The following is a 57,671-nucleotide window of genomic DNA, read 5'->3' as shown; positions in this document are numbered from 1 at the left end:
GTCAACTTGTTTTTGAATTATTTCATAAGATTTTCAAAATACTTAAATGTTATTTCGTTTGATACAATAGAATATATACAAGCATGTAGTGTGAATATGATAAGTTAAATGCGATCGTATTGAAAAAGGAATGAAGTTAGACTGAAAGGTGGAAGCGGTAATGCAGCTACAATATACTTTATTATATTGTTTAAAACAATTGAATGGTGAAAGAACCGTTTCTTCGATTTATTATTTGTTAAAAGGAAAGAGATCGTCGCAAACATTACAAGATGGGAATATGTTTCAAATTTCTTTTTTGTTTGGGATTTATAAATCATTAAATAGAGCTGATTATGATCAAGAAGTTGCAAAGTTGTTACAGACGGATTTAGTTCAATCTATACATGATAATACATACGTGTTAACGACTGCTGGTAATATGCAATTAAACAAATGGGAAGATGAATTTGCCTTTCCGACGTATTTACATGGTTTACACTATGGTGAAATAGGTGAAACGTTTTGGAAGAGATTAGCATTAATCGTTCAAACCATTTCGAATATACAACAGGCAAATGCGAAATTTATTCCAATTCAACAGGATACAGAAATAATGATGTGGGTGAAACGTTTTCTCACGGGAATACCATATACGAGAAATGAATTGGCTAAAACATTGTGGAAGGAGATGCATACTCTTTTACAAAAAAATAATTCAGTAGAAGCGACAATCGTAACATATCGATTAACTGGCTATGAACGTATTGGGTGTACTTTACAACAATTAGCGGAAATTACGAAACAAGATGTATTTCGAGTGTACTTTTTATTTTGGGGTACAATTCATTTCCTTATTCAAGAAGTTCGCAATAAAGAAAATGAATTTCCATTATTAGCTGAAATTATTTCTTATCCAAATGAGAAGGCTGATTTATTTAGCTTATCAACGAAAAAAACATATAATTTTTGGAGGCAAGGACGCTCTTTAGAAGAAATAGCGACAATTCGGAATTTAAAGGTTGCCACGATAGAAGATCATTTTGTGGAGATTGCTTTACGAGAAAAAGGATTTTCTATTGAGATGTTTATGGGAAAAGAAAAAATAGAAAAAGTATCAAAAGTAATTGAAGCATTACAAACACGTAAATTGCGTGTGTTGAAGCAAGCGGTTGGAGAGGGAATCTCTTATTTTGAAGTCCGTCTTGTATTGGCACGGATGGAGGGTATTAATGAAGCTTGAGGAATATTTATATAAGTGGTTTGGATATTCTGAATTTCGTCCGGGGCAAAAAGGAGTTATTACGGACTTATTGGAAGGGAAGGATGTTGTAGCGATGCTTCCGACTGGAAGGGGAAAGTCAATGTGTTATCAACTTCCGGGGCTTCTGCAAGAGGGTACGGTGCTTGTTGTATCACCATTATTATCTTTAATGGAAGACCAAGTTACGCAATTAAAGTATGTCGTGAAAAATCGAGTTATTGCATTTAATAGTTTTCGGACGTTAAGTGAAAAAAGAGAAGCAATGAAAAAGCTATCTTTTTATAAATTTGTTTTCGTATCACCAGAGATGTTGCAGTCGGAACTTCTAATAAGAGAATTGAAAAAAATACATATTTCATTATTTGTCGTAGATGAAGCGCATTGTATTTCACAATGGGGGTATGATTTTCGGCCAGATTATAAAAAATTAGATAAAGTAATTGAGAGTATCGGATCTCCAAATGTACTAGCATTAACAGCAACTGCTACAAAGGATGTACTGCGAGATATAGCCGAAAGTTTAAATCTAAAAAATGTCGCTGAGCATGTGTATTCAATTGATCGTCCAAATATTGCGATGGAAGTGCAATTTGTGGAAACGATAGAAGAAAAAAAGAGGCGCTTTTTGAGCATATAATGTATTTGCAAGGACCTGGTATTGTTTATTGTTCAAGTAGGGCCTGGACAGAGCGTTTAACCGAGTATTTAAGAGGAAAAGGAATTACAGGTGTAGCTTTTTATCATGGTGGTATGGAACATGAAGAGCGTATGTTAATTCAACAACAGTTTATGAATGACCAGTTGCAAATTGTAATATGTACAAGTGCTTTTGGGATGGGGGTCAATAAGGCGAATACAAGATATATTATTCATTTTCAATATCCGACAAATGTAGCTTCTTATTTACAAGAAATTGGAAGGGCGGGGAGAGATGGTGAACCGAGTATAGCCATTTTGTTATGTAGTCCATTGGATCATGATTTGCCAATTTCAATCATTGAAGATGAATTGCCAAGTAAATCACAAATACAATTTTTATTTTCGTTACTACAAGAAAGAATGTTTCAAACGAAAGTATTACCAATAGAAGATGTAGAAGAAATTTGTTATAATGCAGCAAGATTTAATGAACAATATTGGCGTTTTATCCGTTATCATCTCGAACATCTTGGAATCATACAACAGCGAAATCTTCTGCTAGAGAGCTTGTCAGATGAAATAATGCACAGATTAATAGCGGAAGTGGAAGTGAGACTGCGTAATAAATATAGTGAGCTAGAAAATATGAAGTCATGGATACAAGTTCAAGGATGTAGGCGTGAATATTTATTACAACAGTTCGGTTATAGAAAGGAAAAAGAGATAGAAAACTGTTGTGATTACTGTGGTATTACAAAAACAGATTATAAAAAAAGACGAGCGCAACAGTCAGTTTTCGACTATAATTGGGAAACAGAGTTACAAAAGCTTTTCGGCCTAGGGAAGATGGAGGAATGATGAACATTCAAAGGCAAAATGTTGAAGATATGAGTCCGAGGGAAATAAGACTGAATCTATACATAACACAACTAATCATTATTGGTATTGGTTGTTTACTAGCATACATATTATTTCAAGATAAAAGAGAAGTTTATAGTTTGTGGAAATGGGAACCGATTTCTATACTTGTACTAGGTGGCTTATTAGCGATTTGTATTGTGTTATTAGATTATGTTGCAATGCGAGTGTTTCCAGAATCTTGGTTTGATGATGGTGGCATTAACGATAGAATGTTTCAAGGAATCTCTGTCATACATTTACTCGTTATCACGTTTATTATTGGCTTTGCGGAAGAGTTTTTATTTAGAGGTGTAGTGCAGACTCATTTTGGAATTGTAATAGCGAGTTTAATTTTTGCTGTGTTACATATTCGGTATATAACGAAGCCTTTTTTGTTTTGTTTCGTCTGCTTTATTAGCTTTGTTTTTGGTTATGTATTCGAGTGGACAGGAAATTTGTTTATAACAATCTTTGCACACTTTCTTGTTGATTTTATAATGGGACTCCAATTAAGAAAATAAATGGAAGGTGGTGGTGAACAACATGAGAAAACGAATTCCTGATTTTGAAGAGGAGTTAGAAGTTGAGCGAGTGGAAGAAGATGAAGGTTTACCGCCGCGTAGTGAAATTCATAGAAATAAAGAGAAAAAACCAAAATTTAAAATGAATCATATTTTCGTCCGAGTTTTAACATTTTTATTCATATTGTTACCTATTAGTATTCTATGGTATACAGATAAATATACACAGGTGAAAAGTGATAGTAATAATGCTGGGAAAAGTGCGTTTGAAGTAATTTTCTTTGATTCAGCTAAGACGGAATCTCAAAAGCAGTCTGAGAAAGTAGCAACTCATATTGTGAAAGATGGGGAAAGTTTAAAAAGTATAGCGAAGCAATATTTCTCAGATGAAAATGGGATGGAAGTAATTAAAAAGTATAATGATTTACAAGAAGACGAAGTGAGAGTAGGACAAGAATTAAAAATTCCTATAAAAGATAAGTCTGCGAAGTAAGAGAGCTAGTTAAATGAGTGATAAATAATAGCTGCATATAAAATGAAGGACTATACTTTACGAGGAGGGAGAGTAAAAAATATATGACATGGATTATATTATTATGTACTCTCATATGCATTGGTTTTGTATGTCTTCTTGGAATGTATAAAGAAGCGATGCGTAATACTGTGCTGGAACATACATTAGTATTCAAAGAATTTCCGGAAAGTTTTCAAAAAGTTAATGTTTTTTTTATTTCGGATATTCATAGAAGGGTCATTTCTAGCTCGCTAATTGAACGAGTAAAAGGGAAAGTGGATATCGTAATTATTGGCGGTGATTTAGCTGAAAAAGGAGTACCTTTATCGCAAATATCTTTAAATATTCAAAAATTAAGAGAAGTAGCCCCTGTATATTTTGTATGGGGAAATAATGATTATGAAATTGAAAATCACGAATTAGATGCTTTATTGTTAGAAAATAATGTGAAGGTATTAGATAATACAAGAGTTGTATTTGAGTCTGAGTTAGGAGAGAAAATTTGCTTGCTCGGTATCGATGATGTTGGATTAGAACGAGATCGTTTAGATTTAGCATTGGCTGATTGTAAAGAAGAAGGTTTTCGCATTTTAATTAGTCACAACCCTGATATAATAAAGAAAATGTCTGGTAAAGAACAAATTTCGCTCGTGTTAAGTGGACATACACATGGAGGACAAATTCGGTTGTTTCCATCTGAAAAATATTTAAAGGGTGGTATATATAAGCATTTTAATATGACACTCTTTGTTAGTAATGGGTATGGAACAACATTGCTTCCTCTGCGTTTTCGGGCACCTTCTCAAACGCATATCATTACGTTGTGTGGAGGGAAATAATGCCAACTTCAAATGGAAACTATAATATAAAAGCTGTTTCGAATATACTTGGAATTCAACCGAGTACACTTCGCGCATGGGAAAGACGCTATCATATTATTGCCCCAAAGAGAAATCAGGCGGGGCATCGTTTGTATACAGAAGAGCATATTTATATTTTGAAATGGTTAATGAACAAAGTTTCTGAGGGGATGATGATTGGACAAGCCGTTCAGTTATTAGAAGGGAATCGGTTGCAGAACAACATTCAAATAGAAAAAATTACTGATAAAGAAGTTGTTTTAGTGGACGATATACTACAAGCTTTGTTAGAATTTGATGAAATTACAACTTCTGCATTATTAAACGAGGTTTTTAGTATATATTCAACGGAAAAGGTTGTTATAAGTATCATTCTTCAAGTGGCAAACAAGTTGTTAATTTTAAAAAATAATAATGAGATTACAATGTCACAATTCAAATATGTTGTATCATTCTTACAAACACGTCTAGGAATGATTTATCATAATGCATCAGTGTATTCTTCCGTTAACAAAGTTTTCGTTTTAGAAAATAATATATTAAAAGGATTTATTTTCGCGACGTATTTACGAATAAAAGGATATCAAGCAATGTATATGGGGACAAGTTTAGATGAAGAAGGTATTTTACTAGCTATTGAACAATTGCAACCTAAGTATTTGTTTATATCTTTTGATGATGAACGAGAACTTGAAGAGGCAGTAAGATTTATTGATTTGTTGCAAGCAAAAAATAAAAATCTCTTTGTTGGTTTTATAGGAAGAAAAAGTATTGGGGATCAATTAAATCTTCAAAATATCCTTATTGGTAACACGAAAGAAGAATGGGATGGATGGTTAAGAATGTCAGAATAGTCGTTCGGAAAGAACCATCTATTTTCTATTTCATATAATAAAAATTAGATGCAATGGTTACGTAGGGAGGGTATGAGATGAGACTGGAACGTTTAAATTACAATAAGATCAAAATTTTCCTAACATTTGATGATTTGTCAGAACGAGGATTAACGAAAGAAGATTTGTGGAGGAATGCACCGAAAGTACAGCAACTATTCCGTGATATGATGCAAGAAGCAAATAAAGAATTAGGGTTTGAAGCGGATGGTCCGATTGCTGTGGAAGTATTTTCTCTACAAGCTCAAGGTATGGTTGTAATTGTAACAAAAGAAAATCAAGAAGTGGACACAGAAGATGAGTTCCGTGACGAGTTTATTGAAATGCAAGTGACTCTTGATGAAAGTGAACATATACTTTACGAGTTTGCTACATTAGATGATGTAATCAATTTGTCAAATCGCTTATATAACCTTGGTGTAACTGATGGGAAGTTGTATACATGGGATAATCGTTTTTATCTTTGGATAGAAGAAGAAGAGCAATTTCAATTATTGAAGGCGGATTTTATAGCTATTTTAGCGGAATACGGTAATCCGTCAACAGCAACAATTTATCGCATAATGGAATATGGTAAAGAATTAATGGATTCTCAAGCAATTGAACAAATATACAATTACTTTGTGAAAAAGCAAAACCTCAGCTAATGTAACGTAGCTTGAGGTTTTATTTTTATTCAGCTGAAAATCTAAAATCTATAAAGCGAAGTTTAGGCAACAAGACTAGCCGACCTGTAGTTGAAAATTCGATCAGTATTTCTTGATGAAATACTGATTTTATTGAATGTGTTTTGGTGAAAATAAAAAATATTTAAATATTTAAGTATTTTACTTTTCTAAAAGCAATAAAAGGACTATAATAATAGTGAAAACGCTTGCAACACGAAATAGTTTGTATATATTTGTTAGCGTTTTCTATTGCATTCCAAATTTAACGGTGTATACTAGGCAATGAAGGTTTACTAAACAAGTGAAATTACAGGGGGTTTACTTACTATGGTAGCCGAAAAGGGAACTCAAACGAAAACACAACAACAAGGGGAACAACATTTTGAATTGTTAAATTCAACACAAATTGTAATTAATGAAGCATTAGAAAAATTGGGTTATCCAAACGAAGTATATGAATTATTGAAAGAACCAATTCGTATGATGACAGTGAAAATTCCAGTTCGTATGGATGACGGGACTGTTAAAATATTTACAGGATATCGTGCACAACATAATGATGCTGTTGGTCCAACGAAAGGTGGAATTCGCTTCCATCCAAACGTAACAGAAAATGAAGTGAAAGCACTTTCTATTTGGATGAGTTTAAAATGTGGTATTGTTGATTTACCATATGGTGGAGGTAAAGGTGGAATCATTTGTGACCCACGTGAGATGTCTTTCCGTGAATTAGAAAGATTAAGCCGCGGTTATGTACGAGCAATTAGCCAAATTGTTGGTCCGACAAAAGATATTCCGGCTCCAGATGTATTTACAAACTCACAAATTATGGCATGGATGATGGATGAGTATAGCCGTATCGATGAATTTAATTCACCAGGATTTATTACAGGTAAACCACTTGTATTAGGTGGATCACACGGACGTGAAACAGCGACTGCAAAAGGTGTAACAATTTGTATTCGTGAAGCTGCGAAAAAACGTGACATTGATATTAAAGGTGCGCGCGTTGTTGTTCAAGGATTCGGTAACGCAGGTAGCTTCTTAGCTAAATTTATGCATGATGCAGGCGCGAAAGTAATTGCAATTTCAGATGCTTATGGCGCATTACATGATCCAAATGGATTAGATATTGACTACTTACTAGATCGTCGCGATAGCTTCGGTACTGTAACAAAACTATTTAATAATACAATTTCAAACAAAGAACTGTTAGAACTTGATTGCGACATTTTAGTTCCAGCTGCAATTGAGAACCAAATTACAGAAGAAAATGCTGATAAGATTAAAGCGAAAATTGTGGTTGAAGCTGCAAATGGCCCAACTACATTAGAAGCAACAAAAATCTTAACAGATCGTGGTATTTTACTTGTTCCAGACGTATTAGCAAGTGCTGGTGGCGTTACGGTATCTTACTTTGAGTGGGTACAAAATAACCAAGGTTACTACTGGACTGAGGAAGAAGTAGAACAACGTTTAGAAAAAGTAATGGTAAAATCATTCGATTCTATTTATGAAACATCACAAGTTCGTAAAGTGAACATGCGCTTAGCTGCATACATGATTGGTGTTCGTAAAATGGCTGAGGCTAGTCGCTTCAGAGGTTGGGTATAATATATTATGTTTTGAGAAAACGTGATTTCCTTTCGAGGGAATCACGTTTTTTGTTGAAGTAATACATGAGGTGTTGCACATGGGGAATGAAATGTTGGAACGAGTAGTACAATTAGAAGAAAAGGTTAAGGTGTTAGAGAATGAACTTGCACTCGCTAAGAGAGTTCGAAAAACAAGTATCGTTCGGGTGTTCGGAGAAGGGTTACTGTTTTTAATATTTGGTGCAGTTGTAGTCGGATCAATTATAGCTTTTGTAATCTCAATTCTTACTTCGTTTGTTGAAAAATAAATAAAACAAAAAAGAACGCTTGTTCTGCACGAACAAATGTGCTATACTTTCCTTAGATAAGCAAAACGGAAATGATTTTAAGGAGAGATAAATGATGAAAATGACAGTAGACCAAAGATTTATGATGCCAGCAGATGTTGTAGAACGAGTGGAAGTATTACGAAACAAACAAAGTAAGCGTGGCACATTATTACAATCGGTAAATAAATTTTTCGGTTTAGATACGAAAGAAGATTGTGTTTGGTTTTACGGTTTTTATGGAGTGGCTGTAAGTATTGTATTATTTATGGTATTCACATCAAATATTTTCGATTTTATCTTCGCATAAGAAATATGCTATAAGGACATTGCTACCGAATACATATAAGGAAGTAAGGTAATCTTCTAAAGCGGGAGTTGGTAGTAATGGCGATGTTTCCTATAGAGCGTAACTATATTGGATATGGAAGTTCACGACCGGGAATTCCTCTTTCTAAAGTAAGGTTTATTGTAAGTCATGATACGGGGAATCCTGGTAGCAATGCGATAGGGAATCGAGATTACTTTAATGAAATACAACCGAAAGCTTCGGCGCATACATTTATAGATGACAAAACAATATTGGAAATTGTCCCTATAAATGAGGTTGCATATCATGTTCGATATGGTGTGCCGACGGATAATGATCTATATGGTTATGATGCGAATAAGGCTGCCATTGGTGTGGAACTTTGTTATGGCGGTGATGTTAACTTTTGGGAAGCATATACTCGTTTTACATGGTATCATGCTTATTTATGTCAAAACTTTGGCTTGAATCCGAAAAAAGATATCGTATCACATAAAACACTTGATCCAGCTAGAAAGATTGATCCTGAAAATGTATTAGGGAAACAAGGTATTAAATTTCAGCAGTTTTTAGCAGATGTCTATCGGATGTACGTTTCGTTTAGATGACAAACATAAGAAAAATGAATACAATAAAGATAGGTGCCTACTGCTGTAAGTAGGTTTTTTCTTGTTTTTATAAATAGTGCAGAGGTAGAAGACTAGGAGTGAACCGAGTATGCAGAAAGAAACAGCTATCATAATTGGAGGCGGTCCGTGCGGATTAGCGGCAGCAATTTCGTTGCAAAAGGTAGGGATTAATCCGTTAGTAATTGAAAAAGGAAACATTGTAAATGCCATTTATAATTATCCAACTCATCAAACATTTTTCTCCTCTAGTGAAAAATTAGAAATTGGTGAAGTAGCTTTTATTACCGAAAACCGTAAGCCGGTTCGAAATCAAGCACTTGCGTATTATCGCGAAGTAGTAAAGCGTAAATCTGTACGCGTAAATGCTTTCGAACGAGTGGAGAAAGTTCAAAAAGATGGAGAAGTTTTTAAGGTTGAGACGACAAAACGTGATGGAAATAAAGAAATATATATAGCGAAATATATTGTTGTAGCAACTGGATATTATGACAATCCAAATTATATGAATGTTCCAGGTGAGGAACTGAAGAAAGTAACTCACTATTTTAAAGAAGGACATCCTTATTTTGATCGAGATGTGGTAGTTATAGGTGGGAAAAACTCAAGTATAGATGCTGCGTTGGAACTAGTTAAAGCAGGTGCGCGTGTAACGGTACTGTATCGTGGAAGTGAGTACTCGCCGAGCATTAAGCCGTGGATTTTGCCGGAATTTGAGGCATTAGTACGAAACGGTACAATTCAAATGTATTTCGGGGCTCATGTGAAAGAAATCACTGAACATACATTAACATATACGGTTGATGGTGAAGCACGTACAATCAAAAATGATTTTGTATTTGCGATGACTGGTTACCATCCTGATCATAGCTTCTTAACGAAGATGGGTGTTCGGATTGATGAAGAAACAGGACGTCCGATTTATACAGAGGATAAAATGGAAACGAACGCTGAAAATATTTTTATTGCAGGTGTAATTGCTGCTGGGAATAATGCAAATGAAATATTTATCGAGAACGGTAGATTTCATGGGGATGCAATTGCGCAAACCATTGCATCAAGAGAACAATAAAAAGAAGCTGTCGAAATTCGACAGCTTCTTTTTTAATTGTGCATAAACATGTTTTGGATTGTTTTATGAGAGTTTGTATTCTCTAGTGCGACTAGTAATTTAATTCGCGCTTTTTGAGCATTTAAACCGTATGTGAAAACAATACCCATATCTTTTAATTGTTTGCCGCCACCTTCATATGAATATACGTCTTGAACGATACCATTGAAGCAACGTGAAACTAATACGATAGGAATGCCTTTGTTTATTAATCGTTCTAGACTAGGAAGTGTTCTTGGAGGTAAATTACCTTGTCCAAGTGCTTCAATAACAATTCCATCTACTGGAAGGTTTTCAATTGCTGCTAACAATGTATCATCCATGCCAGCATATGCTTTTAGAACAACTACGTTTTTAGAGACTTTACTTACTGAATATGTTTCGTGATGTACTAAAGCGTGATGGAATACAACACCGCGTTTTGTTACCATGCCAATTGGTCCATATTGTGGGCTTTGGAATGTCGCGACATTACTTGTATGTGTTTTCGTTACATTTGTAGCACAGTGAATTTCGTCGTTTAATACGACTAAAACACCTTTTTCCGCAGCTTCATTACAACTAGCAACTTTTACAGCCGATAAGAAGTTATAGAGGCCATCAGCACCTAATTCATTACTAGAACGCATTGCGCCTGTTACAACGATAGGAATAGTTGCTTGTACTGTTAAATCTAAGAAATAAGCTGTTTCTTCTAATGTATCCGTACCATGTGTAATTACTACGCCATGAATGTTGTCTTGTTTTACTCTTTCATCAATGATGACTTGTAATTGTAACATTTCGCTCGGTGTCATATGAGGAGATGGTAGATGGAACACATCTTCAACAATTAAATCAACATCGCCTTCTAAATCAGGAATGAATTTTAAAAGAGGATTTTTTTCACCTGGTTGTACGACCCCAGTTTCTTTATCTTCCTCCATTGCAATTGTTCCACCTGTGTGTAAAACTAGGATTCTTTTCAATGCTATACCCCTTTCAAGTTGAAAAATACATTTAGAACATAACATGTTTTGAGTAAATTCGACAATGAAAATGTATAAAAGTACGCTTAGAAAATGACAATAAACTTAATTGTCTTATGTGCGTTGTACAAAGTGGATATTAGGTAGAGTTTTATTTAAATGAATTTTAGAAACTTGATGCATAAATATAGAGAGGAAAGGAGCGAGTTTTTTGAAAAAAGTGGAGAAAATTATTATTCGCATATTGTTGATTCAATTTATTTGTCTTTCTGTTGTACAGTTGCTCTTTATACATAAATCTTCTGTAAAATATTTATCAAAAATTGTTTATTATGAAGGTGTCATCACGAAAAATAAAGCGGAAATCTTACAGGTGAATAAGTAGTTTTCATTTTCTTCTAAGATGGATTATGCTACAATAATTGAGGATTTAATGACGTGAAGCAAATGGGAAGAAGCAGGGGGAGAATACCTGCTTTTCGTTTTGTTTTATAAGTGAAAAATGAGGTGTTACAATGGATAAACGAATTTCGATTGCTATAGATGGTCCAGCAGCTGCTGGGAAAAGTACAGTTGCAAAAGTTGTTGCAAAAAAACTTTCATATGTTTACATTGATACAGGCGCAATGTACCGTGCTATTACATATGCAGCCCTTGAACAAAAAGTGGATATTGAAAATGAAGAAAAGTTAATGGAAGTTGTAAAAAATGTGAATATTGAATTTCAACAAGGGGAAAATACACAACTTGTATTTTTAAATGGACAAGATGTTTCTGAAGTGATTCGTACGCCTGATGTGACGAATCGTGTATCTATTGTAGCGAAGCATCGTCTTGTTCGTGAAGAAATGGTACGTCGTCAACAAGAATTAGCTGAAAAGGGCGGCGTAGTAATGGATGGTCGCGATATTGGTACACATGTACTACCAGATGCTGAAGTGAAAATCTTTATGCTTGCTTCTGTAGAAGAAAGAGCAGAAAGAAGACATTTAGAAAATATGAATAAAGGTTTCGATTCTAATTTAGAGCAGTTAAAAGAAGAAATTGCTAGGCGTGATAAATTAGATTCAGAACGTGAAGTTTCTCCTTTGAAAAAAGCTGATGATGCATTGGAATTAGATACAACTTCTTTATCAATTGAAGAAGTTGTCCAAAAAATTATGGGTATTGTTTCAGGAGTATTTGCGAAATAAAGAAAGAGGATTATCCTCTTTCTTTATTTTTTTTGAAATGTAAAGGATACGTGAATTATAAGTCTCTTTTCTTGACAAATGGGCTAATTTGTAAGAAGTTAGTTACAGAGGAAAAAAACTGTCAGAATATATTCGCTATTATATTTCAAATCATACTTTCATCAAGATGATTTTGCTGTATACTATTTATATAGGTTTAATATAGTTTCTTGTGAACTGTATTGAAACAGAATATGTGATGATAAATTCTTAAACATGCAAATGAAAACATTTGTTTTCATTTCGTATATACATAAAAATGCTTTGTCAATTCTGTAGGGAGGTATTTCCATGGTAGAAAAAATGAATGAAGAAGTTATGAATTCAAAAGAATTACAAGTTGGTGACGTTGTTACAGGTTCTGTAACGAAAGTTGAAGAGAAACAAGTGCTTGTAAATGTTGGATACAAAACAGATGGCGTAATTCCGATTAGTGAATTAGCTAACGTTCATATTGAAAAAGCAAGCGATGTTGTAGAATTAGATCAAACACTTGAATTGAAAATTATTAAATTAGAAGATGATGATCTTGTTTTATCTAAAAGAGCTGTTGATGCAGAAAAAGCGTGGGTAGAATTACAAGAGAAATTTAATTCTGGTTATGTATTTGATGTTACTGTAAAAGATATCGTGAATGGTGGATTAGTTGTGGACCTTGGTGTTCGTGGTTTTATCCCAGCTTCACTTGTAGAAGTACATTATGTAGAAGACTTTGCTGACTATAAAGGGAAAACATTAGCGGTGAAAATTGTTGAATTAGACCGTGAAAAAAATCGTGTAATCCTTTCGCATAAAGCGGTAGTAGAACTAGAACTAGATTCTAAGAAAAAAGAAGCCATCTCTTCGTTAAAAGAGGGAGATGTTGTTGAAGGGACAGTACAACGATTAACGGATTTTGGTGCTTTCGTTAACGTTGGTGGTGTGGATGGTTTAGTTCACATTTCACAAATTTCACATGAACGTGTAGAACAACCTTCTGAGGTATTAGAGCAAGGTCAAAAGGTGAAAGTAAAGGTGCTATCTGTTGATGCCGATACACAACGTATTTCTTTATCAATTAAAGCAGCTCAGCCAGGACCTTGGGAAAATGTTGCTGGCGAAATAAAAGCTGGAGATATTCGTGAGGGAGTAGTAAAACGCCTTGTTACATTCGGTGCGTTTGTTGAAATTTTACCTGGTGTTGAAGGGCTTGTACATGTATCTCAAATTGCAAATCGTCACGTGAAAAATCCAAATGAAGTATTAGAAATGGGACAAGAAGTAAAAGTGAAAGTGCTTGAAGTCCATGTAGCAGAAAAACGTATTTCTTTAAGCATAAAAGAAACGCTTGAAGAAAATAATGTAACAGAAGATTATAGCCAATATGAGCCAAATGCTGATTCTGCTACTTTCCAGTTAAGTGATATTATTGGTGAACAACTGAAAAAATTAAAGAAATAAAGAGGGGTACAAGTGGTAAGGGCAAAACGTAAATTAGATCATATTGAATATGCTCTCTCTACTGGTCAGTCTCGTACGCATGGCTTTCATGATATTGATTTTGTGCATCAAAGCTTGCCAAATTCAAGTTATGACACTGTAACATGTGAAACAAAAATCGGCGAACTTTCACTAAGTTCGCCGATTTTTATCAATGCGATGACTGGTGGTGGAGGAGAGCAAACATTACATATTAACGAGCAATTAGCATATGTAGCGAAACAACATAACCTTGCTATGGCTGTAGGTTCGCAAATGGCAGCCTTAAAAAATGATAGCGAGGCGGCTTCGTATAAAATCGTCAGAAAGGTAAACCCAAATGGTATTTTCTTTGCTAATTTGGGGAGTGAGGCAACTGTCGAACAGGCGGAGCGTGCCGTTGATATGATTGAAGCGAATGCACTGCAAATTCATTTGAATGTCATACAAGAGTTAACGATGCCGGAAGGAGACCGTGATTTTACGGGTGTACTTCGGCGAATTGAACAAATTGTGTTAAACAGTAAAGTTCCTGTCATTGTAAAAGAAGTGGGATTTGGAATGAGTAAGGAAACAGTACAGCAGTTAGCGAGTATAGGTATAACAGCAATTGATATTGGTGGACAAGGTGGTACGAATTTTGCTGCTGTTGAAAATGAAAGAAGACAGCGAATGCTTTCTTATTTTAATAACTGGGGCATACAAACAGCTTCCTCGATTATTGAAGCAACCTCTACAAATAATAACCTCTCTTTTATTGCATCTGGGGGCATACAAACAGCGCTAGACGTAGCAAAGGCGATCGCATTAGGGGCGAATATAACTGCGTTAGCCGGATACTTTTTACGTATTTTAATGCAAGATGGTGTCGAGAAGTTAGTGGATGAAATTGATCTTCTACATACAGATTTAAAATTCATTATGACAGCTCTTGGGGTAAAGAAGATAGAAGAATTACAATCTGTACCTCTTGTTGTAAAAGGCGAAACGTATCATTGGTTAATGCAGCGTGGGATTGATACTACGCATTATAGTAGGAGATAAAAAAATCAACCGTGTGGTTGGTTTTTTTATGAAACGAAAAGTGATATTTTTATCTATATTATTATATGGATAAAAAGAAAATATATTGTGATTGAGATATTAATACGAAAACAAAAGAATTATATTATAAATGGAATTTATTAAAATAATTACGAAAAAAGACGGTTTCATACAATGCTGAAACCGTCTTTTTTATTTTTAGTGCTGATTTTGTTTTCGAGCTTGCTCCGGTGTATCAAGACTAGTTGCACCAGGATATTGAAGTGATTGGTCGCGATCAGATTCAACGCGGCGTGATTCTCTTAGCTTTCGTTCTTGGCGATCTTTACCCATTGTGAGTTCCACCTCCTTATTAAAAGTTTTGCTGTTATGAGAAAAACTATGCACAAAGAAAAGGTAGGATTAACTTTCATAAAAAGTTCCCATAATGGAAAACATAGGAGGTGAAGTGATGGATGGGAGTACTTTTTATTTTGTGGCTTGGATAGGGTGGATTGTCGTGACCTTTTTTATGAAAAAAGAACCTATTCGTTGGAAGATAAGTGCTTGTATATTAATTTTTATTATTTGTTCTCCGCTAAATGTGACGATTGCTTCTTTTACTGTATCGGTAAATGCCCTTTTGCTTTGTATTATTTCTTTTGTAGGCATCACGCTATACTCTATTTGGAAAAAATTATACACCCTACTTTCGGCGCTTATTATTGCAATGTTATATACAAGTTTTCATTTGTTAGAAGTATATGATCCGATTTGGATTGTGGTTGATAGGTTGTTGCTGCTAAGTGGCGCACTTGTGTATGCATCAATTTTATTGTACGGGGATCGCATATTAAGATTGTGCACCTTGTATATAGGGATGTTACAAGGAGAATTGTTGGTGACGCTTATTTTTCATAAATTACATTTTCCTTATGAATATGGTAGTTTAGCCTTTTTTGATGTTGTCGCTGTTTCTACTTTATTTATGGCGATTTTACTATGGATTACAAAAGTATCAGTATATATGGAACAATTTAAGAGGAAAACGCGTAAAAGAAGGGCGAGGGTAATACATGACTGAATATACACCAGCCATTTTATGTGGCGTAATTGCCGGGACGGTAACTAGGGTGTTAATGCTTCGTACCGATACGAGGCAATATCCGACGAGGCTTCACGGGAAAATTATTCATATCGCGATGGGATTAATTGCGGCTGCCTTAGGGGCAATTGCGATTCCGTCTATTTTGAAAAAAGATTTTTCTGCAATTACATTTCTTACGTTAGCGGCGACGCAATTTCGTGATGTGCGTAATATGGAAAGAAATACGCTTCAACAATTAGATGGATATGAGCTCGTACCACGTGGTAATACATACATTGAAGGGATTGCATTAGTTTTTGAAAGTCGTAACTATTTGGCGATGTTAACGTCGTTTGTAACAACGTTTGCGTATATAGGATTCCATTCGTGGATTGCCGGGGTAATTACTGGTATGATAAGTTTTTTAATTGCGAGAAAATTAATGTCAGGTAAAAGGCTTCATGATCTTGTAGAAATTGAGCACGTTCCACTTCGTTTTGAAGGAGCGGGACTTTATATTGACAATATTTACATTATGAATATTGGATTGCCGGCAAGGCAAGAAGAAATTATGAAATATGGGATGGGATTTATTTTAAAACCGAAATCGATAGATGCGATGGTTACAATCTCGAACCTAGGACAACGTCAAGCGATTTTACATGATGTTTCTGTTGCTTTAGGAATATATAGAGATTCTGGAACGCCGGCACTTGTACCGTTAGCGAAGCGTGATTTAGAGGATGGGAGAGTTGGGGTTTTTGTTCTGCCGCAAGATCAGGATGCAGAAAAAGCGATAGGGGTAATTGGAAATGTACCAACATTAGAGAGTGCCGTTCATATGTCATCAGAAGCTCCGAAAGGAAGGGGAGATAAGAGATGATGTTAGAAAGTGTTATTCTCGCGGTTATTACAACAAAACCGGAGAAATTTGCAGGTGGTGCTCCTTTGTTTACTTGTGAATCGACAGAGGAATTAGAATTTGTTGCAAATAATTTAGAGGCGATTTTAGATGGTATTGCGCATCGCTTACAAGAGAATGTATATATTATTGTGAAACATTAGCAACGTGTGGTATAATATGAGGTGTTTTGATACGTTGAGAATTATTCTGGAATGCAAATCCCTTCTTGCACAAAGAAGGGTTTTTTACATAATAAACAGAAGCAAGTTGAAAGGATGAAAGTATATGCCGAAACCAGTAATAGCGATAGTAGGCCGCCCGAACGTAGGGAAATCTACTATTTTCAATAGAATTGTTGGAGAAAGAGTTTCAATCGTAGAAGATATACCAGGTATAACGCGAGACCGTATTTATAGTGCGGGAGAATGGTTAAATCATGAGTTTAACATTATAGATACAGGTGGAATTGATATTGGAGACGAGCCGTTCTTGACACAAATTCGTCAACAGGCGGAAGTAGCGATTGATGAAGCAGATGTTATCATTTTTATGACGAATGGTCGCGATGGTGTAACTGCAGCGGATGAAGAAGTTGCTAAAATTTTATATCGTTCTAAAAAACCAATTGTACTTGCGGTAAATAAGGTTGATAATCCAGAAATGCGTAGTGATATTTATGATTTTTATGCGTTAGGATTTGGCGAGCCATTCCCGATTTCAGGTACACACGGTTTAGGACTTGGTGATTTGTTAGATGAAGCTGCAAATCATTTTCCAAAGATTGAAGAAGAAGCGTATGACGATGAAACAATCCGTTTCTCTTTAATTGGACGTCCAAACGTTGGGAAATCATCACTTGTAAATGCGCTTCTTGGTCAAGAACGTGTAATTGTAAGTAATATAGCAGGAACGACGCGTGATGCTGTTGATACACCATATAGCAAAGATGATCAAGATTATGTAATCATCGATACAGCTGGTATGCGTAAAAAAGGAAAAGTATACGAAAGTACAGAAAAGTATAGTGTACTTCGTGCACTTAGAGCGATTGAACGTTCTGACGTTGTTTTAGTTGTTTTAGACGGAGAAGAAGGAATTATTGAGCAAGATAAAAAAATCGCTGGATATGCTCATGATTCAGGACGAGCTGTTATTATCGTTGTAAACAAATGGGATGCAGTGAAAAAAGATGAAAAAACAATGAAAGCATTTGAAGAAAACATCCGTGCTCATTTCCAATTCTTGGATTATGCACCGATTGTATTCTTATCTGCGAAAACGAAAAAACGTACACAAACGTTATTACCGGTTATCAATGAGGTAAATGAAAGCCATAGCATCCGTGTACAAACGAACGTATTAAACGATGTAATTATGGATGCGGTAGCGATGAATCCAACGCCGACTCATAATGGTAGCCGTCTGAAAATCTTCTATGCGACACAGGTTGCGGTAAAACCACCGACATTTGTTGTGTTTGTAAATGATACAGAATTAATGCACTTTTCATATGAGCGCTTCTTAAAGAATCGTTTACGTGAAGCGTTCGGTTTTGTAGGAACGCCGATTCACATTATCGCTCGAGCAAGAGACTAATGGAGAGGATGTGATTTTATGACAAAAATCACAGTAATAGGAGCAGGTAGCTGGGGAACAGCGTTAGCGATGGTATTAGCTGACAATGGGCATGATGTACGTATTTGGGGAAACCGTCCTGAACTCATGAATGAAATTAATACAAAACATGAGAACAGTAAATATCTTCCAGGGATTGCATTGCCAAGCACAATCGTAGCCTACTCTTCTTTAGAAGAAGCATTAGTAGATGTAAATACAGTACTACTAGTAGTACCGACGAAAGCGTACCGAGATGTATTACAAGAAATGAAAGAAATTGTTACAGAACCGATTACTTGGATTCATGCGAGTAAAGGAATCGAACCAGGTACGTCAAAACGTATTTCGGAAGTGATTGAGGAAGAAATTCCAGAGAACTTGATCAAAGATGTTGTTGTACTGTCTGGACCGAGTCATGCTGAAGAAGTCGGTTTACGTCAAGCGACAACTGTTACATCTGCAGCAAAGCGTATGGAAGCGGCTGAAGAAGTGCAGGATCTGTTTATGAATAGCTATTTCCGTGTATACACAAATCCGGATATCGTTGGAGTTGAGCTTGGTGGTGCGTTAAAGAATATTATCGCATTAGCTGCTGGGATAACAGATGGTCTTGGATTAGGTGATAATGCAAAAGCGGCATTAATGACACGTGGTTTAACAGAGATTGCTCGTTTAGGAAGAAAAATGGGCGGAAATCCGTTAACATTTGCTGGTCTAACTGGTATGGGAGATTTAATTGTAACTTGTACAAGTGTGCATAGCCGAAATTGGCGCGCTGGAAATATGCTTGGAAAAGGGCACTCTTTAGAAGAAGTGCTAGAAAGTATGGGTATGGTTGTAGAAGGTGTACGAACAACGAAAGCTGCTCATGAATTGGCAGAGAAAATGGAAGTTGAAATGCCAATTACAGCTGCTTTATATGACGTGCTGTTCAATGGGAATAATGTGAAAGATGCAGTAGGCTCATTGATGGGACGTGTTCGAAAACATGAAGTTGAAGCGATACCTGATTTGTTATAAAGAAAGCGGTAGAAGTACATTTCGTACTTCTACCGTCTTTTATTTTTTTATGGGTCTTTTCACCAATTTTTCATTTCTGCATAGGATGAAGAGTAACTTGAGGAGAGGGTGAAAAGAATGGATAACAACATTTTTAATAACATTGAAAAAGAAGCGAAAGTGAATAAAGAAGATATTTTTAAATTAGCGTCGTCTGTTCAAAATGCGAACCTACGTGATGAGACAGTGCTTCGCCAATTGATTCATCAAGTTGCTCTAATGGCAGGACGTGAAGTGCCGAAAGAGCAAGAGGATCAAATTGTAAAAGCAATCATTAACAATAATATGCCCGCTGATTTTGGTTCGTTAAGTAAAATGTTTAAAAAGTAAAATATGAGAAACAAAGAGTTTAGCGAATGCATATGATAGTCATGAAAGAATGGGAATAGAGCTGTTAAGGGCATATTTGGTCAACCGAAGCGCAAAATAATGCGCTTCGGTTTTATTTTTGTACATAAATTTTGTTAATTTGCAGTAAAATGGTGAATTGTATTTGTTTAAAGATTTTAATTTGTTAAAATAGTATAAAAATAGATTAAAAGTAAAGGGGTGTATATATGTCGGAAGGGCTTATAAAAATGTGGTTTTCCTTAGGGGCAATGGGATTTATGTTTGTTGCAGTAGCTTTTATTTTATTAAGTAGACATAAAATGAAGAATAAATTTCTGAAAGGGATTACAGCGTTAGTAGCTTACACCCTCATGATTGTGTCGGGGATTGTTATTTTTCTTGTTGTATTTAGTGGGCCTGTGGAACAATAAAGGACGTTATAGGGAACAATCTATACTCGCATGAAAAGGTGATTGTCAGTGAAAAAAATCCATATTATTTTAATATTTTGTTGCATGAGCATTTTAACAGGGTGTATGTATCCGAAAGAAAATATGAAACAAAATGCGATTCCTTATGAAGATCAGTTACAAGTTGTTCAAAAAGCTATTACTACATATAAGGAACAAACGAATGGTTTATTGCCAATTAAGACGCGTGATATGAGTACGCCGATTTATCAAAAATACCCAATTGATTTTCAAAAAATTGCTCCGAGATACATACAAGAGGCACCAGGGAATGCGTATGAAAGCGGGGGAGTTTATCAATATGTATTAATAGATGTTGAAACAAATCCGACAGTAAAGTTAATTGATGTTAGGATGGCGGAACAAATTCAAGAAGTGGCATTAAAGTTAAGGATGTATCGTGATGAACATCAATATCCACCGTTTAAAAAAGTAATTGCAGATGGTGTCTATGAATTAGATTTTAAAAAACTAGGATATAAGGATGTACCGCAAATAAAAAGTCCATATTCTGGAAAAGGGCTCCCTCTTATAATCAATGAAAAAGGTGAAGTGTTTGTTGATTATAGAATCGACTTATATGAAGCGTTGAAAAAAAATGAAGGACAATTTAAGGAAGGAGAAGATATTCGGAATATATTATCGAAAGATTCCCCATTTGTACCTGCATATTCTTTACCGTATACAGTGAAAGACGGAGAACCAATTTTTTTAAAATCATAAGTCATGAACCTTTCTTTTAGTGAATAAGTTCTAGAAGAAAGGTTTTTTATGTTATACAACTTGTGATGCAAACAAAAGGTATTTTTAAATAGTCATATGAAATTGGACAAAATTATATGATATATTGTCCGAACTTCTAGAATACCATTATATTATATCAGATATTATAGGCAACGTTAGAGAAGGTATTAGTTGACTATAAACGCGGAATTATTCCCAAAAATATTGAGGGAGGGAATCACTTGGAAAAGGTAGATATTTTTAAAGATATTGCGGAACGCACAGGCGGTGATATTTATTTTGGAGTTGTAGGAGCTGTTCGAACAGGGAAATCAACATTTATAAAAAAATTTATGGAACTTGTTGTTATTCCAAATATTGAAAATGAGTCAGACCGTCAAAGAGCGCAGGATGAATTGCCTCAAAGTGCTGCTGGTCGTACAATAATGACGACGGAACCGAAGTTTGTTCCAAACCAAGCGGTTTCTATTGAAGTAGATGAAGGTCTTGAAGTGAATATTCGATTAGTAGATTGTGTTGGGTATACGGTTCCAGGAGCAAAAGGCTATGAAGATGAGAATGGCCCACGCATGATTAATACTCCTTGGTATGAAGAGCCTATTCCATTCCATGAAGCTGCAGAAATCGGAACACGTAAAGTAATTCAAGAGCATTCAACAATTGGTGTCGTTATTACAACAGATGGAACAATTGGTGAAATTCCAAGAAGAGATTATATAGAGGCAGAAGAACGCGTTGTAAATGAGTTAAAAGAAGTAGGAAAGCCTTTCATTATGATTATCAACACTGTACAGCCATATCATCCAGAAACAGAGCAGTTACGTCAAAGTTTATCAGAAGAATATGATATTCCAGTAATTGCGATGAGTGTAGAGAGTTTAAGAGAAACAGATGTGTATAATGTACTTCGGGAAGCGTTATTTGAGTTCCCGGTCTTAGAAGTGAATGTAAACCTTCCAAGCTGGGTAATGGTGCTAAATGAAGGACATTGGTTACGCCAAAGTTATCAGGAAGCAGTTCAAGAGACTGTAAAGGATATAAAACGTCTTCGTGATGTGGACCGTGTCGTTTGGCAGTTTAGTCAATATGAATTTATAGATCGAGCAAGTCTAGCTGGCATCGATATGGGGCAAGGTGTGGCGGAGATTGATTTATATGCGCCAGATGAATTGTATGATCAAATTTTAAAAGAAGTAGTAGGAGTAGAAATTCGAGGGAAAGATCATTTATTGAAGCTTATGCTCGATTTATCTCATGCGAAAACAGAGTATGACCAAGTTGCGGATGCCCTGCGTATGGTAAAGCAAACCGGATATGGAGTAGCAGCGCCTGCATTAGCTGATATGAGCTTAGATGAGCCGGAAATTATTCGTCACGGTTCAAGGTTCGGTGTTAAATTAAAAGCGGTTGCGCCGTCTATTCATATGATTAAAGTGGATGTAGAATCAACATTTGAACCGATTATCGGTACTGAAAAACAAAGTGAAGAACTAGTTCGTTATTTGATGCAAGATTTTGAAGATGATCCGTTATCAATTTGGAATTCTGATATATTTGGGCGCTCTCTTAGCTCGATTGTTAGAGAGGGAATTCAAGCGAAACTATCTCTAATGCCAGAAAATGCGCGTTATAAATTGAAAGAAACGCTAGAAAGAATTATTAATGAAGGGTCTGGCGGATTGATTGCGATTATATTATAAGAAAAAATCCCTCTAATTGTAGAGGGATTTTTTTTGTTTTGGACTATGTAATAGTAAAATAAACAGTCATTATCTAATACTTTGTTGTAAATTGTCAAGTTTCATCAGATTTTCACATTTTAAGAGTAACAATTTCCTTAAAAATATTGAATTATAAAGGAGAATCGTATAATATAGGCGTTGATAATGATTTATCTACATCTTTGTAGTATAGAATTTGTAAAAATTGCCTACAAATGAAAGTAAGACTCATTTTATGATCATTATACAGTCTTATCTTTGGGAGGAGGTGAATGGCATGAACAAGACAGATTTAATCAATGCTGTTGCAGAAGCAAGTTCCCTTTCTAAAAAGGACGCAACAAAAGCAGTGGACGCTGTTTTTGATTCTATCTTAGAAGCTTTAAAACAAGGTGATAAAGTACAACTTATCGGATTCGGTAACTTCGAAGTTCGTGAGCGTGCGGCTCGTAAAGGTCGTAACCCACAAACAGGTGAGGAGATTGAAATCGCTGCAAGTAAAGTACCTGCATTCAAACCTGGTAAAGCGTTAAAAGATGCGGTTAAATAATCCTTACATATTAACAGGGAAGAAGAGTTTCCTTTTTGGAAACTCTTCTTTTTGCTTTTAAAAACATAAATATGCTAGAATGTGTTCGTATCACTTTTAGGTTTTTCGGGAGGGCTAGCGGATGGCAAAAGTTAATTTAGAACAAATTGAACACGCAGTACGTCTTATTTTAGAGGCAATCGGAGACGACCCAAATCGCGAGGGAGTACTTGATACACCGAAACGTGTTGCGAAAATGTACGCAGAAGTATTCTCAGGGATGCATGAGGATCCAAAAGAGCATTTACACAAAGTATTCGGAGAAGATCACGAAGAGCTTGTACTAGTAAAAGATATACCATTCTATTCGATGTGTGAGCATCATCTTGTTCCTTTTTATGGAGTTGCTCACGTTGCATATATTCCGCAAGGTGGAAAAGTAACGGGACTAAGTAAATTAGCTCGTACTGTAGACACAATTGCGCGTCGTCCGCAACTACAAGAACGTATTACATCAACAGTAGCTAACTCTATTATGGAAGTACTAGAGCCGCATGGTGTAATGGTAGTAGTAGAAGCAGAGCATATGTGTATGACGATGCGTGGTGTGAAAAAGCCTGGTGCAAAAACAGTAACGACTGCAGTGCGCGGCGTGTTAGAAAATGATGCAGCAGCACGTAGTGAAATTTTATCGTTTATTAAGACGAAGTAAAGAAAAGCGGGAAACTGCTTTTCTTTTTTTTATATGCAAAAAAATGATATAGTTTTAGTATGAAAGAGCAAGAATATAAAGGTTGAAAATTATTTCTGCCTTTTGTGGAAATGAATGTTTGTAGTTGTTAGTGATGAAGATGATTCGTATGAATGAAAGTTGAGGATGTATTCGGTGACGGTTTGGCAGAAGTAGCCAAGTTTTGATTATAGAAAATAGAATGTATGTGTTATAATAAATTTTATGAATTAGAAAACAAGGGTGATTTTTTGTGTGTGACATCTACGGAGGGTATGCGGGTATTAAAGAGAAATTGATGGAGAAATTACGCCATCCTTATTTTATAAACTATATTGAAGAACCATTTATTGATGAAGAAAAAATAGCGCTGTTATACGGTGCATTAAAGGATGCAAATATACATAAAGAACAAATTGATCATTATGTAGTAACGATTATGCTTGTACAAATTGCTCTTGATACACATGAAAAAGTATCAAATAAAGCAAACGAAGAGACGAGTGGATTCCATAAGCGTCGTCAATTGACAGTGCTTGCAGGCGATTATTATAGTGGTCTATACTATTACTTATTGTCAATGAATTGTGATATTATCTTAATTCGCGCACTTGCTGAAGGAATTAAGGAGATTAATGAGCATAAAATTATGCTATATCAAAAAGCCCATGTGACGATTCAAGACATAATGGAAAGTGTAGTAATAATTGAATCTGCGCTGTTGCAAAAAACATGTGATCATTTTCATTTATCCAATTGGAAACCATATATAACTTATGTATTAGGAAAAAATCGTCTTCAAAAAGAGTGTCAATTGTATGCTGATAAACAAAATTCGCCTGTTTTTCAAGCGGTTCAAAAAATCTCATTGGATGATGATAAAAAGCTGGAAACAGTTATTAATGAATGGCTTATGGAAATGAAAAAGCAGGAAGAAAAATTTTTAGAGAATCATACAGAAGTTAATGAAATAATTTCTATGTTAAGAGATAAATCAAGGACATAAGCAACTTTACATTGGAAGAAGGTACGAGCATGCAACAATCAAAAGAAGAAAGAGTACATGACGTATTTGAGAAAATTTCTGATAAATACGATGTGATGAATTCTGTAATTAGTTTTCAAAGGCATAAGGTATGGCGCAAAGAAACGATGCAAATTATGGATGTGAAACCCGGGAGTAAGGCACTCGATGTTTGCTGCGGAACAGCTGATTGGACAATTGCGCTAGCAGGAGCTGTAGGGGAAAATGGAAAGGTTTACGGTTTAGATTTTAGCGAAAATATGCTAGCTGTCGGTAAACAAAAGGTAGAAGCTTTAGAATTAAAGCAAGTAGAACTTATGCATGGAAATGCAATGGAACTTCCTTTTGAAGATAATACGTTTGATTATGTAACGATTGGTTTTGGGCTACGTAACGTTCCGGATTACATGCAAGTATTAAAAGAAATGACGCGTGTAGTAAAGCCTGGTGGAAAAGTAATTTGCTTAGAAACATCCCAACCAACAATGATTGGTTTTCGTCAAGGGTATGTCTTATACTTTAAATATATCATGCCGTTATTTGGAAAGATGTTTGCAAAAAGTTATAAAGAATATTCATGGCTTCAGGAATCCGCTAGTACATTCCCAGGGATGAAAGAGTTAGCGAGTATGTTTGAAGAAGCTGGGCTTAAGAATGTGCAAGTGAAACCATTTACTTTTGGTGTAGCAGCTATGCATTTAGGTTTTAAACCAGAATCAAAATAGAAAAAGACGTTTTAGGTTAAGGTGAACAATATGAAGTTACAACTTATGTACTCTTTTTTACGATCGGATATTAATGTTATAGAAAAAGAATTGAAGAAGACAGTTGCTTCTGAGCAGCCGTTAGTAGAAGAAGCGGCATTACAGCTTATTGAAGCAGGTGGGAAGCGGATTCGCCCTGTTTTTGTTTTGCTTGCAGGGAAATTTGGTGATTATAAGTTAGATGCAATTAAGCATGTTGCGGTTGCATTAGAACTTATTCATATGGCTTCTCTTGTTCACGATGATGTCATTGATGCTGCGTTTTTACGACGCGGTAGCGCAACAGTGAATGCGAAATGGGGAGATCGTATTGCAATGTATACAGGGGACTACTTGTTTGCGAAGTCTCTTGAATGTATAACAAATATAGAAATTCCAGATGCACATCAAGCGTTGTCTCATACAATTTTAGAAGTTTGTAAAGGTGAGATCGAACAAATTAAAGATAAGTATAACTATGATCAAAATTTAAGAACGTATTTAAGAAGGATAAAACGAAAAACAGCATTGTTAATCGCCGCGAGTTGTCAGTTGGGAGCGATTGCTGCTGGTGCTAATCGTGATACTGTAAATCGTCTATTTTGGTATGGATATTTTGTTGGTATGTCTTATCAAATTATTGATGATATTTTAGATTTCGTATCGACAGAAGAGAAGCTTGGAAAGCCTGCTGGTGGTGATTTACTACAAGGTAACATTACATTACCTGCTTTGTATGCCATGGAAGATCCAGTTCTTCGTGAGAAAATTATTTCTGTGAATGAAAATACAGTAGCGAGTGAAATGAAAGAAATTATTGATGATATTAAAGCGAGCGAAGCTATTGATAAAGCATTTTCGTTTAGTGAACGTTATTTACATAAAGCATTAGAAATAATAAAACCACTCCCTCGTGGACAGGCGAAGTATGCTTTGCAAAATGTCGCAAAGTATATTGGAAAACGAAAATTTTAGTGTTTTTTCTAAAAAATAAAATAATCTCTCTATTTCAAAACTATTGCACAATTGTGATAAGGGTGTTAATATGTGTGTGGGGATATACAATTACATACATAATTCAGAAGTGGAGAGATTTTTTATGGAAAAAACATTTCTAATGGTAAAACCAGACGGTGTACAACGTGCCTTCATTGGGGAAATCGTAGCTCGTTTTGAGAAAAAAGGCTTTCAATTAGTTGGTGCAAAATTAATGCAAGTGACTCCTGAAATTGCTGAACAACACTACGGTGAGCACAAAGAAAGACCTTTCTTTGGTGAATTAGTAGACTTTATTACATCTGGCCCTGTATTCGCAATGGTATGGCAAGGTGAAGGTGTAGTAGATACAGCACGTAATATGATGGGTAAAACACGACCACATGAAGCTGCTCCTGGAACAATTCGTGGAGATTTCGGTGTAACTGTTGCGAAAAACATTATCCACGGTTCGGATTCTTTAGAAAGTGCAGAGCGCGAGATTGCTATTTTCTTTAAGGAAGAAGAATTAGTAGACTACTCAAAATTAATGAATCAATGGATTTACTAATTATTTTGAAATAATTTGTAAACGCTTTAATAACTGTGATAATAGTAAAAAGTGCAAGAAGAATAGGGGTATTCTTCTTGCACTTTTTTTATTTTGATTTGTTACGAAGTTAGGACTGTTATGATATATTGGTATGTAAAGTAAAAGGTATACCGTTATGAAAATGATAGAATGATTACAAGTAGGATAAAGCAAATAGTCGATTTGCTATATAATTTCAATGTTTTCTTATAGAATGATGAAAGATACCATTGCTATTTTATGTAGCGGGATAAATACATATGCGAAAAGAGGAATAACGTATGCGATATATTACAGCTGGTGAATCCCACGGTCCGCAACTTACGACAATTTTAGAAGGTGTTCCGGCAGGATTATCTTTAGTAGCGAATGATATAAATGAAGAATTAGCTAGAAGACAAAAAGGATATGGGCGCGGTAGACGCATGCAAATTGAGAAAGACCAAGTGCAAATTGTAAGTGGTGTTAGGCATGGGAAGACGATGGGATCCCCAATTGCACTTGTTGTTGAAAATCGTGATTTCACCCATTGGACAAAGGTTATGGGCGCAGAGCCGTTAACTGAGCAGGAAGAGAAAGAAATGAAAAGGCAAGTTACGAAACCTAGACCTGGACACGCAGATTTAAATGGTGCGATTAAATATGGTCATAGAGATATGAGGAATGTATTAGAGCGTTCTTCAGCACGTGAAACGACAGTTCGTGTTGCAGCCGGTGCAGTTGCAAAAAAGATATTAGCGGAATTAGGTATACAAGTAGCGGGACATGTTGTCGAAATTGGTGGTGTACAGGCAGAAAATATTACGTATAACTCTATTGCGGAATTACAAAGTACTACAGAAGCATCTCCTGTACGTTGTTTAGATGAAGAGGTCGGTAAAAAGATGATGCAAGCAATTGATGATGCGAAGGCAAATGGTGATTCTATCGGCGGTATTGTTGAAGTAGTTGTAGAAGGGATGCCAATTGGAGTAGGTAGCTATGTACATTATGATAGAAAATTAGATGCAAAATTAGCAGCGGCAATTATGAGTATTAACGCTTTTAAAGGTGTTGAAATTGGAATTGGTTTTGAATCTGCGCATAGACCTGGAAGTGAAGTGCATGATGAAATTCTTTGGGATGAAGTGCAAGGGTACAGAAGAAAAACGAACAATGCAGGTGGAGTAGAAGGTGGTATGACAACTGGTATGCCGGTTATTGTGCGTGGTGTGATGAAACCGATACCGACATTATATAAACCGCTTCAAAGTATTGATATTGATACGAAAGAACCTTTTACAGCGAGTATTGAACGTTCAGATAGTTGTGCAGTACCGGCAGCTAGCGTTGTGGCTGAAGCTGTTGTCGCTTGGGAGCTCGCGACAGCTTTAATTGAACAATTTGGATTAGATCGTATCGATCTTATACGTGAAAATATTGAGAAACATAATGAATATGCGAGGGGATTTTAATGGAGAACATACATATTCAAACGAAATCAAAAGAATATGATGTACATGTTGGAAAAGAAGCGTTGTCACATTTAACAACGCTTATTCAAAAGATGAATCCTGCTGTATCTAACATAATGATCATTTCTGATGAAGCTGTTTCATCACTACATTTACAGACAGTTGTTGATGCATTACAAGTAGAGCAGGACGTGTTTTCGTTTGTTGTACCGAGTGGTGAAAAAGAGAAGTCTTTTGAAAATTTTTATGCGGCTCACACCTCGGCTCTTGAAAATAAATTAGATAGAAATTCTTTAATTATCGCACTTGGAGGCGGGATGATTGGGGATTTAGCTGGCTTTGTTGCCGCGTCGTTTATGCGTGGTATTCGCTTTGTCCAAGTTCCAACGACTTTATTAGCTCACGATAGCGCAGTAGGCGGGAAAGTAGCAATTAATCATCCACTAGGAAAAAATATGATTGGTGCGTTTCATCAGCCAGAAGCTGTTGTATATCATACGCCATTTTTACATTCGCTTCCTGAAAAAGAGTGGAGATCAGGTTATGCAGAAGTGATAAAGCATGCTCTTATTGGTGATGTAAAGCTATATCATTGGTTAAAAGAAGAAGTGCAAACATTAACGGATCTTCGTGATGAAAAATTAATTCACATATTAACGAAGGCAATTCCTGTGAAAGCGAACATTGTGTCGCAAGACGAAACAGAAAAAGGTGTACGTGCCCATTTGAATTTTGGGCATACGTTAGGACATGCTCTTGAAAAAGAGTTAGGATATGGAAATATTACTCACGGTGACGGAGTAGCGGTTGGGATGTTATTTGCCTTATTTTTAAGTGAGCAAGTGTACAAGGTTGATCTTGCTTATGAAGAGATGAAGCAGTGGTTCTTGAAATACGGCTATCCAAAAATGCCAAGTGATTTGAATGTAGAGCTCCTCGTTCAACTGATGAAACAAGATAAGAAAGCGAATGCAGGAACAATTCATATGGTACTTATGCAGGAATATGGGGTAGTGAATGTCGTATCTATTTCAGATGAGACTGTTCATATTGCGTTAGAAGCATTTCAAAAGGATATGGTCTAGAAAAGTTGTAGAACAGGTATGAAATGCATATGTAGAGGTATTCTCGTAATGGTGACGGTTATGATTAAAGATGACAGTAAGGAATTATAAATCATATCAATGACTGGGGGAAGAAAAGTGAGAGTAAAAGAGCAATTGTTAACTTTGAGAGCATATGTACCTGGGAAAAATATTGAAGAAGTAAAAAGAGAATATGGATTGTCAAAAATTGTGAAGTTAGCGTCGAATGAAAACCCATTTGGCTGCTCTGCGCGTGTGACAGAAGCATTAACTTCGTTAGCCAATCAATATGCACTCTATCCGGATGGGGCGGCTTTTGAACTTCGGGAGAAAGTAGCAGAGCATTTAGGTGTAAAAGCGGAACAACTTTTATTTGGTAGTGGGCTAGATGAAGTCATTCAAATGATTAGTCGTGCTTTGCTACATAATGGAACAAATGTTGTAATGGCGAACCCTACGTTCTCGCAATACCATCACCATGCTGTTATTGAAGGAGCGGAAGTTCGTGAAGTACCACTTAAAGATGGCATTCACGATTTAGATGCGATGTTACAACAAGTAGATGACAAAACGAAGATTGTATGGATTTGTAATCCGAATAACCCGACAGGTACATATGTAGAAAAACAAAAATTACTTTCATTTTTAGAATCAGTTCCAAAGTCAGTGCTCGTTATTATGGACGAAGCATATTATGAATATGCTGGGGCAGAAGATTTTCCGCAAACATTGCCTCTTCTTGAAAAATACGAAAATCTTATGGTGCTACGCACATTCTCAAAAGCATATGGATTAGCTGCTTTTCGTATTGGATATGCGATTGGGGATGCAAAGCTTATAGGGCAGCTAGAGGTAGCGAGACTGCCATTTAACACATCAACTATCGCCCAAGCAGTAGCATTAGCGGCAATAGAAGATCAACAGTTTTTACAAGAGTGCGTGAAGAAAAATGCCGAAGGGTTAAATCAATATTATGCATTTTGTAAGGAATATAACGTATTCTACTATCCATCCCAAACGAATTTTATTTTCTTGAAGCTCGGTATACCTGGTAATGAAGCTTTCGAACGATTAATGAAAAAAGGATATATCGTTCGTTCTGGTGCTGCATTTGGTATACATGATGGTATTCGTATTACTGTTGGGCTTAAAGAAGAAAATGCTGAGATTATTGAGTTGCTTACGGAACTTGTAAAAGAACAAGTGAAAAAAGAAGAGACGTATTCTTAATAAATAGTGAAGGCTCCTAGTATAGGAGTCTTTTTTATTTGAACTGTAATAAGGGGAGTTGTTTGCACGTTCAAGAAAGAAAACGTTACAATAGAAGTAGACGTATAAGAAGAACTATTGTACATATAACTTATTTAAAATGTGAGGAGGATACATTTTGAAACTAGTAGGACGAAAAAATAGTTTGAATGGGAAAATTGTTGTTCCAGGAGATAAATCTATTTCGCATCGCTCTGTTATGTTTGGGGCGATAGCAGAAGGGACGACAAAAGTATCAAATTTTTTATTAGGAGAAGATTGTTTAAGTACAATTGCATGTTTTCAAAAACTAGGTGTCAAGATTGAACAGAGTGGTAACGATGTCACGATTTACGGTAAAGGATTACATAATTTACAAGAACCGAAAGAAGTATTAGATGTGGGGAATTCAGGGACGACTATTCGTCTTATGCTTGGGATTTTAGCTAATACGCCGTTCTATAGTACGATAATCGGTGATGCATCAATTGGAAAACGCCCTATGAAACGTGTTACAGACCCGCTTAGTAAGATGAACGCTCAAATTGATGGTAGAGAAAATGGACAATATACACCTTTATCTATTCGTGGTGGAAAGGTGAAAGGTATGCATTACCATTCACCAGTAGCAAGTGCACAAGTGAAATCAGCAGTTTTACTTGCAGGTTTGCAAGGAGAAGGTGTAACTACAGTAACAGAGCCTATGCAGTCTCGTGATCATACAGAGAGGATGTTACGTGCATTCGGTTGTACAGTAGATGTTAATGAACGTACCGTGTCATTACAAGGTGGCCAACAACTTAGAGGGACAGACATAGAAGTTCCAGGAGATATTTCTTCGGCTGCATTTTTCTTAGTAGCTGGTGCAATTGTCCAAAAAAGTAAGCTTGTATTGGAAAATGTCGGTTTAAATCCAACGCGAACAGGGATTTTAGATGTTTTAACAAAGATGGGTGCACTTATTTCTATCGATAATATTAGAAACGAAGAGTTTGAACCGTGCGGGGATATTACGATTGAAACATCGAAACTAAAAGGAATAGAGATTGGTGGATCGCTTATTCCAAGGTTAATTGATGAGATTCCTGTAATTGCTTTATTGGCAACGCAGGCAGAAGGAATTACTGTTATTAAAGACGCTGAGGAGTTAAAAGTAAAAGAAACAAACCGTATCGATACTGTTGTAGATGAATTAGGCAAATTAGGTGCGAAAATTGAAGCTACACCAGATGGTATGATTATATATGGTAAACAAAATTTAAAAGGAAATGCTGTTAATAGTCACGGCGATCATCGTATTGGGATGATGCTAGCAATCGCATCTTGTATTATAGATGGAGAAGTAAAAATAGAGAATAGCGATGCGGTCTCTGTATCGTATCCGAACTTTTTTGAACAATTAGCTGCGCTATAAGAGAAAGTATAGGAAGAGGCAGTTCACTCAAAAGGTTGCGTTCTTACACCTAGTTGCTTATGATAAGTGAACAGAAGAGAAATATTTTTTGAATTAAAGGAGACGTTTATGCAAAAGTTTGAACAGGCTGTTACATATATTGAAAATGGTGAAGCGGAAAAAGGATTACAATTATTAAAAGAACAATTACAAGTTGCGAATGATGAAGAGAAGTATGATATCGCTCGCTACTATCATACACTCGGATTTACGGATGAGGCGTTAGCAATTACTGAAGACTTACGTTTATTATATCCGGAAGAAAGTGAATTTACGGTATTTTTAGCAGAATTATATATTGATTTAGACAAAGAAGATGAAGCAATTGAAGTACTTCATGATATTCCAGAAAATGATGATTTATATGTTCAATCGTTATTACTTGTTGCGGATTTATTCCAAATGCAAGGTTTTGATGATGTAGCAGAGCAAAAACTATTGAAGGCGAAAGAAATCATGCCTGAAGAGCCTGTTATTACGTTTGGATTAGCAGAATTATATAGTAGTAAAGGTGAAGAACAAAAGGCGATCACTTATTACGAGTCGCTATTAGCGGAGCATAAAGTAATGGGTGGTGTTGTCATTGCACTTCGCCTTGCAGAAACGTTAAGTGCGATTGGAAACTGGGAAGAGGCGATCTCTTACTATGAAGCAGGCTTAGAGGAACAAAAAGATATTCACTCCTTATTTGGATATGCGTTCACATTATATCAAGGAGAAGAATATCAAAGAGCAATTGGTGCTTGGCAAGAACTAAAAGAATTAGACCCTGAGTATGCATCACTATACATGTATTTAGCGAAAAGCTATGAAAAAGAAGGAATGCTTCAAGAAAGCTATGAAACACTTCATGAAGGAATTAAAGTAGATGAGCTTGCTGTTCCGTTTTATGTAGAATTAGCGAACATTGCAGCTAAATTAGGAAAAGTAGCAGAGGCAGAGGAAGTACTTCAAAAAGCGCTTGAGTTAGATCCAGGACATTTAGGTGCAATATTAAAATATGCGTATATCTTAAAAGGACAAGAAAAGTATGAAGAGTTAATTACAGTTGTAGAGCGTGCTATTGATAGTGGAGAGCAAGATACACAATTACTTTGGGATCTTGCGTTTGCAAAAAAACAATTAGAAATGTATTCGGATGCATTAAAACACTATGAAAGTGCATATACTTCTTTTAAGAATCATCCAGACTTCTTGGAAGAGTACGGCTATTTCTTATTGGAAGAAGGAATGCGAAAAGAGGCCAAAGAAGTGTTTGTTCAGTTATTACAACTAGACCCGACACAAATTCATATTGAAGAGTTGTTATATAATTTAGAGGATTTTTCATAAGTTGGAAGGAAACTGAATGCCGCTTCTTGAATCTAAAAAGAAAAGAGAAAGACAGAGGAGGGACTTAATTGCTATGAATACCCCTGTTTCTGTAAACGAGAAGAAGGATTTTGTAAAATGGTTTTTGAATAACTACCAACTGAAACAGCGTGAATGTGTATGGATTTTAAATTATTTAATGAGTCACGACCAATTAATGCATAAAGTCCACTTCGTAGAGCATGCAAAATATTGTCCGCGTGGCTTAGTGATGTCAGCAAATTGCGTGAAGGACACACCGTTTCACTTTTTTAAACAAAATGTTATGACAACAGATGCTGAAAAGTCGTTTCATGATATTCGTTTAAATCGAGATGAGGATATTTATATTCAACTCAACTTTAAATCATCGTTCCAAAATGCAAATTATGTAGCTGTATTAGAAGACAATCCATATTTACCAAAGCATATTGAAGTAAATGAAAAGGATCGTTTACTAGCAGAGAGATTTTTAGAAGAGAGTGTATTTTCGTTTAGAAGAGAACGTCTTTTGAAACAAATTGATGAAGCGTTGGATAAGCAAGATAAGGAAGCGTTTCATAGGTTAACAGCGGAGTTAAAGACTTTATAGAATTTATTTGGATTATTAAATTTTTACAAATTTCAGACTCTTTTTAAGAAAAACTACCTAACTTGGGTAGTTTTTCTTTTTTTACCTCTTTTAGTATGGTTTAATATATATAAAGTGAAAGTTCTGTCATTTTGATTAGAGGGAGGGGAGAAATGTGAAATGGATTGTAAAAGACGTGGAACAGTTTGAGCAAGCAAGAGAGTATGTAGATACAGGAGTAATACCTCTTTTATCAATTTCAGCAGCAAAAGAAATGAAAATGGTAGTAGAACAAGGTGAATTTATAGAATTGTTGAGTATGGAGTTGGAAAGAGAATATAAAGGAAGAGTGCTTTTACTACCTGCATTTACGTATTTAGTAGAAAGTCAAAAGAAAGAAAAAGCTCGTTTGCAAGAGTGGACAGATCATTTGCAAAGCCAAGGTTTTAAGCATATTGCTTATGTTACAAGTGATTTTTCATGGAAAGAAGATATGCAAGAGTTACAAGGGGATTTATTTTGGTTTCCTTCATTGGCGTTAGAGCAATTTAGTGATCAAGCGAAGAGAGAAGTCATTCACGCTCATATAAAAAATATTATGGTAATGTTAGAAGAAAGATGGGGAAAGTAATAATGAACAGAAAGTTCTTATTATTATGAGTAGTATGATATTGACCTGTGCATGAGGGTATTATATCATGATAGTGTCCTAGTTTTTATTTTTTATATTATTTTTCACGAGGGGACAATTTCTGATAGAGGGGGGAAATTTTCGTGAGCGAGAAAGAACATCGTGTGTCAAGAAGACAGTTTTTAAATTACACACTTACAGGGGTAGGAGGCTTTATGGCAGCGGGTATTTTAATGCCGATGACGCGATTCGCGCTTGATCCGGTGTTAAGAAAAGAAGCGGGAACGGACATGGTTGCTGTTGCACAAGTAAAAGATATTACAACAGAGCCGAAGCGTTTTGACTTTAAGGTGAAGCAGGTTGATGGTTGGTACAAGTCTGAAGAGCCAAAATCAGCTTGGGTTCATAAAGATGAAAGCGGAGACATTGTTGCGTTCTCTCCGGTATGTAAACATTTAGGATGTACAGTTAACTGGAATTCGGACAAAGCACATCCGAATCAATTCTTTTGCCCGTGTCACGGGGGTCGTTATACGAAAGATGGGGTTAACATTAAAGGCACACCGCCTCTTGCTCCGCTTGATGTGTACGAGTCTAAAGTGAAAGATGGAACGTTGTATTTAGGAAAAGCGAAGCCAAGAGGGGGTGGAAAGTAGATGCTAAATAAAATTTATGATTGGGTAGATGAACGATTAGATATTACACCAATATGGCGCGATATCGCTGATCATGAAGTACCTGAACATGTAAACCCGGCACATCACTTTTCTGCATTCGTCTATTGCTTTGGAGGACTTACCTTTTTCGTTACTGTAATTCAAATTTTATCTGGAATGTTTTTAACGATGTATTATGTGCCTGATATTAAAAACGCTTGGGAATCGGTTTATTATTTACAAAATGAAGTTGCTTACGGGCAAATTGTTCGTGGTATGCACCACTGGGGTGCTAGTCTCGTAATTGTAATGATGTTTTTACATACACTCAGAGTTTTCTTCCAAGGTGCGTATAAAAAGCCTCGTGAGTTAAACTGGATTGTTGGTGTTCTTATTTTCTTTGTTATGTTAGGTCTTGGCTTTACCGGATATTTATTACCGTGGGATATGAAAGCGTTATTTGCTACGAAAGTAGGGATTCAAATTGCAGAGCAAACGCCACTCATTGGTCCTTATATTAAAACATTACTCGCTGGTCATTCCGAAATTGTTGGCGCTCAAACATTAACTCGCTTCTTTGCTATTCACGTCTTCTTCTTACCAGCAGCACTTCTAGGTTTAATGGCCTTCCACTTCATCATGATTCGCAAACAAGGTATTTCCGGTCCGCTATAAGAGATTGCTAAATTAAAGGAGAAAGAACTAAAGGAGGGAGATTATGCATCGCGGTAAAGGGATGAAGTTTGTAGGAGATTCTCGGGTACCAGTAGCTCGGAAACCAAATATTCCAAAAGATTATTCGGAATATCCAGGGAAAACAGAAGCGTTTTGGCCGAATTTCTTGTTAAAAGAATGGATGGTTGGTGCAGTTTTTTTAATCGGTTATTTATGTTTAACAGTGGCACATCCGTCACCGCTTGAGAGAATGGCGGATCCGACAGATGCCGGATATATACCACTTCCAGATTGGTATTTCTTATTCTTGTATCAGTTATTAAAGTATTCATATGCTTCGGGTTCATTTACTGTAATTGGTGCGTTTATTATGCCAGGTATCGCGTTTGGAGCATTATTGTTAGCACCATTTCTTGATCGTGGCCCAGAAAGAGCACCATTTAAGCGTCCAGTAGCAACTGGATTTATGCTTTTAGCAATTGCGTCTATCATTTTCTTAACTTGGGAATCTGTAGCACACCATGATTGGGAAGCTGCAAAAAAGCAAGGAGCAATTGTAAAAACAGCACCAGTTGATAAAAATGATGACGGCTACAAACTCATGCAAAAAAATACTTGTTTAACATGTCATGGTGACAACTTACAAGGTGGTGCAGCAGCACCGGCTCTACAAAACTTAACTTTAAAACCGGAAGAAATCGCTAAAATTGCGAAAGATGGTAAAGGTGCAATGCCTAAAGGTGTATTTAAAGGAACGGATGAAGAGCTGAAAAAGCTTTCGGAATTCGTTGCAAAGTATAATAAAAAATAATAGAAAAGCTGACTGCAAAATTTTGTAGTCAGCTTTTCTATTTAGTTAGAGGAAGTTTGTTATAATAGAGTAGGATTTAGTGAATGAATTACTTTGCTTGAAAGGTGTTGGACATACAGATTGGTTTACGTGTATGCAATGTTAAGACAGCGCTCAGTATTATTATTTTTATTGATTGTTAACATATTAGGCACAATTTACGGGTTTATATGGTATGGAAATCAATTAAAAGAAACGTCCCTAATATTTTGGCCGTTTGTACCAGATAGCCCGATGGCGAGTCTCTTTTTTGTCTTTGTTCTAATCGCTTTTTTGATAAAGAAGAACTGGGGATTAATAGAGGCATTAGCGATAGTTACTTTAATAAAATATGGTATTTGGGCGGTTGTTGTAAATGCAATTATGATTTATGTAAAAGGTCCTATTGGTCTTATGGGATATATGTTAATGTTATCTCATTTTGCAATGGCGGTGCAGGGAGTGTTATATGCTCCGTTTTATCGGATAAAAAAATGGCATTTCATTGTAGCTGGCATATGGACGTTACATAATGATGCAATTGATTATTTATTTTGGCAAATGCCGAGATACGGAATTATGCATTTATTTGTAGAGGAAATTGGTTATTTTACGTTTTGGCTAAGTATTGTTGTACTGTGTATCACATATTATTATTGCTTACGTGAGAGCCGAAAACAGTTTTCTTTATGATGGTGAGGACATTTAGGGGGAGAAAATGAAGAAAAATAAGAGTGGTATAAACATATTGGATCGATTGATCACTTTAGTTGTTTCATATAGCATAGCATTTTCTATTTTCGCTCTCGCGACAATGGTAGTTGTATATGGAAAATGGCTGTATTATTTTGAAATTGATTTCTTAAATATTCCAGACTTAGCGGATATGACGAAAGATGAAATTAAAAGAAACTATGATGTGCTTATTACATATTTATCTCCGTTTTATGAAGGTACATTACAATTGCCGACATTAGACATGTCTACAAATGGTCGCATTCATTTTGTGGATGTTAAAAATATTTTAGTAAAGATTCAATATATAATGTATGGAACGATTGTAATTGCTTTATTAGGAGGAACGTATTTACTAAAAAAGAAAAAGAAAAGTTTTTACTTCACGGAGCGATTCTTACAATTCTTTTTCCGATAGCTCTTACGTTACCGATTGCCATTGATTTTGAAAAGAGTTTCGTATTATTTCATAAGCTTTTATTTAGCAATGATTATTGGATGTTTGATATTGAAACAGATCCGATTATTTTAATGCTACCGGAAGAATTCTTTATGCATGCTGCATGTGTTATTTTATTATTGATTTTAAGTGGAAGCATACTTTGTTACGGTGTGTATAAATATTTAGTGAAAAAGAAAAGGGTTTCAAAGAAAAAATTCTCTGTCTAAAGAGAATTTTTTTGTTTTCATAGAGATAATATATTTTTTGGTTTTGTTCTGTTCTATTCTTGTCCAACTCCACATATTTTGTACTAGTAGTTATAGGGGGGACCGGGATGAAGAGAACATTAATTGGACTGATAGCATTTCTAATTATAATGTTTCCAGTACGTATATATGCTGAAGAGTGGAGTGAACTAACTGGATTGCTAGATGACTCTTTACAGTTAGTAAAGAAAAATGAAGATGAGAAGGCAATACAAGTACTGCACCATTTCTCAGAGCAGTTTCTATCAAAGGAAAATGAAAATAATTCAAAAGTAACTCCGGGACAAATTAGAGTCGTTTCTTTGGCATACGATAAGGCGAAACAATCTCTTGCGGAAGATTTAGATAGGCAAGTTAAAGTTGATAATATGTTAGCGTTACAACTTGCTGTTGATGCACAAGTATCTAAATATCAGCCACTTTGGATGGAAAGAGAAAGAAAGATTATGGATACTTTTTCTCAAGTAGAAAAAGCGATGAAAAAAGAAGATGATGGACAGTTCCAACAAACGCTAAATACATTTTTAAATGAATTTAATATTATTTATCCGAGTTTAATGATTGCCCTGCCAGAAAACGAAGCGCAGCGTGTAAATGCACATTTATCTTATTTGGATGAATTTCGTAACGTTATGTTAAAAACAAAAGGTGGACAAATGCAACTAGGGATTATTAAAGGTGATTTACAAAAAATATTTCATACAGTAAAAAAAGATGAGATTGCGCCCTCTCTCATTTGGTTTATGACCATTACTGGAGGACTTATTTTGTTCACTTTAACGTATGTTGGGTGGAGAAAGTATAAAGGAGAGAGAGAGAAACGGAGAAGTAACTTGCATTCTAAAGATAGATAATGTGTATAAATAAAGATACGGATTGTAAGGTTTATTTATTGACAATGGTGTAAGAAAAAAATAGAATGAGAAGTACTATAATTAAAACTTCAATGGAGGTTTATGATGTTTTATTTAATTTACTTCGCGATCATTTTGATCATACCGTTGTATGCACAGTCAAAAGTACGTAGTGCCTATAGCAAGTATTCACAAGTTTATTCAACTTCAGGTATGACAGGAGCGGAAGTTGCTCGGAAAATTTTAGATGAAAATGGATTGTACAATGTAGCTGTAGAAGAAACACCGGGTCATTTGTCGGACCATTACGATCCAACCGCAAAAACAGTTCGATTATCAACAGATAACTATTATGGACATTCAGTTGCTGGTACAGCTGTAGCAGCACACGAAGTAGGACATGCAATTCAAGATGCGAAAGATTATAACTTCATGCGTGTACGCCATTCGTTAGTGCCAGTTGCTAATTTTGGTTCAAACATGTCATGGGTATTTGTACTAATTGGTGTATTTGCACAAATGTCTGGTTTGTTGTTACTAGGAATTATTTTAATGGCAGCAGGTGTTATTTTCCAACTTGTTACATTGCCAGTTGAATTTGATGCATCAAAACGTGCAATGCAACAAATTGAAGCACTTGGTATCGTATCGACAGATGAGTACGGTCAAGCTCGTAAAGTATTAAATGCGGCAGCATTAACATATGTAGCAGCAGCGGCTGTAGCAGTATTTGAATTATTACGCCTTGTATTAATTTATACTGGTATGCAGCGTAGCGACGATTAAAGACTATCAATTATGATAGTCTTTTTTTGTTCCGTGGAATGAATCTTATAACATGTTACAAATGGAAATAATAGAAATAATATGGGTATAGAACTAGTTAAAAAAGATAAGTATGGAATGTTGAAAGAAGGTGACAGACATAGAATACCCAGAACATTTAGTTAAACAAGTGAGGGAGCGAAGTGCTACATACCAATTAGAAGGTTTTTTAAGTGGACAAGGTCCTAGAAATCCGAAATTAATGCTTGTTGGAGAAGCACCTGGTGAAACGGAAATTCATAATGGTATCCCGTTTAGCGGGAAAGCCGGAAAACATTTAATGGAGTTTTTAGAACGTATTCACGTTACAAGGGAAGAGGTATATATTACGAGTGCGGTTCGGAGTAGACCTTATAAATGGAGAGAGAAAAGGGAACGAAATGGCGAAATAATACAGAAGAAGTACAATAGAACACCAAATCAAGGAGAAATACTTGCTCATGCACCTTTGTTAGACTATGAGTTGGAACTTATACATCCGCCTGTTATTGTGACACTTGGTAATATTGCACTGCAGCGTTTCGTTGGTAAAAATAATAAAATTACGAGTGTTCATGGTGAATTGTTAAAGCAACCCGTGCAGCAATTGAAAGATAGTAGCAGTACAGAATTTATATGGACAGAAAAAGAATATTATATTTTTCCGACCTTTCATCCAGCTTCAATTTTTTATAATCGGAGTTTATTGGAGCTCATTTATGAGGATTTGGAGAAACTTAAAAGATGTATAATAAAAAACTAGAAAAGCTAAAGAGCTTTTCTAGTTGAATTTAATTATGTAACGGATTTTTATTTTCATCTAGTGTAAATCCTTCACCGACGACATCATGTACATCACTTACAGCAACAAAGGCGTGAGGGTCTACAGAAGTAATGATATTTTTTAATTTCACGATTTCGTTTTTTGCAACGACACAATATAGTACATTTCGTTCAACTTTTGTATAGGATCCAACTGCTTTTAAAAAGGTAGCTCCGCGCTCCATTTCTGATAAAATTTTTGCAGCAATTTCATCGTTTTTATCAGAAATAATAGTTGCACCTTTTGCTGCATAAGCTCCTTCTTGCATAAAATCAATAACCTTAGCCCCGATAAAAACAGCAACTAACGTATACATGCCCTCGCGGTATGATAAATATGTAAGAATAGAGACAATAATAACGACCGCATCAAACATAAACATCGTTTTCCCCATACTCCAGCCAACATATTTATGAGCTAGTCTTGCGATAATATCAACACCGCCAGTAGTCCCACCATATTTAAATATAATCCCAAGTCCTATACCGATAAATGCCCCTGCGAATAAAGCAGCCAGTGTCATATCATTTTGCAAGTTTAAATGTAAGTTGAGTAATTCGTAGCGCTGGAAAATCCATAGGAATAAAGATACGCTAAATGTACCGATTAATGTATATAAAAATGTTGTTCGGCCGAGTAACTTCCAACCAATAAAAAATATAGGGATATTTAAAATTAAGTTTGTATAGGAAGGGTCAAGCGAAAATAGAAAATATAATAATAGCGTAATACCGGTAAACCCACCCTCTGCAAGATGGTTTTCAATATTGATATTCACAATACCGAAAGAAAAAATAGCGGAACCGATTAAGATGAAAATGATATTTCGAATCTTCAAGTTTGCTTTCATATAGAAATCCCCCTAGTTATGTAATGATTGGAATTGCTCCGCTTAAACGGCAAAACATAATAAGTTATTTCTAGCTGCTAATAAAAATAGTGAATATCATAGGAACCCGATTGGTTCAGGCTAATCTTTTGCAAAAATCACGCAAAAGAAGTTTCACTTTACCCCGTCCCAACGGCTGGTAGGAGATAAGGCGAAGAAGAAGGACAAACCAGCCGTAGGAACCCGATTGGTTCAACTAATCTTTTGCAAAAAACGCAAAAGAAGTTTCACTTTATTATAGTCTATCCAAAAAAGGGTCGCAAATAGGTGTTTGGCGGGGAATAATATTTGTCAAATCGCGATGAATTGGCTAACATGAAAGAGGAAGGAATAAGAGGTGACTAGTATGGAAGCAAAAACGATGAAAGATATGCAGAAGGAAGTAGATGCATATATCGGTCAATTTAAAGAAGGTTATTTTAGTCCGCTTGCAATGATGGCTCGTTTAACTGAAGAAATGGGAGAGCTTGCAAGAGAGGTAAATCATTATTATGGTGAGAAACCGAAAAAAACAACCGAAAAAGAACGTAGTATTGAAGAAGAGCTTGGAGATGTGTTATTTGTTATGATTTGTATGGCAAATAGTTTAAATATTGATTTAGAAACAGCACATAACATTGTAATGAATAAATTTAATACACGTGATAAAGATCGCTGGACACGTATTGATGAGGGAGAGAAAGAATAATGAAAGAAATTAAAGTAATTATCGCTGGACCAAGAGGACGTATGGGACATGAAGCAGTCCTTCTAATGGAAAGAACAGCGCATTTCAATTTAGTAGCAGCAATTGATTATAAGCATGGCGGAGAAAGAATTTCTGATTTATCTGGAATGCCAGCGCTAGATGCACCTATTTACGCAGATTTACATACTTGTTTAGATGAAGTAGAAGCAGATGTATTGTTAGATTTAACAACACCAGAAATTGGAAAGAAACATGTGACACTTGCAGTTGAACGTGGACTTCGATCTGTTATTGGTACAACTGGATTTACTGAAGAAGAACTAAAGCAATTAACAGAAAATGCAAAAGAAAAAGAAGTAGGAACAATTATCGCTCCAAACTTTGCAATTGGTGCAGTTCTTATGATGAAATTCTCACAAATGGCAGCGAAGTATTTCCATGATGTTGAAGTAATTGAATTACATCATGATCAAAAATTAGACGCACCATCTGGTACAGCGGTAAAAACAGTAGAATTAATTCGTCAAAATCGTGAATCAAAGCAGCAAGGTCATCCAAATGAAGTAGAGCAACTAGAAGGTGCTCGTGGTGCAAATGTAGATGGTATTCACATTCATAGCGTGCGTTTACCAGGACTTATTGCTCACCAAGAAGTAATGTTCGGTGGAGATGGACAAATGCTAACAGTTCGTCATGATTCATTCAATCGTGCATCATTTATGTCAGGTGTAAAACTATCAATTGAGACAGTAATGAACCTTGATCATCTTGTGTACGGTTTAGAAAATATTATTGACTAAAGGGGATATAACGGATGAAAATTGCCTTAATCGCACATGACAAAAAGAAAAATGATATGGTTTCGTTTGCATACGCGTATAAACCAATTTTTGAACAACATGAATTATTTGCAACAGGAACGACAGGACTTCGTATTATGGAAGCGACTGGTTTAGTTGTAACAAGGTACCAATCGGGTCCTCTTGGTGGCGATCAAGAAATTGGTGCCATGATTGCAAAAAATGATATGGATATGGTGATTTTTTTTCCGAGATCCACTAACGGCTCAGCCGCATGAACCAGATGTAAATGCGTTGCTTCGTTTATGTGATGTATATGCGATTCCACTTGCAACGAATATGGCAAGTGCTGAAATGTTAATGCATGCATTAGAGCGAGGAGATTTAGATTACCGCAAGTTAAGAAAATGAGGGGAACAATTATGAGTGGATTACATATATTAGCGTTTGGTGCTCATGCCGATGATGTTGAAATCGGCATGGCTGGTACCATTGCTAAATATACGAAGCAAGGGTATGAAGTAGGTATTTGTGATTTAACAGAAGCTGATCTTTCTTCTAACGGAACGATAGAGTTGAGAAAAGAAGAAGCAAAGGCGGCAGCTCGTATAATGGGAGTAAAAACGAGACTGAATTTAGCGATGCCAGACCGTGGTTTGTATATGAAAGAAGAATATATACGTGAAATTGTAAAGGTGATCCGTACATATAAACCAAAACTAGTTTTTGCACCGTATTATGAAGATCGTCACCCAGATCATGCAAATTGTGCAAAGCTGGTGGAAGAAGCTATTTTTTCAGCAGGAATTCGTAAATATATGCCGGAGCTTCCACCGCATCGCGTGGAGTCTTTTTATAATTATATGATTAATGGTTTTCATAAACCGAATTTTTGTATAGATATTAGTGAGTACCTATCGCAAAAAGTGGAAGCATTAGAAGCGTATGAAAGTCAGTTTTCAACAGGGAGTGATGGTGTGAAAACGCCGTTAACAGAAGGTTACGTTGAAACTGTGGTCGCCCGTGAGAAGATGTTTGGGAAAGAAGTTGGAGTGATGTATGCCGAAGGATTTATGAGTAAGAAACCGGTTTTATTACATGCTGATTTAATAGGGGGATGTAAATGAGATTGAAAATAGGTATTACATGTTATCCTTCTGTAGGTGGTTCTGGTGTTGTTGGAACGGAATTAGGAAAGCAATTGGCGGAACGTGGGCATGAAATTCATTTTATTACATCGGGTGTACCATTCCGGTTAAATAAAGTGTATCCAAACATTTATTTTCACGAAGTAGCAGTAAATCAATATTCAGTATTTCAATATCCACCTTACGATTTAGCGTTAGCAAGTAAAATGGCCGAGGTTGCTCAAAGAGAAAATCTTGATATTTTACATGTGCATTATGCAATCCCTCATGCTATTTGTGCATATTTAGCAAAACAAATGATTGGAGAGCGTATTAAAATTGTTACAACCTTACATGGAACAGATATTACTGTGTTAGGTTCCGATCCTTCGTTAAATAATTTAATTCGCTTTGGTATTGAACAATCTGATGTAGTTACTGCTGTGTCACATTCGTTAATTGAAGAAACGAATGAACTTGTAAAACCAGATAAAGAAATTGAGACGGTATACAATTTTGTAGACGAACGTGTGTATTTCAAACGTGATATGTCTCAATTAAAAAAAGAATATGGTATACGAGAAAATGAAAAAGTGTTGATTCATATTTCAAATTTCCGAAAGGTTAAGCGTGTACAGGATGTTGTGCAGTCGTTTGCCAAAATTGTAAAGGGAGTAGATGCGAAATTGCTTCTTGTTGGGGATGGACCAGAGTTCTGTACTATTTTACAATTGGTGAAAAGTTTACATATTGAGGAACGTGTCTTATTCCTAGGAAAGCAAGATAATGTTGCAGAGCTTCTTGCGATGAGTGATTTAATGCTGCTTTTATCAGAAAAGGAAAGTTTTGGTCTCGTTATATTAGAAGCGATGGCGTGTGGTGTGCCTAGTATCGGAACGAGGGTTGGGGGCATTCCAGAGGTCATTCAACATGGTGAAACAGGATATATATGTGAAGTTGGAGATACAGATGGAATAGCTAAGCAAGCAATTCAACTACTAGAAAATGAAGAACTTCACCGTAATATGGGGGAGCGGGCGATGAAATCTGTATATGAGCAGTTTCGTTCGGAAAAAATCGTTTCACAGTATGAGGCGATTTATTATGACATACTAAGGGATGACAAGAATGGAAAGATTTAAAAAAGCTAGTTCAATTATTGAGATATTAAAACAGCACGGACATGAGGCTTACTTCGTTGGTGGAAGTGTACGCGATCTTATTATCGATAGACCAATTGGAGATATCGATATCGCAACATCTGCCTTACCAGAAGAAGTAATGGCTATTTTCCCAAGACATGTTCCGGTTGGTCTTGAGCATGGAACTGTAATTGTTGTAGAAAATGGTGAACCGTATGAGGTAACTACTTTTCGAACAGAAAGCGAATATGAAGATTTTCGGAGACCTAGTAGTGTTCAATTTGTCCGTTCATTAGAAGAGGATGTAAAACGACGTGATTTCACGATGAATGCAATTGCAATGACAGAGGAAGGCGAAATGATTGATTTATTTGCTGGGCAAGAAGCGATTCGTCTGAAGGAAATTACAACGGTTGGAGATGCTGCAGACCGTTTTCAAGAAGATGCACTGCGAATGATGCGTGGTATTCGGTTCGTAAGTACGTTAGGTTTCTCTTTGGAAACAAAGACGAAACAAGCAATTGAAACGTATGGGCATTTGCTCGAACATATAGCGATTGAAAGAATTACAGTTGAGTTCGAAAAGTTATTGACGGGTACGTATTGTGTGAAAGGGCTTCAAGAATTGGTAGAAACGAAGCTATTTTCTCATCTGCCATATTTACAAATGTCAGAAGAAAGACTCTTGAAAGCTACGCAGTATAAATGGGATTCTTTTGAAACAGACATTGAGGCGTGGGCATTTTTCTTATATTGTATCGGAGAAGAGCATCCATCTGTCTTTTTACGTCAATGGAAGTTCTCGAATAAAAAGATTAAGGATATTGTAGCGGTGTTATTAGCAATTCGTTCTAGAAAGGAGAAGGAATGGGATACAGTCCTTCTTTATAAAACTGGAATTCACATCGCTGAAATGGCGGAAAGAGTATATGAAGCGATAATAGAAAGTTATAATAGCGCGTCTGTTAAGCAAGTACAATCATTATTTCATGCATTGCCGATAAAAAATCGTCAAGAAATGAATGTGACTGGTAATGATTTATTAAGCTGGGCAGATAAAAAGCCAGGTCCGTGGGTTGCCGAAGTGCTTCAAAACATTGAAGAAGCAATCGTACAAGGAGATTTAGTCAATAAGAAAGAGAATATAAGGGAGTGGCTAGAAAAATGCAATCTACTATAAGAAAGCAGTTATTGCAAGTTTTTTCTGAAGCAGATGGTGAATTTGTATCTGGTCAAACACTTAGTGATAAACTTGGTTGTTCTAGAACTGCTGTATGGAAGCATATGGAGGATCTTCGTAATGAGGGATATGAACTCGAAGCTGTACGCCGCTTAGGTTATCGAATTGCTAGTAAACCAGATAAGGTAACTGCTAATGAAATTCAATTAGGATTACAAACAGAGCGTATAGGTAGAACGGTTTATTTTGAAGAATCAGTTGAATCTACTCAGCATATTGCAGCAAGACTTGCTTATGAAGGAGCAGAAGAAGGAACAATCGTCGTTGCAGAAGAACAAACAGCAGGTAGAGGGCGTTTAAGTAGAAAATGGCATTCACCAAAAGGGACTGGAATTTGGATGAGTATTATATTGCGTCCATCTATTCCAGTTCATCATGCACCACAGCTTACTTTATTAGCAGCTGTTAGTGTGGCGCAAGCAATTGAAAAATGTACGGGTTTGAATGTAGGGATTAAATGGCCAAACGACATTTTAATTCAAGGTAAAAAAGCTGTCGGTATATTAACGGAGATGCAAGCTGATCCAGATAAAATTAATGCTGTAATTATGGGGATAGGTATTAATGCAAATCAAAAACAAGAGCATTTTGATGAGGAAATTCAGCACATTGCAACTTCGTTAGCCATTGAGTCAGGGAAACCAATTGTTCGTGCGGAACTTATGCAACAAATCTTTTTACAATTAGAAAAATTGTATGAAGAGTATTTAAAAAATGGTTTCTCTGTTATAAAAATTCTTTGGGAAAGTTACGCAATAAGTATCGGAAAAGAAATTACAGCTCGAACGATGAAGCAAACGATTAATGGATTAGCAAAAGGGATTACAGAGGATGGTGTATTGCTGCTTGAGGATCATCAAGGACACGTACATCACATTCATTCTGCGGATATAGAAATTAAGTAAAAGAAGTTCCTATTTTGGAGCTTCTTTTTGTCATTTAGACATTAATAAATTTCACATATCGTAATCAGGATAGAAAATTATTTTTTCGAAAAAATGTAGCAATTCCTTTTCAGAGTTTGCTATAATTAGTTCGAATATGGGCAGTATCAAAGCGAACTGCACCATTATTTTACGCAGTATGAAAAAATAATACTTTGGATTCTGCCTTGATCCAATAACGGACTGGGACAGAGGGATGAATAATGCCGACTAACACACAACCCTTCTGCCCTTTTATGGCCAGAGGGGTTTTTTATATGATTTCGGCCATCTCCTCTCTCCTGTATAAAGGAGGAGTAGTTTTTGAAAACAAAAACAGATTTTTTGAAAATGAAAGAGCAAGGTGAGCCGATTACAATGCTAACGGCGTATGATTATCCATCTGCTAAATTAGCAGAAGAAGCTAAAGTCGATATGATTTTAGTTGGTGATTCTCTAGGAATGGTTGTACTTGGATATGATTCAACAGTTCCAGTAACAGTAGAGGATATGATTCATCATACGAAAGCTGTACGCCGCGGCGCGAAAGAGACGTTTATTGTAACTGATATGCCATTCATGTCTTATCATATTTCATTGCAAGATACGATGTTGAATGCACGCCGTATTGTTCAAGAGAGTGGTGCCCATGCACTGAAGGTAGAAGGTGCGGGAGAAGTGATATCAACCATTCACTACTTGACGAATGCGGGAATTCCTGTTGTGGCGCACTTAGGTTTAACTCCTCAATCTGTAGGAGTGCTAGGTGGATATAAAGTACAAGGAAAAGACGCTGAAAGTGCAAAAAAATTAATAGAAGATGCGAAGAAATGTGAGGAAGCTGGTGCAATTGCACTCGTGTTAGAGTGTGTGCCAATGCAGTTAGCAGAACTTATTTCAGAGCAATTAACAATTCCAACAATCGGGATTGGCGCAGGACAAAAAGTAGATGGGCAAGTGCTTGTTTATCATGATCTTATCTCATACGGCGTAAATCGTGTTCCGAAATTTGTGAAGCAATATACGTCTGTTCAAGAGGAAATTGTACGTGGGATTTCTCAATATGTTGCTGAAGTAAAGACAAGACAATTTCCTGAAGAAAAACATTCGTTCACAATGAAAGAGGAAGAATGCTTAGCGTTATACGGAGGAAAACAATAATGAAAATCATAACTACAGTGCAAGAGATGCAGCAAATTACAAACGAACTTCGTACAAGTGGAAAAAGTATCGGTTTTGTTCCAACGATGGGGTATTTACATGAAGGGCATGCGACTTTATTACGTAAGGCAAGAGAAGAAAATGAAATTGTAGTTTTAAGCGTCTTTGTCAATCCACTACAGTTTGGACCGAATGAAGATCTAGATCGATATCCTCGTGATATTGCTAGAGATGAAAATGTAGCAAAAGAAAACGGTGTAGATTATTTATTTTATCCGAGCGTAGAAGAAATGTATCCAGCAGAACAAACGACAACAGTAGAAGTTGTGAAGCGTACCGATGTATTATGCGGCAAACAAAGACCTGGTCATTTCGCTGGAGTTGCGACTGTACTCATGAAACTATTTAATATTACATTGCCAACGCGTGCTTATTTCGGTATGAAAGATGCACAGCAAGTTGCTGTCATTGAAGGATTTGTCGCTGATTTTAATATTCCGGTTACAATCGTACCAGTGGATATTGTAAGGGAAGAAGATGGATTAGCGAAAAGTTCTCGTAATGTGTATTTATCACAAGAAGAGCGTGAAGAGGCTCCTCATTTATATCGTAGTCTATGTATAGCGAAAGAAAGAATTGAGGCGGGCGAACGTAATTCAGAAATCATTACAAATCTTGTGAAAGAGTATATTGAGACGTATACGAAAGGCACTGTAGATTATGCTGATTTATATGCCTATCCTTCATTACAAGTAATGGATAAAATTGAAGGACGAATCATTTTAGCAATTGCAGTTAAATTTGACAATGTACGATTAATTGACAATATAACATTAACGGTTAAATAAGGGGGAGCATCTATGTTTCGCACAATGATGAGAGCGAAGTTACATCGCGCAACAGTAACAGAAGCAAATTTAAATTATGTAGGCAGTATTACAATTGATGAAGATTTAATGGATGCAGTAAATATTGTAGAAAATGAAAAAGTACAAATTGTAAATAACAATAATGGTGCTCGCTTAGAGACATATGTTATTAAAGGAGAACGCGGTAGCGGTGTTGTTTGTTTAAATGGTGCAGCTGCAAGGCTTGTACAGCCAGGGGATAAAGTTATTATTATTTGCTACGGCTTAGTGGCAGAAGAAAATGTTCATAAACAAGAGCCAAAAATTGCAGTGTTAGACGATGATAATCAAATTATTGAAATGTTAGGTGCTGAAAAAGCGGGCACGATATTATAAGTAGGAAGGCTATCTCTATTACGGAGATAGCTTTTTTGTGCATCTTTTCATTAAGATGCGATAAAACGTGGTATAGTAACATTATATAATTTTGTGTTTGATAGGTAAGAAATTGAGGTGTTACATATATGAGTAAGCGTTATGTCGTTGTGGATTTAGAGACGACAGGGAACTCCTGGAAGGATGGGAAGGATAAAATCACCCAAATTGCGGCTGTTGTAGTGGAAGATGGAGAGATATTAGAGATTTTTTCATCTTTTATTAATCCGAAGAGAGAGATTCCACCATTTATTACAGAATTAACAGGGATTGATGAGAGTTTGGTTAAGCAAGCCCCGTTATTTCAAGATGTAGCCCCGATGATTGTTGAGCTATTACAAGGTGCAGCTTTCGTTGCACATAACGTTCACTTTGATTGGAATTTTTTAACGGAAGAATTAAAGCAGGCTGGATATACAGAAGTACATTGCCCAAAAGTTGATACAGTTGAGTTGGCGCAAATTCTTTTGCCGACAGCTGATAGTTATAAATTACGTGATTTAGCTAAGAAACATGAACTAGAGCACGATCAACCACATCGTGCGGATAGCGATGCTCTTGCAACGGCGGAATTGTTTATACAATTTTTAAATGAAATCGAAAAGTTACCGCTTGTCACGTTGCAATCGCTTTATGAATTAAGTGATGTTTTCCAAAGTGATATAGCTGATGTGCTTTCTGAAAATATTTTAAAGAAAATGATGCATGGTAAAGAAAGGGCAGAGGGGTATGAAGTGTATCGAAATATTGCGCTTCGAAAGCGGAATTATTCTTTAAGTCTCAGTGAAACATGCTCATCTAAATTTGATGCTTTCTTACATAAGACAATGGATAAACTTGAGTTAAGTATGCCAAAGTTTCAAAAAAGAGAAAGCCAACAGATTATGATGAAGGAAATATATACAGCGCTAAGAGATTCTAGGTTTTCACTTATTGAAGCAGGAACAGGTACGGGGAAGACACTTGCATATTTACTTCCAAGTATTTATTTTGCAAAGAAAAAAGAAGAACCTGTCATTATAAGTACACAAACTGTACAACTGCAACAACAAATACTAGAAAAAGAAATACCGTTATTACAGAAAATAATGTCATTTTCATTTGAAGTAGCTCTTCTGAAAGGAAGAAAGCATTACCTTTGTCTACACAAATTTGAATATGCTTTGCAAGAGGAAGAGAAAAATTATGATATGGCGCTCACAAAGGCAAAAATTTTAGTGTGGTTATTGCAAACGGAAACTGGCGATCGTGATGAATTAAATATTCCTGAGGGCGGCAAGTTACTTTGGAACCGTATTTGTAGTGATGTACATAGTCCAGGCGGGATGCAAAGCAACTGGTATAGTCGTTGTTTTTATCAAAGAGCAAAGAATAAAGCGTTATTTGCAGATATCGTTATTACAAATCATGCGTTATTATTTCAAGATTTTTCAAGTGAAGAACCACTGTTTGCTTCATATGAACATATTATTTTTGATGAAGCTCATCATATCGAGGAAGCGGCGAGTAGAACATTAGGTGAACAGTTCTCATGCATGTATTTTCAATTAGCTTTATCTCGTCTTGGTACGCTAGAAACAGATGATGTACTTTCTAAAGTATATAAGATGATGAAAAAATCAGAGCAAGCATCGCGTTCGACTTTCCGTATGGTGAGTCATAGTTTGAAGGAATTGAAATTTGATGCGGATGAACTATTTCAAATGTTACGGGCTTTCGTCTTTAAACAAACAAAGCAGGAACAAGGTATGAGCAATATGCCACTCATGTATCGATATAACACGGAAGTAGAGAAAGGTAAGTTATGGGATAGCATTACCGAGTTAACAACTCGATTTGTGTATGATGTAAGAAAGTTATTGACTACACTTGAGAAGCAAGCTGAAATATTGCAAAGTAAATTAGAATGGGAGATGCATGTCGTTACAGGTGAATTTATGCATTTAATTGAGTTGTTGAGAAAGATGGTACAATCTTTACAATTACTCATTTTAGAAAAAAATTCATACGTGACATGGATGGAGACTGAAACGAAGGGAACGATTCATTCAACAGTTTTATATGCGCAGCCTGTTCATATTGGTGAAAGATTTGCTGATGAATTTTTAACCCAGAAAAAGAGTGTTATTTTCACATCAGCAACGTTAACAGTTAATGATTCATTCGACTATATAAAAGAGGAGCTAGGTTTACATGATTTTGCTCCCAATACATTAAAGGTTCCATCACCATTCCGTTTTGAAGAGCAAATGAAATTAATGGTTTCAACGGATGTACCTTTTATTAAGAAAGCAAGTAACGAAGAATATATTGAGTCTATATCGGCACATATTGCGAAAATAGCGAAAGCTACAAAAGGTAGAATGCTCGTTTTATTCACTTCGTATGAAATGTTGAAAGAAGCGTATACGAATTTGAAAAATGATGAGACATTAGAAGGATATTTATTATTAACGCAAAGTGTGAATAATAAGAGCCGAAGTCGTCTAATCCGCAAATTCCAGGAGTTCGACAAATCGATTTTGTTAGGAACAAGTAGTTTTTGGGAAGGGATAGATATACCTGGAGATGCCCTGAGTTGTCTTGTCATTGTCCGTCTTCCTTTTACCCCTCCTCATCAGCCGATGATGGAAGCAAAAGGAGAGTGGTTAAAAAATCAAGGAGAAGACGTATTCGATAAGTTAGCGCTCCCGCAAGCAATCTTGCGTTTCAAACAAGGGTTTGGTCGTCTTATTAGAACAAATACAGATACGGGAACTGTATTTGTATTAGATCGTCGTTTGACAAGTGCTTCCTATGGAAAACGATTTTTACAATCAATCCCAATTGTACCGCTCTATGAAGGACCGTTAGAAGAATTGTTAGTACAGTTAGAAGAATCGTCAAATGAATAAAATTGGAAGAAAAATACGCCTGAAGTACATTTAAACTTCAGGCGTAAAAAATGTGGGTAGGAGGAATTTTATTTTTCTTACTTCTTGTATACAAAATATATTGCTTTTCGATTTGAAACCTTTTTTTGCTGTACATGTCCTGCTATAATAGATGGGTGATGAAGCAGGGGTTGTAAAGAATGTACTCTTATTGTAACCGCATTGCGTTCTTCTATAATTAGAAATTTTTGTGTAACGGAGGAGTTTTTTCATGGATAAGAAAATCGAAGTCCTATCAACGACACGTATTAAATATTCGTCTGACTTGTATAAAATTGTTGATAGTTTGAATCGTACGTTAAAAGAGCAGGACCTCATGTTCGGATTAGCATTAGACGAAAAAGATAAAGAAATAGCTGTATTTACGATTTACAGAACGTAGTGATACAATGAAAAAGTGGATCTTTGCAATCGTAATCGTAATCGTTGCTAGCGGAATATATGGGGCGTATGTTTATAATAAAGCAATGGAAAAGAAAATTCCTAAAGAGACAAAATCTGTAGAAATTGCTAAAGAAAAAGCAAAGCTTACAAAGGTAAAATCTGTGGATTATTATAATGGAAATTCTTCATATACAGTCGTGCAAGGTTTAGACGAAAAAGGAGAACAAATTATTGTTTGGGTGCCTGATAAAAAAGGAAATGTCCTTGTGAAGAAAAAGAGTGAAGGTATTTCTGAAAAAGAAGCTTTGCAAAAATTGGCTGAACAAGCAACAGGAGAAGGTGCTGAGCCGAAGCCGAAACCAAAAGAAATTATAAAAGTAAAATTAGGTGCTCAAAACGATATTCCATTGTGGGAAATTACATATATTGATCAGGAAGATCGTTATACGTATTACTATTTAGAGTTTCAAAATGGGGTTTATGCTGGACACTACAGCATTGAAAAATAGATGTAGGGGGAACTACAAATGAAATTAGCAAAGCGAGTAGCTGCTTTAACACCATCTGCAACTTTAGAAATTACAGCAAAGGCACAAGCATTAAAAGCAGAAGGTCATGATGTAATTGGATTAGGAGCAGGAGAACCTGACTTTAATACGCCAGAACATATTATGGATGCTGCGCATAAAGCGATGTTAGAAGGACATACGAAGTATACACCAACAGGTGGATTACAAGCGTTAAAACAAGAAATTGTGAAGAAGTTTACTCGTGATCAAGGAATTGCGTATGATCCATCTGAAATTATTGTATGTAATGGTGCCAAGCATGCATTATATACATTATTCCAAGTGTTACTTGATGAAGGAGATGAAGTTATCATCCCAACTCCTTATTGGGTAAGTTATCCTGAGCAAGTAAAGCTTGCTGGTGGTAAGCCAGTTTATGTAGAAGGTCTAGAAGGCAATGAGTACAAAATTACAGCAAAGCAGCTGCGTGAGGCAATTACAGAGAAAACGAAAGCAGTTATTATTAATTCACCGAGTAATCCAACAGGGATGATTTACAGCAAAGAAGAATTACAACAGCTTGGAGAAGTATGTTTAGAACATGATATCTTAATCGTTTCAGATGAGATTTATGAAAAATTAATTTATGGTGACGCGGAATATACTTCAATTGCCCAGCTTTCTAATGCATTAAAAGAACAAACACTTATTATTAATGGTGTATCTAAATCACATTCTATGACAGGTTGGCGTATTGGATATGCAGCTGGAAATAAGCAGCTTATTAAAGCGATGACGAACTTAGCGAGTCATAGTACGTCAAACCCTACTTCAATTGCTCAATACGGTGCAATTGCTGCGTATGCAGGCTCACAAGAACCTGTAGAAACAATGCGTCAAGCGTTTGAAGAAAGATTGAACATTATTTATGATAAATTAATTCAAATTCCTGGTTTCACTTGCATTAAGCCACAAGGTGCTTTTTACTTATTCCCAAATGTAAAAGAAGCCGTAGCATTAGCTGGGTATGATACAGTTGATGAGTGGGCAAAAGCATTATTAGAAGAAGAAAAGGTGGCTCTTGTTCCAGGTACAGGATTTGGTGCACCAAATAACGTTCGATTATCGTATGCGACATCTCTTGAGCAAGTTGAGAAAGCATTAGAACGAATTCATACGTTCATGAAAAGTAAAGTACAGGCTTAATCGTCTGTTTCTTATAGTAAATGGCAAAAAACCTCCCTATATATAGGGAGGTTTTTTTGACGAATTGTGGCAAAAAGAAATGGCTAAAGGTGTGTTATACTAGAAAGCGAGGTGTTTGGTGATGAAAAAGAAAATGATGTTACAATGGTTTGAACAGGGAAGCATAGCGATTCCTAAATTGCTTATGATGCATTATAAAAAGCTAGGTTTAAATGAGACGGAATTTATGGTAGTACTTCATGTACACACATTTTTAGAATCAGGTAATTCGTTCCCGACTCCTTCAGAGATTTCAGAACGGATGACGATAACAGAAATGAAATGCATGGAAGTGATTCAGACTTTAATCCAAAAAGGTTTTTTAGCACTAGAAGGTGGACGAAGATCTGAAGCGATGATGTGTGAAAGTTATTCTTTACAACCACTGTGGGAAAAAATATTGCACTTTTTAATGAATGAATCTATAGAGGAAGAGCAAAAAGAACAAAAACAAATTCAAGTAAATTTATATACAGTATTTGAAAAAGAATTCGGAAGACCACTTTCGCCATTTGAATGTGAAACATTAGGGATGTGGGAAGATCAAGATCAACACCATCCGAACTTAATTCAAGCGGCTCTTCGTGAAGCTGTTATGAGTGGTAAACTTAATTTCCGGTATATTGATCGTATTTTGTTTGAGTGGAAAAAGAACGGAATTAAAACGGTAGATCAAGCGCAAAATCAAGGCCAGAAATTTAGAGCGAATCAACAACGCACACAACAAACGACAAAACAAGAGACGAAATTTACTGGGAAAGTGCCTTTTTATAATTGGTTGGAGCAGTAGTGTAGGAGGAAAGATATGTTGAACAAAACGCAAATTCGTTATTGTTTAGATACAATGGCGGATATGTATCCAGAAGCGCATTGTGAATTAATTCATGATAATCCATTTGAACTTGTAATCGCAGTGGCATTATCTGCACAATGCACAGATGCACTTGTGAATAAAGTGACGAAAAACTTATTTCAAAAATATAAAACACCAGAAGATTATTTAAGTGTGTCTTTAGAAGAGTTACAACAAGATATACGTTCCATTGGATTGTTTAGAAATAAGGCGAAAAATATTCAAAAATTGTGCCGGATGTTACTAGATGATTATAACGGGAAAGTTCCAGAAGACCGTGACGAGCTGACGAAATTACCTGGAGTAGGGAGAAAGACAGCGAATGTAGTTGTTTCGGTAGCATTTGGAATTCCAGCAATTGCTGTTGATACGCATGTAGAGAGAGTAAGTAAACGGTTAGCAATTTGTAGATGGAAAGATTCTGTGTTAGAAGTGGAAAAGACATTGATGAAGAAAATTCCAATGGATGAGTGGGGAGTTACACACCATCGTATGATTTTCTTTGGACGTTATTACTGTAAGGCGCAGCGACCACAATGTGAAGAGTGCCGATTACTAGAAATATGTCGTGAAGGAAAGAAACGAATGAAGGGGAAATAAAGGATGGAGCGAGTTATAGAAATACCGAAAGAGTTTCGGTACGTACCATTTTTTAAAAAGAGTGCAAATTCGATTACGTATAATACAGACCAGTCTTTTGAAGAAATAATACAAAATACTTACTTTATATTTGATATTGAAAGACAATATGAGCCGTGGAATGAAATTGAAACAAGTATTCCAGCGGTGTTAAATGTATGGAAAAGCAGGCATGAAGAAATTGCTACACTATTTCGAAACCGAAAAAAACAAGAAGCTGAGGGTCCGATGATTCTTTTTGCAGCACACTTGCTATCGGTTGTATATTGGCTAAATGAGAAGCCTGTTCATAGTTTGAATGAGATGCAAGTAAATACGAATGAATTGGAAGCACAACCTGTTAATTTTATAGAACGATACTCATTTATTATAAAGAAACCGAGTAATTATCATTCGTATATTCAATTAGCACAGTTGTATATTGAAATAGAAAAAGCTACATGTTAAGAAAAATGATAACAAAAAAGAGAGTACTCGTTACGTACGTAGTAACGTACGTTACGTTTAGTTTAGTTTACGTTACTTACGTTACGTAGTACGTAACTAACTAACTACGTACTCGTCGTC

At 35.9% G+C, this 57,671-nt stretch carries 62 protein-coding genes and 4 pseudogenes; 63 read left to right on the top strand and 3 right to left on the bottom strand.

The window, feature by feature from the left end; genetic code table 11:
• Positions 1-160: 160 nt before the first annotated feature.
• The 12 genes and pseudogenes from CDB3_RS16840 to CDB3_RS16785 all read left to right on the top strand — a co-directional run bounded on the left by CDB3_RS16840 (position 161) and on the right by CDB3_RS16785 (position 10,167).
• Positions 161-1,222: a YpbB family protein gene (locus tag CDB3_RS16840; protein WP_128855304.1), complete on the top strand. Its 1,062-nt coding sequence runs from the start codon at positions 161-163 to the stop codon at positions 1,220-1,222.
• A pseudogene (locus CDB3_RS16835) lies at positions 1,212-2,740 on the top strand (RecQ family ATP-dependent DNA helicase). The gene CDB3_RS16840 and the pseudogene CDB3_RS16835 overlap by 11 nt, the downstream one beginning before the upstream one ends.
• On the top strand, positions 2,740-3,303 hold the full coding sequence (locus CDB3_RS16830) for a CPBP family intramembrane glutamic endopeptidase (protein WP_128855337.1): 564 nt from the start codon (positions 2,740-2,742) through the stop codon (positions 3,301-3,303). The pseudogene CDB3_RS16835 and the gene CDB3_RS16830 overlap by 1 nt, the downstream one beginning before the upstream one ends.
• Positions 3,304-3,325: 22 nt before the next feature.
• Positions 3,326-3,796, top strand: coding sequence for a LysM peptidoglycan-binding domain-containing protein (locus CDB3_RS16825; RefSeq protein WP_128855303.1), 471 nt, complete (start codon positions 3,326-3,328; stop codon positions 3,794-3,796).
• An 83-nt stretch (positions 3,797-3,879) separates the two neighbouring features.
• Positions 3,880-4,656: a metallophosphoesterase gene (locus CDB3_RS16820; protein ID WP_097831736.1), complete on the top strand. Its 777-nt coding sequence runs from the start codon at positions 3,880-3,882 to the stop codon at positions 4,654-4,656.
• A complete protein-coding gene (locus CDB3_RS16815) occupies positions 4,656-5,531 on the top strand; it encodes a MerR family transcriptional regulator (RefSeq protein ID WP_097831735.1) in 876 nt (291 codons plus the stop codon). Before CDB3_RS16820 ends, CDB3_RS16815 begins: the two co-directional genes overlap by 1 nt.
• Positions 5,532-5,608: 77 nt before the next feature.
• Positions 5,609-6,217 (top strand): genetic competence negative regulator, encoded by a 609-nt coding sequence (locus tag CDB3_RS16810; RefSeq protein ID WP_001235405.1) that lies wholly within the window; start codon positions 5,609-5,611, stop codon positions 6,215-6,217.
• Positions 6,218-6,565: 348 nt separating this feature from the next.
• Positions 6,566-7,852, top strand: a complete 1,287-nt coding sequence (gene gudB / locus CDB3_RS16805; RefSeq protein ID WP_128855302.1) for an NAD-specific glutamate dehydrogenase — start codon at positions 6,566-6,568, stop codon at positions 7,850-7,852.
• A gap of 79 nt (positions 7,853-7,931) precedes the next feature.
• A complete protein-coding gene (locus CDB3_RS16800) occupies positions 7,932-8,141 on the top strand; it encodes a hypothetical protein (RefSeq protein WP_128855301.1) in 210 nt (69 codons plus the stop codon).
• Between the two features lie 91 nt (positions 8,142-8,232).
• The gene (locus CDB3_RS16795; RefSeq protein WP_098776761.1) at positions 8,233-8,469 is read left to right on the top strand and encodes a DUF3961 domain-containing protein; all 237 of its coding nucleotides are present in this window, start codon (positions 8,233-8,235) and stop codon (positions 8,467-8,469) included.
• A 77-nt stretch (positions 8,470-8,546) separates the two neighbouring features.
• A complete protein-coding gene (locus CDB3_RS16790) occupies positions 8,547-9,077 on the top strand; it encodes a peptidoglycan recognition protein family protein (protein WP_001240648.1) in 531 nt (176 codons plus the stop codon).
• Positions 9,078-9,186: 109 nt separating this feature from the next.
• Positions 9,187-10,167 (top strand): YpdA family putative bacillithiol disulfide reductase, encoded by a 981-nt coding sequence (locus CDB3_RS16785; protein ID WP_128855300.1) that lies wholly within the window; start codon positions 9,187-9,189, stop codon positions 10,165-10,167.
• Positions 10,168-10,199: 32 nt separating this feature from the next.
• Here the strand turns inward: CDB3_RS16785 and ansA are convergent, their stop codons facing one another.
• Positions 10,200-11,174 carry an asparaginase gene (ansA, locus tag CDB3_RS16780; protein WP_128855299.1) on the bottom strand — a complete coding sequence of 325 codons (975 nt, stop codon included), beginning with the start codon at positions 11,172-11,174 and terminating at the stop codon, positions 10,200-10,202.
• Between the two features lie 211 nt (positions 11,175-11,385).
• Here ansA and CDB3_RS31700 point away from each other — a divergent pair, with 211 nt between their 5' ends.
• From CDB3_RS31700 to fni, 4 genes are all read left to right on the top strand, one after another.
• Entirely contained in the window at positions 11,386-11,559 is a 174-nt protein-coding gene (locus CDB3_RS31700) for a DUF5359 family protein (protein ID WP_179139714.1), read from the top strand.
• A 130-nt stretch (positions 11,560-11,689) separates the two neighbouring features.
• Positions 11,690-12,367 (top strand): (d)CMP kinase, encoded by a 678-nt coding sequence (gene cmk, locus CDB3_RS16775; protein ID WP_000361260.1) that lies wholly within the window; start codon positions 11,690-11,692, stop codon positions 12,365-12,367.
• Positions 12,368-12,697: 330 nt separating this feature from the next.
• Positions 12,698-13,846, top strand: coding sequence for a 30S ribosomal protein S1 (rpsA, locus tag CDB3_RS16770; RefSeq protein ID WP_097831728.1), 1,149 nt, complete (start codon positions 12,698-12,700; stop codon positions 13,844-13,846).
• Between the two features lie 12 nt (positions 13,847-13,858).
• Positions 13,859-14,908, top strand: coding sequence for a type 2 isopentenyl-diphosphate Delta-isomerase (gene fni / locus CDB3_RS16765; RefSeq protein ID WP_128855298.1), 1,050 nt, complete (start codon positions 13,859-13,861; stop codon positions 14,906-14,908).
• Positions 14,909-15,106: 198 nt separating this feature from the next.
• Here the strand turns inward: fni and CDB3_RS16760 are convergent, their stop codons facing one another.
• Positions 15,107-15,241, bottom strand: a complete 135-nt coding sequence (locus tag CDB3_RS16760; RefSeq protein WP_000513901.1) for a YpzI family protein — start codon at positions 15,239-15,241, stop codon at positions 15,107-15,109.
• A gap of 118 nt (positions 15,242-15,359) precedes the next feature.
• On the opposite strand from CDB3_RS16760, the gene CDB3_RS16755 reads away from it, so the two are divergent.
• From CDB3_RS16755 to CDB3_RS16610, 30 genes and pseudogenes are all read left to right on the top strand, one after another.
• Complete coding sequence (locus CDB3_RS16755; protein WP_128855297.1) at positions 15,360-15,971, top strand: YphA family membrane protein; 612 nt, start codon at positions 15,360-15,362, stop codon at positions 15,969-15,971.
• Positions 15,964-16,857: a YIEGIA family protein gene (locus tag CDB3_RS16750; protein ID WP_128855296.1), complete on the top strand. Its 894-nt coding sequence runs from the start codon at positions 15,964-15,966 to the stop codon at positions 16,855-16,857. The genes CDB3_RS16755 and CDB3_RS16750 overlap by 8 nt, the downstream gene beginning before the upstream one ends.
• A complete protein-coding gene (locus tag CDB3_RS16745; protein WP_000979049.1) occupies positions 16,854-17,039 on the top strand; it encodes a capping complex subunit for YIEGIA in 186 nt (61 codons plus the stop codon). The genes CDB3_RS16750 and CDB3_RS16745 overlap by 4 nt, the downstream gene beginning before the upstream one ends.
• A 124-nt stretch (positions 17,040-17,163) precedes the next feature.
• Positions 17,164-18,474, top strand: coding sequence for a ribosome biogenesis GTPase Der (gene der, locus CDB3_RS16740; protein ID WP_097831724.1), 1,311 nt, complete (start codon positions 17,164-17,166; stop codon positions 18,472-18,474).
• An 18-nt stretch (positions 18,475-18,492) separates the two neighbouring features.
• Positions 18,493-19,515: an NAD(P)H-dependent glycerol-3-phosphate dehydrogenase gene (locus CDB3_RS16735; RefSeq protein ID WP_128855295.1), complete on the top strand. Its 1,023-nt coding sequence runs from the start codon at positions 18,493-18,495 to the stop codon at positions 19,513-19,515.
• 117 nt (positions 19,516-19,632) lie between these two features.
• Positions 19,633-19,884: a stage VI sporulation protein F gene (locus CDB3_RS16730; RefSeq protein WP_000369753.1), complete on the top strand. Its 252-nt coding sequence runs from the start codon at positions 19,633-19,635 to the stop codon at positions 19,882-19,884.
• A 227-nt stretch (positions 19,885-20,111) separates the two neighbouring features.
• On the top strand, positions 20,112-20,315 hold the full coding sequence (locus CDB3_RS16725) for a DUF2768 domain-containing protein (protein ID WP_002117663.1): 204 nt from the start codon (positions 20,112-20,114) through the stop codon (positions 20,313-20,315).
• A 48-nt stretch (positions 20,316-20,363) separates the two neighbouring features.
• A complete protein-coding gene (locus CDB3_RS16720) occupies positions 20,364-21,077 on the top strand; it encodes a hypothetical protein (RefSeq protein ID WP_128855294.1) in 714 nt (237 codons plus the stop codon).
• A gap of 242 nt (positions 21,078-21,319) precedes the next feature.
• Positions 21,320-22,798, top strand: a complete 1,479-nt coding sequence (gene spoIVA, locus CDB3_RS16715; RefSeq protein WP_128855293.1) for a stage IV sporulation protein A — start codon at positions 21,320-21,322, stop codon at positions 22,796-22,798.
• A 298-nt stretch (positions 22,799-23,096) separates the two neighbouring features.
• A complete protein-coding gene (locus tag CDB3_RS16710) occupies positions 23,097-23,369 on the top strand; it encodes an HU family DNA-binding protein (RefSeq protein WP_001043860.1) in 273 nt (90 codons plus the stop codon).
• A gap of 121 nt (positions 23,370-23,490) precedes the next feature.
• Positions 23,491-24,060, top strand: a complete 570-nt coding sequence (folE, locus tag CDB3_RS16705) for a GTP cyclohydrolase I FolE (protein WP_001151482.1) — start codon at positions 23,491-23,493, stop codon at positions 24,058-24,060.
• A 271-nt stretch (positions 24,061-24,331) separates the two neighbouring features.
• Entirely contained in the window at positions 24,332-25,084 is a 753-nt protein-coding gene (locus CDB3_RS16700) for a heptaprenyl diphosphate synthase component 1 (RefSeq protein ID WP_128855292.1), read from the top strand.
• A 29-nt stretch (positions 25,085-25,113) separates the two neighbouring features.
• Complete coding sequence (locus tag CDB3_RS16695) at positions 25,114-25,827, top strand: demethylmenaquinone methyltransferase (protein ID WP_097831722.1); 714 nt, start codon at positions 25,114-25,116, stop codon at positions 25,825-25,827.
• Positions 25,828-25,857: 30 nt separating this feature from the next.
• Positions 25,858-26,820 (top strand): heptaprenyl diphosphate synthase component II, encoded by a 963-nt coding sequence (hepT, locus tag CDB3_RS16690; protein WP_128855291.1) that lies wholly within the window; start codon positions 25,858-25,860, stop codon positions 26,818-26,820.
• 124 nt (positions 26,821-26,944) lie between these two features.
• Entirely contained in the window at positions 26,945-27,391 is a 447-nt protein-coding gene (ndk, locus tag CDB3_RS16685; protein ID WP_000415879.1) for a nucleoside-diphosphate kinase, read from the top strand.
• Between the two features lie 302 nt (positions 27,392-27,693).
• The gene (gene aroC / locus CDB3_RS16680) at positions 27,694-28,866 is read left to right on the top strand and encodes a chorismate synthase (RefSeq protein WP_128855290.1); all 1,173 of its coding nucleotides are present in this window, start codon (positions 27,694-27,696) and stop codon (positions 28,864-28,866) included.
• Positions 28,866-29,951, top strand: a complete 1,086-nt coding sequence (gene aroB / locus CDB3_RS16675; protein ID WP_128855289.1) for a 3-dehydroquinate synthase — start codon at positions 28,866-28,868, stop codon at positions 29,949-29,951. The genes aroC and aroB overlap by 1 nt, the downstream gene beginning before the upstream one ends.
• A gap of 117 nt (positions 29,952-30,068) precedes the next feature.
• Positions 30,069-31,181: a histidinol-phosphate transaminase gene (gene hisC, locus CDB3_RS16670; RefSeq protein ID WP_128855288.1), complete on the top strand. Its 1,113-nt coding sequence runs from the start codon at positions 30,069-30,071 to the stop codon at positions 31,179-31,181.
• Positions 31,182-31,338: 157 nt separating this feature from the next.
• Positions 31,339-32,613 carry a 3-phosphoshikimate 1-carboxyvinyltransferase gene (aroA, locus tag CDB3_RS16665; protein WP_128855287.1) on the top strand — a complete coding sequence of 425 codons (1,275 nt, stop codon included), beginning with the start codon at positions 31,339-31,341 and terminating at the stop codon, positions 32,611-32,613.
• 108 nt (positions 32,614-32,721) lie between these two features.
• A complete protein-coding gene (locus CDB3_RS16660; RefSeq protein WP_071744913.1) occupies positions 32,722-33,984 on the top strand; it encodes a tetratricopeptide repeat protein in 1,263 nt (420 codons plus the stop codon).
• 73 nt (positions 33,985-34,057) lie between these two features.
• Positions 34,058-34,594 (top strand): ReoY family proteolytic degradation factor, encoded by a 537-nt coding sequence (locus tag CDB3_RS16655; RefSeq protein ID WP_001095919.1) that lies wholly within the window; start codon positions 34,058-34,060, stop codon positions 34,592-34,594.
• 154 nt (positions 34,595-34,748) lie between these two features.
• Positions 34,749-35,204 carry a YpiF family protein gene (locus CDB3_RS16650; RefSeq protein ID WP_128855286.1) on the top strand — a complete coding sequence of 152 codons (456 nt, stop codon included), beginning with the start codon at positions 34,749-34,751 and terminating at the stop codon, positions 35,202-35,204.
• A gap of 143 nt (positions 35,205-35,347) precedes the next feature.
• Positions 35,348-35,860 carry a menaquinol-cytochrome c reductase iron-sulfur subunit gene (gene qcrA, locus CDB3_RS16645; protein WP_070141534.1) on the top strand — a complete coding sequence of 171 codons (513 nt, stop codon included), beginning with the start codon at positions 35,348-35,350 and terminating at the stop codon, positions 35,858-35,860.
• A complete protein-coding gene (gene qcrB, locus CDB3_RS16640; RefSeq protein WP_000932700.1) occupies positions 35,861-36,535 on the top strand; it encodes a menaquinol-cytochrome c reductase cytochrome b subunit in 675 nt (224 codons plus the stop codon).
• Between the two features lie 43 nt (positions 36,536-36,578).
• Positions 36,579-37,346 (top strand): menaquinol-cytochrome c reductase cytochrome b/c subunit, encoded by a 768-nt coding sequence (qcrC, locus tag CDB3_RS16635; RefSeq protein ID WP_071770138.1) that lies wholly within the window; start codon positions 36,579-36,581, stop codon positions 37,344-37,346.
• A 120-nt stretch (positions 37,347-37,466) separates the two neighbouring features.
• On the top strand, positions 37,467-38,057 hold the full coding sequence (gene lhaT / locus CDB3_RS16630) for a lipoprotein heptaprenylglyceryl N-acetyltransferase LhaT (protein WP_128855285.1): 591 nt from the start codon (positions 37,467-37,469) through the stop codon (positions 38,055-38,057).
• 121 nt (positions 38,058-38,178) lie between these two features.
• A pseudogene (locus CDB3_RS16625) lies at positions 38,179-38,768 on the top strand (TIGR01906 family membrane protein).
• Positions 38,769-38,875: 107 nt separating this feature from the next.
• Positions 38,876-39,661, top strand: a complete 786-nt coding sequence (ypjB, locus tag CDB3_RS16620; protein WP_128855284.1) for a sporulation protein YpjB — start codon at positions 38,876-38,878, stop codon at positions 39,659-39,661.
• 105 nt (positions 39,662-39,766) lie between these two features.
• The gene (locus CDB3_RS16615; protein ID WP_000499538.1) at positions 39,767-40,447 is read left to right on the top strand and encodes a zinc metallopeptidase; all 681 of its coding nucleotides are present in this window, start codon (positions 39,767-39,769) and stop codon (positions 40,445-40,447) included.
• A 139-nt stretch (positions 40,448-40,586) separates the two neighbouring features.
• Positions 40,587-41,228, top strand: a complete 642-nt coding sequence (locus tag CDB3_RS16610) for a uracil-DNA glycosylase (protein WP_179139717.1) — start codon at positions 40,587-40,589, stop codon at positions 41,226-41,228.
• A 28-nt stretch (positions 41,229-41,256) separates the two neighbouring features.
• Here CDB3_RS16610 and CDB3_RS16605 read toward each other — a convergent pair whose 3' ends face one another.
• Entirely contained in the window at positions 41,257-42,138 is an 882-nt protein-coding gene (locus CDB3_RS16605; protein WP_128855282.1) for a YitT family protein, read from the bottom strand.
• Positions 42,139-42,523: 385 nt separating this feature from the next.
• Between CDB3_RS16605 and CDB3_RS16600 the strand changes: the two genes are divergently transcribed.
• The 17 genes and pseudogenes from CDB3_RS16600 to CDB3_RS16520 all read left to right on the top strand — a co-directional run bounded on the left by CDB3_RS16600 (position 42,524) and on the right by CDB3_RS16520 (position 57,640).
• A complete protein-coding gene (locus CDB3_RS16600) occupies positions 42,524-42,865 on the top strand; it encodes a nucleotide pyrophosphohydrolase (protein WP_002108639.1) in 342 nt (113 codons plus the stop codon).
• Positions 42,865-43,665: a dihydrodipicolinate reductase gene (dapB, locus tag CDB3_RS16595; protein WP_128855281.1), complete on the top strand. Its 801-nt coding sequence runs from the start codon at positions 42,865-42,867 to the stop codon at positions 43,663-43,665. The genes CDB3_RS16600 and dapB overlap by 1 nt, the downstream gene beginning before the upstream one ends.
• 14 nt (positions 43,666-43,679) lie before the next feature.
• Positions 43,680-44,076 (top strand): annotated as a pseudogene (gene mgsA, locus CDB3_RS16590) (methylglyoxal synthase).
• A gap of 11 nt (positions 44,077-44,087) precedes the next feature.
• Entirely contained in the window at positions 44,088-44,792 is a 705-nt protein-coding gene (gene bshB1 / locus CDB3_RS16585; protein WP_128855280.1) for a bacillithiol biosynthesis deacetylase BshB1, read from the top strand.
• On the top strand, positions 44,789-45,934 hold the full coding sequence (bshA, locus tag CDB3_RS16580; protein ID WP_128855279.1) for an N-acetyl-alpha-D-glucosaminyl L-malate synthase BshA: 1,146 nt from the start codon (positions 44,789-44,791) through the stop codon (positions 45,932-45,934). The genes bshB1 and bshA overlap by 4 nt, the downstream gene beginning before the upstream one ends.
• A complete protein-coding gene (locus CDB3_RS16575) occupies positions 45,921-47,114 on the top strand; it encodes a CCA tRNA nucleotidyltransferase (protein WP_128855278.1) in 1,194 nt (397 codons plus the stop codon). The genes bshA and CDB3_RS16575 overlap by 14 nt, the downstream gene beginning before the upstream one ends.
• The gene (locus tag CDB3_RS16570) at positions 47,099-48,079 is read left to right on the top strand and encodes a biotin--[acetyl-CoA-carboxylase] ligase (RefSeq protein ID WP_128855277.1); all 981 of its coding nucleotides are present in this window, start codon (positions 47,099-47,101) and stop codon (positions 48,077-48,079) included. Before CDB3_RS16575 ends, CDB3_RS16570 begins: the two co-directional genes overlap by 16 nt.
• A gap of 342 nt (positions 48,080-48,421) precedes the next feature.
• On the top strand, positions 48,422-49,258 hold the full coding sequence (panB, locus tag CDB3_RS16565; protein WP_128855276.1) for a 3-methyl-2-oxobutanoate hydroxymethyltransferase: 837 nt from the start codon (positions 48,422-48,424) through the stop codon (positions 49,256-49,258).
• Positions 49,258-50,106, top strand: coding sequence for a pantoate--beta-alanine ligase (gene panC, locus CDB3_RS16560; protein ID WP_128855275.1), 849 nt, complete (start codon positions 49,258-49,260; stop codon positions 50,104-50,106). Before panB ends, panC begins: the two co-directional genes overlap by 1 nt.
• 12 nt (positions 50,107-50,118) lie before the next feature.
• Positions 50,119-50,502 carry an aspartate 1-decarboxylase gene (panD, locus tag CDB3_RS16555; protein ID WP_000490180.1) on the top strand — a complete coding sequence of 128 codons (384 nt, stop codon included), beginning with the start codon at positions 50,119-50,121 and terminating at the stop codon, positions 50,500-50,502.
• A 128-nt stretch (positions 50,503-50,630) separates the two neighbouring features.
• A complete protein-coding gene (gene dinG / locus CDB3_RS16550; protein ID WP_128855274.1) occupies positions 50,631-53,435 on the top strand; it encodes an ATP-dependent DNA helicase DinG in 2,805 nt (934 codons plus the stop codon).
• Positions 53,436-53,685: 250 nt separating this feature from the next.
• Complete coding sequence (locus CDB3_RS16545; RefSeq protein WP_000358351.1) at positions 53,686-53,856, top strand: YpmA family protein; 171 nt, start codon at positions 53,686-53,688, stop codon at positions 53,854-53,856.
• Between the two features lie 7 nt (positions 53,857-53,863).
• On the top strand, positions 53,864-54,367 hold the full coding sequence (locus CDB3_RS16540) for a cell wall elongation regulator TseB-like domain-containing protein (protein ID WP_128855273.1): 504 nt from the start codon (positions 53,864-53,866) through the stop codon (positions 54,365-54,367).
• 18 nt (positions 54,368-54,385) lie between these two features.
• Positions 54,386-55,573: an aspartate transaminase AspB gene (gene aspB, locus CDB3_RS16535; RefSeq protein WP_097831705.1), complete on the top strand. Its 1,188-nt coding sequence runs from the start codon at positions 54,386-54,388 to the stop codon at positions 55,571-55,573.
• A 121-nt stretch (positions 55,574-55,694) separates the two neighbouring features.
• Positions 55,695-56,402 carry a DNA replication protein DnaD gene (gene dnaD / locus CDB3_RS16530; RefSeq protein ID WP_000728546.1) on the top strand — a complete coding sequence of 236 codons (708 nt, stop codon included), beginning with the start codon at positions 55,695-55,697 and terminating at the stop codon, positions 56,400-56,402.
• A 15-nt stretch (positions 56,403-56,417) separates the two neighbouring features.
• Complete coding sequence (gene nth / locus CDB3_RS16525; RefSeq protein ID WP_000933020.1) at positions 56,418-57,065, top strand: endonuclease III; 648 nt, start codon at positions 56,418-56,420, stop codon at positions 57,063-57,065.
• 3 nt (positions 57,066-57,068) lie between these two features.
• A pseudogene (locus CDB3_RS16520) lies at positions 57,069-57,640 on the top strand (YpoC family protein).
• Positions 57,641-57,671 lie beyond the last annotated feature (31 nt).

This window comes from Bacillus sp. CDB3 (assembly GCF_002081505.1).
GTDB classification, from domain to species: domain Bacteria; phylum Bacillota; class Bacilli; order Bacillales; family Bacillaceae_G; genus Bacillus_A; species Bacillus_A cereus_AT.
This window is presented reverse-complemented; position numbering and strand designations above follow the sequence as displayed.

Coding starts and splice junctions, on each gene's coding strand:
- panC (WP_128855275.1), top strand. CDS start 49,258: ATGAAAATCATAACTACAGTGCAAGAGATGCAGCAAATTACAAACGAA.
- dapB (WP_128855281.1), top strand. CDS start 42,865: ATGAAAGAAATTAAAGTAATTATCGCTGGACCAAGAGGACGTATGGGA.
- CDB3_RS16785 (WP_128855300.1), top strand. CDS start 9,187: ATGCAGAAAGAAACAGCTATCATAATTGGAGGCGGTCCGTGCGGATTA.
- CDB3_RS16695 (WP_097831722.1), top strand. CDS start 25,114: ATGCAACAATCAAAAGAAGAAAGAGTACATGACGTATTTGAGAAAATT.
- CDB3_RS16820 (WP_097831736.1), top strand. CDS start 3,880: ATGACATGGATTATATTATTATGTACTCTCATATGCATTGGTTTTGTA.
- CDB3_RS16570 (WP_128855277.1), top strand. CDS start 47,099: ATGCAATCTACTATAAGAAAGCAGTTATTGCAAGTTTTTTCTGAAGCA.
- CDB3_RS16605 (WP_128855282.1), bottom strand. CDS start 42,138: ATGAAAGCAAACTTGAAGATTCGAAATATCATTTTCATCTTAATCGGT.
- rpsA (WP_097831728.1), top strand. CDS start 12,698: ATGGTAGAAAAAATGAATGAAGAAGTTATGAATTCAAAAGAATTACAA.
- bshA (WP_128855279.1), top strand. CDS start 44,789: ATGAGATTGAAAATAGGTATTACATGTTATCCTTCTGTAGGTGGTTCT.
- CDB3_RS16825 (WP_128855303.1), top strand. CDS start 3,326: ATGAGAAAACGAATTCCTGATTTTGAAGAGGAGTTAGAAGTTGAGCGA.
- ndk (WP_000415879.1), top strand. CDS start 26,945: ATGGAAAAAACATTTCTAATGGTAAAACCAGACGGTGTACAACGTGCC.
- CDB3_RS16545 (WP_000358351.1), top strand. CDS start 53,686: ATGGATAAGAAAATCGAAGTCCTATCAACGACACGTATTAAATATTCG.
- gudB (WP_128855302.1), top strand. CDS start 6,566: ATGGTAGCCGAAAAGGGAACTCAAACGAAAACACAACAACAAGGGGAA.
- nth (WP_000933020.1), top strand. CDS start 56,418: ATGTTGAACAAAACGCAAATTCGTTATTGTTTAGATACAATGGCGGAT.
- CDB3_RS16800 (WP_128855301.1), top strand. CDS start 7,932: ATGGGGAATGAAATGTTGGAACGAGTAGTACAATTAGAAGAAAAGGTT.
- ypjB (WP_128855284.1), top strand. CDS start 38,876: ATGAAGAGAACATTAATTGGACTGATAGCATTTCTAATTATAATGTTT.
- CDB3_RS16810 (WP_001235405.1), top strand. CDS start 5,609: ATGAGACTGGAACGTTTAAATTACAATAAGATCAAAATTTTCCTAACA.
- qcrB (WP_000932700.1), top strand. CDS start 35,861: ATGCTAAATAAAATTTATGATTGGGTAGATGAACGATTAGATATTACA.
- CDB3_RS16735 (WP_128855295.1), top strand. CDS start 18,493: ATGACAAAAATCACAGTAATAGGAGCAGGTAGCTGGGGAACAGCGTTA.
- aspB (WP_097831705.1), top strand. CDS start 54,386: ATGAAATTAGCAAAGCGAGTAGCTGCTTTAACACCATCTGCAACTTTA.
- CDB3_RS16815 (WP_097831735.1), top strand. CDS start 4,656: ATGCCAACTTCAAATGGAAACTATAATATAAAAGCTGTTTCGAATATA.
- CDB3_RS16745 (WP_000979049.1), top strand. CDS start 16,854: ATGATGTTAGAAAGTGTTATTCTCGCGGTTATTACAACAAAACCGGAG.
- folE (WP_001151482.1), top strand. CDS start 23,491: ATGGCAAAAGTTAATTTAGAACAAATTGAACACGCAGTACGTCTTATT.
- CDB3_RS16750 (WP_128855296.1), top strand. CDS start 15,964: ATGACTGAATATACACCAGCCATTTTATGTGGCGTAATTGCCGGGACG.
- bshB1 (WP_128855280.1), top strand. CDS start 44,088: ATGAGTGGATTACATATATTAGCGTTTGGTGCTCATGCCGATGATGTT.
- CDB3_RS16710 (WP_001043860.1), top strand. CDS start 23,097: ATGAACAAGACAGATTTAATCAATGCTGTTGCAGAAGCAAGTTCCCTT.
- CDB3_RS16830 (WP_128855337.1), top strand. CDS start 2,740: ATGAACATTCAAAGGCAAAATGTTGAAGATATGAGTCCGAGGGAAATA.
- aroB (WP_128855289.1), top strand. CDS start 28,866: ATGGAGAACATACATATTCAAACGAAATCAAAAGAATATGATGTACAT.
- der (WP_097831724.1), top strand. CDS start 17,164: ATGCCGAAACCAGTAATAGCGATAGTAGGCCGCCCGAACGTAGGGAAA.
- CDB3_RS16615 (WP_000499538.1), top strand. CDS start 39,767: ATGTTTTATTTAATTTACTTCGCGATCATTTTGATCATACCGTTGTAT.
- qcrC (WP_071770138.1), top strand. CDS start 36,579: ATGCATCGCGGTAAAGGGATGAAGTTTGTAGGAGATTCTCGGGTACCA.
- dnaD (WP_000728546.1), top strand. CDS start 55,695: ATGAAAAAGAAAATGATGTTACAATGGTTTGAACAGGGAAGCATAGCG.
- aroC (WP_128855290.1), top strand. CDS start 27,694: ATGCGATATATTACAGCTGGTGAATCCCACGGTCCGCAACTTACGACA.
- CDB3_RS16540 (WP_128855273.1), top strand. CDS start 53,864: ATGAAAAAGTGGATCTTTGCAATCGTAATCGTAATCGTTGCTAGCGGA.
- CDB3_RS16795 (WP_098776761.1), top strand. CDS start 8,233: ATGATGAAAATGACAGTAGACCAAAGATTTATGATGCCAGCAGATGTT.
- CDB3_RS16655 (WP_001095919.1), top strand. CDS start 34,058: ATGAATACCCCTGTTTCTGTAAACGAGAAGAAGGATTTTGTAAAATGG.
- CDB3_RS16760 (WP_000513901.1), bottom strand. CDS start 15,241: ATGGGTAAAGATCGCCAAGAACGAAAGCTAAGAGAATCACGCCGCGTT.
- CDB3_RS16725 (WP_002117663.1), top strand. CDS start 20,112: ATGTCGGAAGGGCTTATAAAAATGTGGTTTTCCTTAGGGGCAATGGGA.
- CDB3_RS16840 (WP_128855304.1), top strand. CDS start 161: ATGCAGCTACAATATACTTTATTATATTGTTTAAAACAATTGAATGGT.
- CDB3_RS16730 (WP_000369753.1), top strand. CDS start 19,633: ATGGATAACAACATTTTTAATAACATTGAAAAAGAAGCGAAAGTGAAT.
- hepT (WP_128855291.1), top strand. CDS start 25,858: ATGAAGTTACAACTTATGTACTCTTTTTTACGATCGGATATTAATGTT.
- panD (WP_000490180.1), top strand. CDS start 50,119: ATGTTTCGCACAATGATGAGAGCGAAGTTACATCGCGCAACAGTAACA.
- CDB3_RS16755 (WP_128855297.1), top strand. CDS start 15,360: ATGGATGGGAGTACTTTTTATTTTGTGGCTTGGATAGGGTGGATTGTC.
- CDB3_RS16660 (WP_071744913.1), top strand. CDS start 32,722: ATGCAAAAGTTTGAACAGGCTGTTACATATATTGAAAATGGTGAAGCG.
- CDB3_RS16790 (WP_001240648.1), top strand. CDS start 8,547: ATGGCGATGTTTCCTATAGAGCGTAACTATATTGGATATGGAAGTTCA.
- dinG (WP_128855274.1), top strand. CDS start 50,631: ATGAGTAAGCGTTATGTCGTTGTGGATTTAGAGACGACAGGGAACTCC.
- cmk (WP_000361260.1), top strand. CDS start 11,690: ATGGATAAACGAATTTCGATTGCTATAGATGGTCCAGCAGCTGCTGGG.
- CDB3_RS16600 (WP_002108639.1), top strand. CDS start 42,524: ATGGAAGCAAAAACGATGAAAGATATGCAGAAGGAAGTAGATGCATAT.
- CDB3_RS16575 (WP_128855278.1), top strand. CDS start 45,921: ATGGAAAGATTTAAAAAAGCTAGTTCAATTATTGAGATATTAAAACAG.